Origin of the sequence: Solidesulfovibrio alcoholivorans DSM 5433 (assembly GCF_000702665.1) — a bacterium.
In the GTDB taxonomy this organism is placed as follows: domain Bacteria; phylum Desulfobacterota; class Desulfovibrionia; order Desulfovibrionales; family Desulfovibrionaceae; genus Solidesulfovibrio; species Solidesulfovibrio alcoholivorans.
On record NZ_JNJA01000006.1, the window covers coordinates 171,860 to 226,348 of the forward strand.

General features: G+C 67.3%; 53 protein-coding genes (2 of these 53 only partly in view). 26 read left to right on the forward strand and 27 right to left on the reverse strand.

Annotation, left to right across the window (positions count from 1 at the left end; all coding sequences use genetic code 11):
- Window positions 1–1,930, forward strand: the 3' portion of a protein-coding gene (locus Q368_RS0112925; protein ID WP_052360157.1) for a sigma-54-dependent Fis family transcriptional regulator. It extends 161 nt beyond the left edge of the window; the window shows 1,930 of its 2,091 coding nt (coding positions 162–2,091); its start codon lies off the left edge, out of view; it ends in the stop codon at window positions 1,928–1,930.
- Between the two features lie 169 nt (window positions 1,931–2,099).
- On the opposite strand, the gene Q368_RS0112930 is transcribed toward Q368_RS0112925, so the two are convergent.
- Both Q368_RS0112930 and Q368_RS0112935 read right to left on the reverse strand, forming a co-directional pair.
- A complete protein-coding gene (locus Q368_RS0112930) occupies window positions 2,100–2,900 on the reverse strand; it encodes a L,D-transpeptidase family protein (RefSeq protein WP_029459486.1) in 801 nt (266 codons plus the stop codon).
- Between the two features lie 377 nt (window positions 2,901–3,277).
- Complete coding sequence (locus Q368_RS0112935; protein ID WP_029459487.1) at window positions 3,278–3,922, reverse strand: peroxiredoxin; 645 nt, start codon at window positions 3,920–3,922, stop codon at window positions 3,278–3,280.
- 240 nt (window positions 3,923–4,162) lie between these two features.
- Here Q368_RS0112935 and Q368_RS0112940 point away from each other — a divergent pair, with 240 nt between their 5' ends.
- From Q368_RS0112940 to Q368_RS0112950, 3 genes are all read left to right on the forward strand, one after another.
- The gene (locus Q368_RS0112940; protein ID WP_029459488.1) at window positions 4,163–4,519 is read left to right on the forward strand and encodes a hypothetical protein; all 357 of its coding nucleotides are present in this window, start codon (window positions 4,163–4,165) and stop codon (window positions 4,517–4,519) included.
- Window positions 4,520–4,696: 177 nt separating this feature from the next.
- Window positions 4,697–4,999 (forward strand): SH3 domain-containing protein, encoded by a 303-nt coding sequence (locus Q368_RS0112945; RefSeq protein WP_029459489.1) that lies wholly within the window; start codon window positions 4,697–4,699, stop codon window positions 4,997–4,999.
- A 381-nt stretch (window positions 5,000–5,380) separates the two neighbouring features.
- Entirely contained in the window at window positions 5,381–7,411 is a 2,031-nt protein-coding gene (locus tag Q368_RS0112950; RefSeq protein ID WP_029459490.1) for a methyl-accepting chemotaxis protein, read from the forward strand.
- A gap of 180 nt (window positions 7,412–7,591) precedes the next feature.
- Here Q368_RS0112950 and Q368_RS0112955 read toward each other — a convergent pair whose 3' ends face one another.
- The 5 genes from Q368_RS0112955 to Q368_RS0112975 form a co-directional block, all read right to left on the reverse strand.
- Complete coding sequence (locus Q368_RS0112955) at window positions 7,592–8,878, reverse strand: DUF362 domain-containing protein (RefSeq protein ID WP_029459491.1); 1,287 nt, start codon at window positions 8,876–8,878, stop codon at window positions 7,592–7,594.
- 89 nt (window positions 8,879–8,967) lie between these two features.
- Complete coding sequence (locus tag Q368_RS26630; RefSeq protein ID WP_169740597.1) at window positions 8,968–9,144, reverse strand: hypothetical protein; 177 nt, start codon at window positions 9,142–9,144, stop codon at window positions 8,968–8,970.
- A 248-nt stretch (window positions 9,145–9,392) separates the two neighbouring features.
- Window positions 9,393–10,061, reverse strand: a complete 669-nt coding sequence (cmk, locus tag Q368_RS0112965; protein WP_029459492.1) for a (d)CMP kinase — start codon at window positions 10,059–10,061, stop codon at window positions 9,393–9,395.
- The gene (gene hisC / locus Q368_RS0112970; RefSeq protein ID WP_029459493.1) at window positions 10,051–11,166 is read right to left on the reverse strand and encodes a histidinol-phosphate transaminase; all 1,116 of its coding nucleotides are present in this window, start codon (window positions 11,164–11,166) and stop codon (window positions 10,051–10,053) included. The genes cmk and hisC overlap by 11 nt, the downstream gene beginning before the upstream one ends.
- Before the next feature lie 32 nt (window positions 11,167–11,198).
- The gene (locus Q368_RS0112975) at window positions 11,199–11,648 is read right to left on the reverse strand and encodes a universal stress protein (protein WP_029459494.1); all 450 of its coding nucleotides are present in this window, start codon (window positions 11,646–11,648) and stop codon (window positions 11,199–11,201) included.
- Window positions 11,649–11,969: 321 nt separating this feature from the next.
- Between Q368_RS0112975 and Q368_RS0112980 the strand changes: the two genes are divergently transcribed.
- Window positions 11,970–12,467: a hypothetical protein gene (locus Q368_RS0112980; protein ID WP_029459495.1), complete on the forward strand. Its 498-nt coding sequence runs from the start codon at window positions 11,970–11,972 to the stop codon at window positions 12,465–12,467.
- A 153-nt stretch (window positions 12,468–12,620) separates the two neighbouring features.
- On the opposite strand, the gene thpR is transcribed toward Q368_RS0112980, so the two are convergent.
- The 3 genes from thpR to Q368_RS0112995 are packed head-to-tail and all read right to left on the reverse strand — an operon-like array spanning window position 12,621 to window position 15,874.
- Complete coding sequence (gene thpR, locus Q368_RS0112985) at window positions 12,621–13,205, reverse strand: RNA 2',3'-cyclic phosphodiesterase (protein ID WP_029459496.1); 585 nt, start codon at window positions 13,203–13,205, stop codon at window positions 12,621–12,623.
- 26 nt (window positions 13,206–13,231) lie between these two features.
- Entirely contained in the window at window positions 13,232–14,407 is a 1,176-nt protein-coding gene (locus Q368_RS0112990; RefSeq protein ID WP_029459497.1) for an alginate O-acetyltransferase AlgX-related protein, read from the reverse strand.
- 9 nt (window positions 14,408–14,416) lie between these two features.
- Window positions 14,417–15,874 carry an MBOAT family O-acyltransferase gene (locus Q368_RS0112995; protein WP_029459498.1) on the reverse strand — a complete coding sequence of 486 codons (1,458 nt, stop codon included), beginning with the start codon at window positions 15,872–15,874 and terminating at the stop codon, window positions 14,417–14,419.
- Between the two features lie 196 nt (window positions 15,875–16,070).
- Here Q368_RS0112995 and Q368_RS0113000 point away from each other — a divergent pair, with 196 nt between their 5' ends.
- Complete coding sequence (locus tag Q368_RS0113000) at window positions 16,071–16,772, forward strand: class I SAM-dependent methyltransferase (protein ID WP_029459499.1); 702 nt, start codon at window positions 16,071–16,073, stop codon at window positions 16,770–16,772.
- 110 nt (window positions 16,773–16,882) lie between these two features.
- On the opposite strand, the gene Q368_RS0113005 is transcribed toward Q368_RS0113000, so the two are convergent.
- From Q368_RS0113005 to Q368_RS0113015, 3 genes are all read right to left on the reverse strand, one after another.
- Window positions 16,883–17,974, reverse strand: coding sequence for an NADH:flavin oxidoreductase/NADH oxidase (locus Q368_RS0113005; protein ID WP_029459500.1), 1,092 nt, complete (start codon window positions 17,972–17,974; stop codon window positions 16,883–16,885).
- Window positions 17,975–18,071: 97 nt separating this feature from the next.
- The gene (locus tag Q368_RS0113010; RefSeq protein WP_029459501.1) at window positions 18,072–18,761 is read right to left on the reverse strand and encodes an LrgB family protein; all 690 of its coding nucleotides are present in this window, start codon (window positions 18,759–18,761) and stop codon (window positions 18,072–18,074) included.
- The gene (locus Q368_RS0113015; protein WP_029459502.1) at window positions 18,751–19,155 is read right to left on the reverse strand and encodes a CidA/LrgA family protein; all 405 of its coding nucleotides are present in this window, start codon (window positions 19,153–19,155) and stop codon (window positions 18,751–18,753) included. The genes Q368_RS0113010 and Q368_RS0113015 overlap by 11 nt, the downstream gene beginning before the upstream one ends.
- Before the next feature lie 94 nt (window positions 19,156–19,249).
- Between Q368_RS0113015 and Q368_RS0113020 the strand changes: the two genes are divergently transcribed.
- Complete coding sequence (locus Q368_RS0113020) at window positions 19,250–20,131, forward strand: LysR family transcriptional regulator (RefSeq protein ID WP_029459503.1); 882 nt, start codon at window positions 19,250–19,252, stop codon at window positions 20,129–20,131.
- 198 nt (window positions 20,132–20,329) lie between these two features.
- Window positions 20,330–21,367: a magnesium/cobalt transporter CorA gene (gene corA, locus Q368_RS0113025; RefSeq protein WP_245611341.1), complete on the forward strand. Its 1,038-nt coding sequence runs from the start codon at window positions 20,330–20,332 to the stop codon at window positions 21,365–21,367.
- 9 nt (window positions 21,368–21,376) lie between these two features.
- On the opposite strand, the gene Q368_RS0113030 is transcribed toward corA, so the two are convergent.
- Window positions 21,377–22,591 (reverse strand): hypothetical protein, encoded by a 1,215-nt coding sequence (locus Q368_RS0113030; RefSeq protein WP_029459505.1) that lies wholly within the window; start codon window positions 22,589–22,591, stop codon window positions 21,377–21,379.
- Window positions 22,592–22,770: 179 nt separating this feature from the next.
- Between Q368_RS0113030 and Q368_RS0113035 the strand changes: the two genes are divergently transcribed.
- The 10 genes from Q368_RS0113035 to Q368_RS0113080 all read left to right on the forward strand — a co-directional run bounded on the left by Q368_RS0113035 (window position 22,771) and on the right by Q368_RS0113080 (window position 30,951).
- Window positions 22,771–23,700, forward strand: a complete 930-nt coding sequence (locus tag Q368_RS0113035; RefSeq protein ID WP_029459506.1) for a DHH family phosphoesterase — start codon at window positions 22,771–22,773, stop codon at window positions 23,698–23,700.
- Window positions 23,690–24,331, forward strand: a complete 642-nt coding sequence (gene lipB, locus Q368_RS0113040) for a lipoyl(octanoyl) transferase LipB (RefSeq protein ID WP_029459507.1) — start codon at window positions 23,690–23,692, stop codon at window positions 24,329–24,331. Before Q368_RS0113035 ends, lipB begins: the two co-directional genes overlap by 11 nt.
- A 20-nt stretch (window positions 24,332–24,351) precedes the next feature.
- Window positions 24,352–25,452 carry a tRNA preQ1(34) S-adenosylmethionine ribosyltransferase-isomerase QueA gene (queA, locus tag Q368_RS0113045; RefSeq protein WP_029459508.1) on the forward strand — a complete coding sequence of 367 codons (1,101 nt, stop codon included), beginning with the start codon at window positions 24,352–24,354 and terminating at the stop codon, window positions 25,450–25,452.
- A gap of 112 nt (window positions 25,453–25,564) precedes the next feature.
- Window positions 25,565–25,804: a 4Fe-4S dicluster domain-containing protein gene (locus Q368_RS0113050; protein WP_029459509.1), complete on the forward strand. Its 240-nt coding sequence runs from the start codon at window positions 25,565–25,567 to the stop codon at window positions 25,802–25,804.
- On the forward strand, window positions 25,804–26,865 hold the full coding sequence (locus Q368_RS0113055; RefSeq protein WP_029459510.1) for a 3-methyl-2-oxobutanoate dehydrogenase subunit VorB: 1,062 nt from the start codon (window positions 25,804–25,806) through the stop codon (window positions 26,863–26,865). Before Q368_RS0113050 ends, Q368_RS0113055 begins: the two co-directional genes overlap by 1 nt.
- The gene (locus tag Q368_RS0113060; protein ID WP_029459511.1) at window positions 26,866–27,636 is read left to right on the forward strand and encodes a thiamine pyrophosphate-dependent enzyme; all 771 of its coding nucleotides are present in this window, start codon (window positions 26,866–26,868) and stop codon (window positions 27,634–27,636) included. It abuts the gene before it with no gap.
- A gap of 4 nt (window positions 27,637–27,640) precedes the next feature.
- Window positions 27,641–28,189, forward strand: a complete 549-nt coding sequence (locus Q368_RS0113065) for a 2-oxoacid:ferredoxin oxidoreductase subunit gamma family protein (protein WP_029459512.1) — start codon at window positions 27,641–27,643, stop codon at window positions 28,187–28,189.
- Between the two features lie 166 nt (window positions 28,190–28,355).
- Window positions 28,356–29,183 carry a shikimate dehydrogenase gene (gene aroE, locus Q368_RS0113070; protein WP_029459513.1) on the forward strand — a complete coding sequence of 276 codons (828 nt, stop codon included), beginning with the start codon at window positions 28,356–28,358 and terminating at the stop codon, window positions 29,181–29,183.
- Between the two features lie 65 nt (window positions 29,184–29,248).
- Window positions 29,249–30,457 carry a GGDEF domain-containing protein gene (locus Q368_RS0113075; RefSeq protein ID WP_043785875.1) on the forward strand — a complete coding sequence of 403 codons (1,209 nt, stop codon included), beginning with the start codon at window positions 29,249–29,251 and terminating at the stop codon, window positions 30,455–30,457.
- A complete protein-coding gene (locus tag Q368_RS0113080; RefSeq protein WP_029459515.1) occupies window positions 30,454–30,951 on the forward strand; it encodes a DUF1499 domain-containing protein in 498 nt (165 codons plus the stop codon). The genes Q368_RS0113075 and Q368_RS0113080 overlap by 4 nt, the downstream gene beginning before the upstream one ends.
- A 153-nt stretch (window positions 30,952–31,104) precedes the next feature.
- Here the strand turns inward: Q368_RS0113080 and Q368_RS0113085 are convergent, their stop codons facing one another.
- Complete coding sequence (locus Q368_RS0113085; protein ID WP_029459516.1) at window positions 31,105–33,093, reverse strand: LysM peptidoglycan-binding domain-containing protein; 1,989 nt, start codon at window positions 33,091–33,093, stop codon at window positions 31,105–31,107.
- A 182-nt stretch (window positions 33,094–33,275) separates the two neighbouring features.
- Here Q368_RS0113085 and Q368_RS0113090 point away from each other — a divergent pair, with 182 nt between their 5' ends.
- Complete coding sequence (locus Q368_RS0113090; protein ID WP_029459517.1) at window positions 33,276–34,094, forward strand: TrmH family RNA methyltransferase; 819 nt, start codon at window positions 33,276–33,278, stop codon at window positions 34,092–34,094.
- Here the strand turns inward: Q368_RS0113090 and Q368_RS0113095 are convergent.
- From Q368_RS0113095 to Q368_RS0113120, 5 genes are all read right to left on the reverse strand, one after another.
- Entirely contained in the window at window positions 34,051–35,118 is a 1,068-nt protein-coding gene (locus tag Q368_RS0113095; protein WP_029459518.1) for an RluA family pseudouridine synthase, read from the reverse strand. The genes Q368_RS0113090 and Q368_RS0113095 overlap by 44 nt on opposite strands.
- Before the next feature lie 177 nt (window positions 35,119–35,295).
- Window positions 35,296–36,465 carry an ABC transporter substrate-binding protein gene (locus Q368_RS0113105; protein ID WP_029459519.1) on the reverse strand — a complete coding sequence of 390 codons (1,170 nt, stop codon included), beginning with the start codon at window positions 36,463–36,465 and terminating at the stop codon, window positions 35,296–35,298.
- 97 nt (window positions 36,466–36,562) lie between these two features.
- Complete coding sequence (locus tag Q368_RS0113110) at window positions 36,563–37,477, reverse strand: branched-chain amino acid ABC transporter permease (protein WP_029459520.1); 915 nt, start codon at window positions 37,475–37,477, stop codon at window positions 36,563–36,565.
- Between the two features lies 1 nt (window position 37,478).
- The gene (locus Q368_RS0113115; protein WP_029459521.1) at window positions 37,479–38,348 is read right to left on the reverse strand and encodes a branched-chain amino acid ABC transporter permease; all 870 of its coding nucleotides are present in this window, start codon (window positions 38,346–38,348) and stop codon (window positions 37,479–37,481) included.
- 92 nt (window positions 38,349–38,440) lie between these two features.
- Window positions 38,441–40,090: an FG-GAP repeat domain-containing protein gene (locus Q368_RS0113120; protein WP_029459522.1), complete on the reverse strand. Its 1,650-nt coding sequence runs from the start codon at window positions 40,088–40,090 to the stop codon at window positions 38,441–38,443.
- A 296-nt stretch (window positions 40,091–40,386) separates the two neighbouring features.
- On the opposite strand from Q368_RS0113120, the gene Q368_RS0113125 reads away from it, so the two are divergent.
- Window positions 40,387–41,970 carry an alpha-L-arabinofuranosidase gene (locus Q368_RS0113125; protein ID WP_029459523.1) on the forward strand — a complete coding sequence of 528 codons (1,584 nt, stop codon included), beginning with the start codon at window positions 40,387–40,389 and terminating at the stop codon, window positions 41,968–41,970.
- A gap of 133 nt (window positions 41,971–42,103) precedes the next feature.
- Here Q368_RS0113125 and Q368_RS0113130 read toward each other — a convergent pair whose 3' ends face one another.
- Window positions 42,104–43,174 carry a YibE/F family protein gene (locus Q368_RS0113130; RefSeq protein ID WP_052360161.1) on the reverse strand — a complete coding sequence of 357 codons (1,071 nt, stop codon included), beginning with the start codon at window positions 43,172–43,174 and terminating at the stop codon, window positions 42,104–42,106.
- 270 nt (window positions 43,175–43,444) lie between these two features.
- Window positions 43,445–45,013: an alkaline phosphatase gene (locus Q368_RS0113135; RefSeq protein ID WP_029459525.1), complete on the reverse strand. Its 1,569-nt coding sequence runs from the start codon at window positions 45,011–45,013 to the stop codon at window positions 43,445–43,447.
- Window positions 45,014–45,176: 163 nt separating this feature from the next.
- Here Q368_RS0113135 and Q368_RS0113140 point away from each other — a divergent pair, with 163 nt between their 5' ends.
- From Q368_RS0113140 to rbr, 5 genes are all read left to right on the forward strand, one after another.
- Window positions 45,177–46,346, forward strand: coding sequence for a trans-sulfuration enzyme family protein (locus Q368_RS0113140; RefSeq protein WP_245611343.1), 1,170 nt, complete (start codon window positions 45,177–45,179; stop codon window positions 46,344–46,346).
- Window positions 46,347–46,522: 176 nt separating this feature from the next.
- A complete protein-coding gene (locus tag Q368_RS0113145) occupies window positions 46,523–47,113 on the forward strand; it encodes a peroxiredoxin family protein (protein ID WP_029459527.1) in 591 nt (196 codons plus the stop codon).
- A gap of 83 nt (window positions 47,114–47,196) precedes the next feature.
- A complete protein-coding gene (locus tag Q368_RS0113150; protein ID WP_156955709.1) occupies window positions 47,197–47,802 on the forward strand; it encodes a redoxin domain-containing protein in 606 nt (201 codons plus the stop codon).
- Between the two features lie 46 nt (window positions 47,803–47,848).
- A complete protein-coding gene (locus Q368_RS0113155; RefSeq protein WP_029459529.1) occupies window positions 47,849–48,166 on the forward strand; it encodes a carboxymuconolactone decarboxylase family protein in 318 nt (105 codons plus the stop codon).
- Between the two features lie 23 nt (window positions 48,167–48,189).
- Window positions 48,190–48,765 (forward strand): rubrerythrin, encoded by a 576-nt coding sequence (gene rbr / locus Q368_RS0113160; protein WP_029459530.1) that lies wholly within the window; start codon window positions 48,190–48,192, stop codon window positions 48,763–48,765.
- A gap of 44 nt (window positions 48,766–48,809) precedes the next feature.
- Here rbr and Q368_RS0113165 read toward each other — a convergent pair whose 3' ends face one another.
- The 4 genes from Q368_RS0113165 to Q368_RS0113180 form a co-directional block, all read right to left on the reverse strand.
- Entirely contained in the window at window positions 48,810–49,883 is a 1,074-nt protein-coding gene (locus Q368_RS0113165; protein ID WP_162179642.1) for a radical SAM protein, read from the reverse strand.
- Window positions 49,884–50,108: 225 nt separating this feature from the next.
- Window positions 50,109–50,594: a hypothetical protein gene (locus Q368_RS0113170; protein WP_029459532.1), complete on the reverse strand. Its 486-nt coding sequence runs from the start codon at window positions 50,592–50,594 to the stop codon at window positions 50,109–50,111.
- Window positions 50,578–51,570 carry a 4Fe-4S dicluster domain-containing protein gene (locus Q368_RS0113175; protein ID WP_029459533.1) on the reverse strand — a complete coding sequence of 331 codons (993 nt, stop codon included), beginning with the start codon at window positions 51,568–51,570 and terminating at the stop codon, window positions 50,578–50,580. Before Q368_RS0113175 ends, Q368_RS0113170 begins: the two co-directional genes overlap by 17 nt.
- Window positions 51,571–51,647: 77 nt before the next feature.
- Window positions 51,648–51,923, reverse strand: a complete 276-nt coding sequence (locus Q368_RS0113180; RefSeq protein ID WP_043785879.1) for a cysteine-rich small domain-containing protein — start codon at window positions 51,921–51,923, stop codon at window positions 51,648–51,650.
- A 96-nt stretch (window positions 51,924–52,019) separates the two neighbouring features.
- On the opposite strand from Q368_RS0113180, the gene Q368_RS0113185 reads away from it, so the two are divergent.
- Window positions 52,020–53,327 carry a VgrG-related protein gene (locus Q368_RS0113185; protein WP_029459535.1) on the forward strand — a complete coding sequence of 436 codons (1,308 nt, stop codon included), beginning with the start codon at window positions 52,020–52,022 and terminating at the stop codon, window positions 53,325–53,327.
- Between the two features lie 73 nt (window positions 53,328–53,400).
- Here the strand turns inward: Q368_RS0113185 and Q368_RS0113190 are convergent, their stop codons facing one another.
- A protein-coding gene (locus Q368_RS0113190) for an iron-containing alcohol dehydrogenase (RefSeq protein WP_029459536.1) crosses the window boundary here: on the reverse strand, window positions 53,401–54,489 show its 3' portion. Its footprint extends 60 nt past the window's final position; the window shows 1,089 of its 1,149 coding nt (coding positions 61–1,149); its start codon lies beyond the right edge, outside the window; it ends in the stop codon at window positions 53,401–53,403.

The window sequence follows — 54,489 nt, forward strand, 5'->3', positions numbered from 1 at the left end:
CCATCGCGGTGAAATCACGCTTTCCCACACGATCCGTCCCAGCATCATGCGCTCGTGGCAGCGATCCCGCGCCGCCGGCGTCCCCTCGGTCGGCGTGCCGATGGCTTTGCTGAACGGTCATGAATTTCAAGCCATTATCAAGAAGAACAGCGTCCTCGTCGAAACCGCGACCCCCATCATGGACGAACTGCTGGAGAACATCCTCCCTTCGGAAAGCTGTATCATCCTGACGGATACCGACGGCGTCTACCTGCACACCATCGGCGAGGGGGAAGGGTTCGGCCGCGGTACGACCTGCCCCCTGCGCGGGCTCATCAGCCGGGAAACCGTGGACGGCACCACCGCCATGGGCCTGTGCCTCGAGGAGAAAACCGCTGTCTGCGTGCTGGGCTGCGAGCATTACAATTCCCATTTCGACGGCTGGTCCTGCGCTGCGGCCCCCATTCGCGACGAGGACGGGAATATGGTCGGCAGCCTGTCCCTGACCCTCGAGCGCGACAAGTTCCATAAGCATACCTTCGGCCTGGTCATCGCCGCAGCCAAGGCCATCACGGAACAGATGCATCTGCGCCGCCTGCTCCAGGAGGTCCAGACCGTGATGGAGCTGCTCGGCGAGGCGGTGCTGGTCTTCGACGCCGGCGGCGCGTTGCGGCTCATCAACCGCTATGCCAAGCGGCTCTTCCACGTGCACCGCGATGTGCTCGGCCGGGATTTTTCCGCCATCGCCACGGTCACGGGGGAGGGCCGTTTCCTCGATTTCGGGAAAAAGGTCAGTGACAGGGAGTGTTCCATGCGGCTGGCCGACGGCACGCCGCTGCACTGCCTGTTTTCCGCCTCTCCGACGCCGGAGGGAGGACTTTGCGTCACGCTGCGCGAAAGCCGGCGCATGCACAAACTGGCCGGGCGCATCACCGGGGGCAAGGCCGTCTACGATTTTTCGGACATCAGAGGCGACTCCGCGGCCATGGGCCAGGCCTTGCGCCTGGCGCGGGTCGCCAGCGGCAACGCCATGACCACCTTGATCCTGGGGGAAAGCGGCGTGGGAAAGGAGCTGTTCGCCCAGGCCATTCACAACGGAAGCGCCCGGCGCGACCAGCCCTTCATCGTGGTCAATTGCGGCGCCATACCCCGGGATCTCGTGCAAAGCGAACTGTTCGGCTACGAAGCCGGGGCCTTCACCGGCGCAAACCGCCAGGGCGCGCCGGGCAAATTCGAATTGGCCGACGGCGGCACCATCTTCCTGGACGAAATCGGCGACATGCCGCTTTCCGCCCAGATAAGCCTGCTGCGGGTCCTGCAGGAAGGGGAGCTGACCCGGGTCGGCGGCAAGCAACCTTACCGGGTGGACGTGCGGGTGGTGGCGGCCACGCACCGGGACCTGGTCGCGGCCGTGGAAAACGGCTCGTTTCGCCACGACCTCTATTACCGCCTGAATGTTTTGCTCATCGATGTGCCGCCGTTGCGTCGCCGCCGTGATGATATCGCCGATCTGGCCCACTTTTTCCTGGCCAAGATCTCCAAAACGTTGTGCAAGCGTCTGACCGGATTCACTCCCGCGGCCATGGAATGCCTTCAGGCCTATGCCTGGCCCGGCAACGTGCGCGAACTCGAGAATTTGCTGGAGCGTACGGCGGTGGTGGCCAATGGGCCCGCCATCGGCGTGGAGGATCTGCCGCCGGAATGCGCGTGTTCCGTCACAGTCCCGAAAGCGCCTTTCGTTCCGGTGCCCCGCTCCCCGAGGACGGGCAAACCGGAGGCCGGCGTTCATGCCGCAGGCGCGGCTTCGCCGGGGCGGCTGATCGAAGCTTTGCGCGCGGCCAAGGGGAACGTGCGGGCGGCGGCCAAGGAACTGGGCGTCTCGCGTGTGACGCTTTATACGCGCATCAGGCGGTGCGGCTTGGACCTCGACGCCATACGCCGGCAGCCATAGCGGCGGCAACGCGAACCCGCCAAAGACCCCTGAAAACCAGGCAGCGCAGGACAGGCAACAACAGCGGTATCTATCCGGGACACGTTTTGTGCGTCCGCTCGCGAAACAAGCGGGTGAAAACCCGGCAGTCTCTGGGACATGGGTGACGTTTTACGCGTCCATTTCCATCCTAATTGGCTGCAAGTTCGGGCGCGCCCCAGACAGGAGCCAGACGTACCAATTCCTCGCGCGGCAATTGCACCAGCACTGGTTTTTGGGTGGCGTCGAGCCAGCGCAAAAGGACGCCCAGGCTGGGTCCGGCCATGGCCGTGCACCCCGCCGTGGGCGAACCGGGACCCCGCCACAAGTGCATGAAAATGCACGAACCGGCCCCTGGCTGGGCATTCGGGGCATTGTGATCCACGAACAGTCCGAAACGATACAGGCCGTCCGGCCGCAACATCCGCTCCTCACTGTCCCAGTCCTTGGTTACCGTGTTTTCCTCGAACATTTGATTGTAGTATTTTGACGCGACGGTATCCACGCAAACGGTTTGCGTGGTGACCTGGTACGCGGGGAACTTGGGCGACGGGCGGAAGGACTCGGACGCGCCGATAAAGGCGCGCGGCAAGCTGAAGACGCCGGCGGGTGCCCTGCCGTCCCCTTCAGCCTTGACCGGAGCCGCCGAGAGCCGTTCGCCATGCAGGCCCCTGCCCCAGGCCAAACCGTTTCGCCCCAGGCTCACGGGCACGTCGTCGCCAACCGGATGCCAAGTCCCATTGGGCCCGGAACGCTCGAAACGACGCAGCCGGGCATGGTTCGCGTTCCAGTTTTCGGCCACCACCAGCACAAGCTGGCCGGACCCAGCCAGAGGCGAAGTCTGCTCCAGGGCTGGATCGGTGTGCGCCTTCGAAATTTTGGCGGACTGGCACCCCAGTCCCAGGCCCATGACAAGGACGATCAGGAGCGACAACCCCGTATGGTGTTTCATGTCTTGTGCTCTCCCCGGCATCATGTTGCGTTATCCGACGACCGCCCGGATATAGCCTGATATTTTCAAGGCGGGAAGGGCCTGTTTTGGTATTCTCCCGGGATTGTTCAGAAATGATCCAGATGGGGACCCCAGGCAGGCAGAAGTCCGCGAACAGCCCGTTGCGAAAGTCCGTTTGGGGCTATCGCCCGTTGCAGATGCCCGCGGCCGGCATGATCCCGTGGCATTGATCCTCTGCAAGCGGCGCAATCGCCAAGAAGGGGCCCGCACACGAAAGCGGCCCACCCGGGAAGAAGCCTTCGGGCGATCGCAACGCAAACGCCCCGCCCTGGCGAACCGGGAGCGGGGCGTTTGCATTGCCGTGGCGCGGGCGACGCCTAGGGCATTTCGTTGTAGGATTCGTAGACGTTGCCCACCAGCTTCTCCGAGGGCGTGAGCGTCTTGCCGCCCGGCGTCCACTTGGCCGGACAGGCCTCGTTGGGGTTCGCGCGCAGGTAGACGTTGGCCTGGCACTTGCGTACCAGTTCGTCGGCGTTGCGCCCGACGTTGTAGAAGTTGACCTCCTTGGAGACCAGCACGCCGTCGGGATTGATGATGAAGGTGCCGCGCAGGGCCAGCCCCGTCTCCTCGTCGTAGACGCCGAAATACCGGGAAATCTGGCCGGTGGTATCGGCCGCCATCTTGAAGCGCACGTTCTCCAGCAGCTTCTCGCTATTGCGCCAGGCCAGATGGGCGAACTCGGTGTCCGTGGACACGGAGAAGACCTCGAAGCCCATTTTGGCCAGCTCCTCGTGCTTGGTGGCCAGATCGGCCAACTCCGTGGGGCAGACGAAGGTGAAATCGGCCGGATAGAAGACCAGGATGATCCATTTGCCGGCTTTCTTGATCTCCTCGGTGGACATCTCGCCGAAAAATCCCTCCGTGGGATCATAGACCTTCATGGTGAAATCCACGGTTTCCTGGCCGACGGCGGCTTCCGTCACTTCGACGCAGCATTCATCCTCGTATTCGTGATCGTGCATGGGTTGAACCTCGGTTTTTAAGGTTGCCGGGAAAACCCGGTGGGCTCATGAGAGCAGTGTATGGACCGCCCCGGGGCAAATTGCAAGGCGTCGCGCCCGCCTTGTCCCGTGCGGCATCCCCCCCGCGGCCGGATAAGGATTGCCCGAAAACGCCCGGTTCGCGCGCCGGCCGCCATATGGACAAGCCCGCCCGGACCCGGTAGCTTCGCCATATCCGGGGCATCCCCACAGGGAGGAAACATGGTCAAACCGGTCTGTTTGCGCCTTGCGACCCTTTTTACGGCCATCGCGCTCGCCGTATGCGCCTTGCCGCGCCCGGCGTTGTCCCAGCAGCAGGTCAATCCCTTCGGCGACTGCTGCATCGCCAGCGTGGTCATGACCGCCTACAACGCCTGGACCATCAACTGCGGCTCCTGTTCCGCGAATCCGGGCCAGTATTCCCTGACGCAGCCGGACCCGGCGAAACTCGTCTACGTCGGCCCTGGCGGCGTGTCCGCGGGCAGTCCCTACGACGCGGCCTTGGCCGTATGCAAATGCCCCTCCCAGGATGTCCGGCGGGCCAGGGAGAAACAGATGCGCACTTTCGACGGCAACTGAAGCGGACGTCGCGGCGCTTGCGCCACGCCGGGGTGGGGATGCGCCGCCATGCGGCCTTCCCCGGGCGCACGAACAATATGAATCGTTTTGCCCGGTATGGCAATAGGAATGATTCCTATTTTCATAAAAAGGGCAGTTCCCGCCCGCCGGTACGGCGGGTGCGTCAAGGAGGAGAGCATGCCGCGCAAATTGCCTGCCACGGCCTGCGCGTTGGCCCTGGCTGCGATCATGGCCCTGGCCGCCGGATGCGCCGGCCGGCAGCAGGACGCCGGTTCCGCGAACGGTGGAGCGACCTACACGGTACGGGCGGCGTTGCTCAACCTGCTCGAATGTCCAAGCCTTTCCTGTCCGGTGACGGCGGACCTGCACGCAGGCGACAAGGTTGTGGTGCTGACGCCCGATATCCATGGCTGGTATCAGGTGCGCGCGGTGGCCACGGGGCAGGAGGGCTACGTGCTGTCCCGTTTCGTCGGGCGCTGATTCGCCGCGCGCAAAGGCGCGCCCCAGCGTTCCTGCCGCCGGATGCCCTCCGACAGTCCCTTTCCCCAGGCTTCCCCTTTTCCCCCGTCGCAGGGGCGGTCCGTCGCGTTCCGGCCATTGCCTGCGTCCGGCTTGCGGACATTGCATCGATACCCGCACAGCAGCCTGTATCAATGTTTTCGTGATGTTTTTTCGGATGCCGCGGTATTGTGAAAAAAAACATTTTCTTCCTGAAAATTTCAGAAAAGCGCGATTCCCCGGGCTTGAGCCGCTAGGCATGACTTGGGTTTTTCGATATATTGTTGTCAAATTGTAATTGATCGGAATTCGTGTTTTTTTTCACAATGATTTCCGGCATCCAAGCGGGAATAGGGAGGCCTCATGCGACTGACGTTCACCGGCAAGATCATCGCTTTGCTGCTCTTTACCGTCGCTTTGCTCACCATGGCCATCTCCGTCACCGTCGATCATTACCTCTCCGCGGGCCTCAACCAAATGAGCCAGCAGGAAATCAACAGCAAAGCCGATGCCGTGGATTTCATGCTCAAGGAAACCAGCCAGGAAGTCAGAGGTACCACCTCGCTGCTCGCCAGCCGCCCGGACGTGGCCGCGGCCATCGTGGCCAAGGACAAGGCCAAGCTGGTGGAGGTCGCCAAACAGGCGCAACGCGACCTCAAAATCCAGTTCGTGACCATCGCCGACGCCGAAGGCGTGGTCGTCGCGCGCAGCCATTCCGACAAATCCGGGGACTCGGTGAAAAAACAGGTCAATGTGCAAAAAGCCCTGGCCGGCCAGACCTCCATCGGCATGGAAGAAGGCACCGCCGTCAAATTCTCCCTGCGCGCGGGTGCTCCCGTCTACCAGGACGGCAAGATCGTCGGCAGCGTCACCGCCGGCATCAACCTGTCCTCCAGCAACGATTTCGTCGATGAGATGAAAAAGGTGCTCGGCGTCGAATGCACCATCTTCTACGGCGACACCCGCGTGGCCACGACCATCGAACGCGAAGGCAAGCGCGTCGTGGGCTCGCGCATGGACAACCCCAGGGTCATCGAAACCGTGCTGCAAAAGCGCGCACGCTTCCTCGATATCAATAAGATCCTCGGCCGCGAGTACAACACCGCCTACTGGCCCATCATCGGCGCGGACGGCAACGTCGCGGGCATGCTCTTCATCGGCAGCGACCGCGGCGCCATCGCCGCCACCGAACGCACCATCCTTTGCTCCGCCCTGGCGGCGTCGAGCCTGGTCGCCCTGGTCGTGCTCGTGGTGGGCTTTTTCACCGCCCGGGGCATGACCTCGCCGCTGAGGCGCATCATCGACCTCGCCCGCAAGGTGTCGCGCGGCGACCTCGAAGCGCGCCCCGAAGGCCGGTTCTCCGGCGAAATGGGCGAGCTGGCCGGCGCCCTGGACAAGATGGTCACAGGGCTTAAGACCAAGATCGCCGAGGCCGAAGCCATGAGCCAGGAAGCCAACGAGGAAGCCAAATGCGCCGAGGCCGCCCGCGCAGAAGCCGAAAAAGCCCAGGGCATGGCCGAGGCGGCCAAACGCGAAGGCATGCTGGAGGCTGCCGAAAACCTGGGGCTCGTGATCGAAAGCATCATCGCCGCCTCGGGCGAGCTGGAAACCCAGGTCGAGCACGTGCGCGACGGGGCCGACCACCAGCGCGACCGCCTGCGCGAAGTGGTCGAAGCCATCGCCCAGATGACCGCAACCGTCCTCGACGTGGCCAAAAACGCCTCCCGAGCCGCCCAGTCCGCCGAAGACACCAAGGCCAAAGCCTCGGCCGGCTCCGCCGTGGTCGAAGAGTCCATGCGCTCCATCGACCGGGTCAATACCGTGTCCGGCAATCTCAAGGAAGCCATGGCCGCCCTGGGCGACCAGACCCAGGCCATCGGGCGGGTCATGTCCGTCATCTCCGATATCGCCGACCAGACCAACCTGCTCGCCCTCAATGCCGCCATCGAGGCCGCCCGTGCCGGCGAGGCCGGACGCGGCTTCGCCGTGGTCGCCGACGAAGTCAGAAAACTCGCCGAAAAAACCATGACCGCCACCAAGGAAGTCGGGCAGGCCGTGGTCAGCATCCAGCAGTCCGTGGCCGGAAACATCCACAACGTGGACCAGGCCGCCGCCGCCGTGTCCGAAGCCACGGGCCTCGCCGGCAAATCCGGCGACGTGCTGCGCGAAATCCTCGGCCTCGCCGAAGCCAGCGCCCGCGAAGTGGCCGGCATCGCCGCCGCCGCCGAACAACAGTCCGCCGCCGCCGAACAGATCAGCAAGGCCATGAACGAAGTCAGCGAAGTGGTCGAAACCACCAGCTCCGGCATGCACGAATCCGCCCAGGCCGTGCACGCGCTCGCCGACCTGTCCGGCGATATGGACCAGATCATCGTCAAGCTGCGTAACGGTTGATCGCAGGGGCGAGCGAGAGGACGCGAAGCGAAAGATGCCTTCTGCGGCCGGGGGGGATCATCCCCCCCGGTCCCCCTGAGCGGGGAGGGTGGCGACCACGCCTCCACCCGCTTCCCAATCCCCCGTCGGGGAGGTCCAGGAGGGGAGCATCCCCTCCTGGCCGCCAGAGGCCTCTTCCCCTTACTCTTCTCTTTCCCTCCCCTTCTCCCCCCTCTCTTGTCCATACAGCGCGCGTACCAGGGTGTCGTATTGCCGGATCTGTTCGGCCAGAAAGCCCTGCTCGCCGTGAAACGTGATCGCCTCGCGCGGGCAGCCGAGGAAACAGTAGAGGCAGCCGATGCAGTCCGCGTGGCCGCCGGCGGCGGCGACTGCGGCCGGATCGAGGCCCATGGGGCAGAGGCCCTGGCAGGCGCCGCAGGTGTTGCAGGTTTCCCGGTCGAGGCGCAGGCCTTCCAGGCGCATCTCTGCGTGGCAGAAAACGTCCTGGCGCAGACCCGTCTTGAAAAGCAGCGCCCCGAACCAGTCCGTGCCGGCGAGGTAGCGGAAAAGCGCGAGGTTGCGCACGGCCAGGAAGTATTTCTGGCGTTTCGGGCTGTGGACGAAGGTGGCGATGGGGCCGGCCTTGGGCGGCGCGAAGGGGCGGCCGGCGAGGAGCGGCAGGGCGAGGGAGTCCACGAAGGCGATCATGTCCGGCGGCACGAGACCGCGCTGACGCGCTTGCGCAAGGGGGCGCACGGCGTCGGCGGGAAAGCCGGCGAGTTTCGCGCAAGCCAGGTCGATCAGGTAGGGATTTTCGCCGAAGACGAGGGCGTCGCAGCGCACGGGTGTGCCGCGCGTGGGGCCCAGGCCCTCCATGGCGACCATGGCGTCCACGATGTGCAGCCCGGGTCGCAGCGCGGCGTTCAGGTTGACGATGTTGGCGGCCAGACTCTGGTGCGTCTTTTTCTTGTTCTCCTGGCCGACGAGGCAGCCCATGAGGTTTTTGAGGCACACGGACATGCCGGCCTCGAAGTGGGTCTTGAGCTTGGGCAGGTTGATGACCAGGGCCGCGTCGAGCGCCTGGGCCGCGACCTGGGCGGTGACGCCGTTTGCGAAGGGCACGGCGCGGCCCGGGGCGTGGTTGAGGTCCACCACGGGCACGCCGAAGCGTGCCGCGGCCCTGTCCACGGCCAGCCGGCCGATCACGCCGATGTTGTTGCGGTAAAAGCCCGAGTTGGTGCCTTCGCCCACGGTGAGGTCGCCGTAGCCCGCGTCGCGCAGCACGCCGAGCAACGCGCAAAGCAGGCGCAGATCGGTGGTGTTGCCGGTCAGCGCGTTCATGTTGGCGTTGAGGTTGGGCTTGACGAGGATGGGCGCGGCCTTGTCCGCCGGAAACACGTGGGCGTAGGCGGGCAGGGTCTCTTCGAGGGCGCGGCGCGCGGCGGCCAGGGAGCCGGCGCGGCGCAGGTGCAGGCGGTATGCGGTCATGGGCGTCCGGGGCGGTTGCGGTTGGCGGCGTCGTGCGACGCCGCTTCCGGCATACCGGCTCCCGGGCGCAAGGGGAAGGGGGCGAGCCCCTAGCGCGATGCGGCGGGCAACCCTTGCGGCAGGTCCAGGCGTCGTACGACGTCGCGGGCGCGTTCGAGGGCCTCGCCTTCGGACAGGCGCGCGCCGTGGCGGTAGATGGTGTAGACCAGGGACACGGCGTGGGGCAGGGCCGGCATGGCGCAGGCGGCAAGGGTGGGGTTTTTCATGATGCGGTACTCCCGTTGTGCCGGCTGCGCCGGCGTGCTCGCTTGAGGCAAAGCAAAGGCCGGGCCAAAGCGTGACAAACGAGGCCCGGCGGGCAGTCTTGGCCGCGGGACGCAACAGGGGCGCGACGAATGTGTCGCTTTTTGGCTGCCGCAGGTGCCGTTTTGGGACAAAAATGGCAGGTTGGACGACCGCGACGTTCCGGACCGGCACGAGCCGGCCCGGAACGTCTGGCGGGAGAAAACGGAAATCAGGCCGAGGCCGCGGTGACGATGCGCTCCACCACCATGTCTTCGCTGAGTTCCGAGGTGTCGATGACCAGGGCGTCGTCAGCCGGGATCAGGGGCGAGGCGGCGCGATGGATGTCCTGATCGTCGCGGCGGCGGATGGCGTCGAGGATGGCGGCGTAGTCGGCGGGTTTGCCGAGGGCGGTGAGCTGGCGTTCGCGGCGGCTCGCGCGCACTTCGGGCGAGGCCGTGAGGAAGAACTTGCGCGAGGCTTCGGGGAAGACCACCGTGCCCATGTCGCGGCCTTCGGCAAGCAGGTCCGCGCACTGGCCCAGGGCCTGCTGCGCCCGGCGCAGGATTTCGCGCACCACGGGCAGCACGGCCAGGTTGGAGGCCCAGCCGCCCACTTCCTCGGTGCGCGCGGCGTCGGGCAGGGGCGCGCCGTCGACCAGCAGCGTTGTCTCGGCCCCGCTGCCGGCGAGCGAAAAGGTCATGGCCGCGAGGCGCGCGGCGATTTCCCCTTCGGGCAGCGCGTGCCCGCCCGGCCCGAGCGCCAGGGCCAGGGCGCGGAACATGGCCCCGGTGTCCAGGTAGGCCAGCCCCAGCCGGCCGGCGGCCCGGCGGGAGACGGACGTCTTGCCCGCGCCGGCCGGGCCGTCGATGGTGACGATGCGGCGCTCGCTAGAAGCCATTTTCGCGGATATCCTTGAGGGCGGCGGTGAACATGTCGTTTTCCTCGTCGTTGCCGATGCTCACGCGCAGCAGTTCCGGCAGACCGTAGCTCTTGAGGCCGCGCACGATGAGCCCGCGCCGCAGCAGCGCCTCGAACACGCCGGCCGCGTCCGTCTCCAGGGGGGGCCTGAACATGAGGAAGTTGGCCTGGGACGGATAGACGCGGCAGCCGAGGTCCGTGAGCTTCGCGGTCAGGGCGGCGCGGCCCTTGCGGACCGTGGCCAGGCTCGCCTCGACGAAGGCGGTGTCTTCCAGGGCGGCCAGGCCCGCGGCCTCGGCCATGAGGTTGACGCTAAAGGGCAGGCGCACGCGCAGCATGTAGTCGGCCAGCCACTCGGGCATGACCCCGAAGCCCAGGCGCAGCCCGGCGAGGCCGTAGAGCTTGGAGAACGTGCGCAAAATCACCATGTTGTCGCACTGCCCGAAGCGCGCGAGCATGGAGTAGTCCTCCATGGGCTCGGCGAAATCGACGTAGGCCTCGTCCACCACGAGCAGGGCGCGCGGCGGCAGCGAGCGCGCCAGGGCGATCACCTGCTCGGCCGGCACGGCGTAGCCCGAGGGGTTGTCGGGGTTGGTGAGGAACACGAGTGCGGTGTTTTCGTCGCAGGCCGCGGCCAGGGCAGGCAGGTCGAAGACGAAGTCCGGGCCGAGCGCCGGCTGGCGCAGGGTCACGCCGCACAGCTTCGTCTGCTGCACGTAGATGGAGAAGCAGGGCGAAAACGCCACCACGTTGTCGTGGCCGGGCCGGCAGGTGAGGCGCACGAGCAGGTCGATGATCTCGTCCGAGCCGTTGCCGGCCACGACGCAGGCCTGCGGCACGCCGTGGAAGGCGGCCAGGGCGGCGGTCAGGGCCGGGTTGCCGGCGCGGGGGTAGCGGAAGACCATGTCGGCCTTGCGCGCGAGCACCCGCTTGACCAGGGGCGAGGCCCCCAGGGGGTTTTCGTTGCTGGCCAGCTTGACCACACGGGACAGGCCGTACCGCTCCTTGATCTCTTCCATGGAAAGGCCGGGCGCATACGGGGTGAATTCCCGCACGTCCTCCCGGATACGGTCGCTTGACTGCATGGACGGGGCGCTCCTCGGACCCGCTCGGGTGGCTAGGCCGCTTCGCGGGGTTTGATGGTCAGCACGGGGCAGGCGGCGGTCTTGACCACCTTTTCGGCCACGGAACCGAAGATGATGCGGTCGATGCCGGTGCGGCCGTGGGTGCCCATGACGATCATGTCGGCCTTGCGGTCCACGGCGACCTTGAGGATCTCCTCGGCGGGATAGCCGGTCACGACCAGGCCGGTGGCGGAGAGGCCCTTGAAATGCTCGCTCAGGAAATCGTGCATGCTGGTGTCGGCGGAGGACACGACGTCGCCGACGAAGGTGTCGAGCGCCGCCTGGGGCACGTTGAAGCCCACGTATTCGGCCAGGGACGGGGCGACGTAGACGCAGGTGATGGCCGCGCCGGTGGCCTGGGCCACGGTGGCGGCGTATTCGGCCACGATCGCGGAACTCTCGGAAAAATCCACGGCGCACAGGATGTTTTTGATCGCTGGCATAAAACGGCTCCTTGTTGCGATGTGTTTGCTCTTAAGTTCCCATCGCACCGGTCGAAAAGGGAAAACGGGCCGGTTGCCCCAGGATGCCAAAGAGGGTGCGGATAGACAAGGCGTTTTCCCTGCACTATGGGATGGGTATCCGGCGCGGCGCACCGCGGTTTGCGGCGCCGCGTCGCGCCCCCGGGCGACGACGCAACGGGGCGGGCAAAAATTTCCCGGCAGCGTAAAAAATTTTCTTAGGAATGCCTGCATGTTAGAAAATATTACTGTTTGGCAGGCTCCTTGCAAGCGATTGGGAAACGTCAACGCGGGGGAAGGCCGATGAAAATCCAGACCGACCAACTGACCGCCCTGCAGCAGGCCGCGGAAAAGACCGCGGGCACCTCGGGCGCCCCGGACGCGTCGGATGCGTTTGCCGCTCTTCTGGCCCAGAAGGTCGGCGACGGTGGTTCCGCCCAGACGACGGGTCTGGCTGCGCCGCCCTTGGCCGGCTATGCCGCCCTGGACGTCTCCGGCGCACAGGCCTCGGACGAGGTCGAGGCTACCGGTTCATTCACCGAAGAAGAGCAGGCGGTTATGAACAGCATGGACACCCTGCTGGCCAAGTGGGAAAACTACGCGGACACGCTCGCCTCGGGCTCCGGGGGAGATTCCCTCAAGCAGGCTTACGGTGTCCTGGAAAACATCGAAACCGGCGTCAAGCAGCTCAAGGACGACCTGCCGAGCGACGCCAACGCGGGACTCGGTTCCCTCGTCAACGAACTGGAAGTCATGACCGTAACCGAGAAGATCAAGTTCAACCGGGGCGACTACCTCTAGCCGACCCGGCCCAGGTGCCCCAGCCGTCCCGCGCACAGGGAGCCGGGATGGCCGGGGGAACCGGAAAAAGGCATTTTTCGAACGCCGTTTCCTGCGGGAAGCGGCGTTTTTGTTTGGCCGGGACCGGCCGTGCCGCTCCCCCCTGGAGCCGGACTATCCCGTGGACGCCGCGAACGTGGCCATGACCTCGTGGCGCGCCCCGGCAGGGGACAGGAGCGAGCGCCACAGCGTCATTGCCGCCACCGGCGTTTCCGGCCAGACGGCGTCCGTGAGGAGCGTAAGCGCACCGGGCCAGTCGCCGCCGCGCCCGGGCTCGCGCAGGCGCGCCAGGGTCAGGTGGGGCCGGTAGGGACGGGCTTCCGGGGCGATGCCGCACGGCGCGAGCGCGGCGTCCACCCGCGCGGCCAGGGCCTGGCACTCGGGCGCGCCCGCGGCGAGCCCGGCCCAGACGACGCGCGGCCGAACCATGTCCGGGAAAAATCCGCCGCCGCCGAAGCGCAGGGCAAAGGGCGCAAACACGACCGCGCCGAGGGCCGCGGCCACGGCGTCGATGCCGTCGGGGCCCGCTGTCGGGACGTCGCCTAGGAATTTGAGCGTCAGATGGACGGTCGCTTCCCGTACGGGGCTCGCCGGCCCCCGGGACAGGGCGGCGACGCCCTTGCCCAGGCGCGCGGCCAGGGCGCGGCAGGCCTCGGGCAGGGCGATGCCGACAAAGGCGCGCACGGTCGTCGCGGACATGGCGCATCCCCTTTGCCCGCGGGCGGCTACTGCTGTGCGGGCGTCGTCTTGGCCGGGAACTCCGTGAAGTAGCGTTCCACGAATTCGTCGATGACCAGGGCAGGCTTTTCCTTTTCGATCAGTTGCTTGTCGAAAAAGCGCATCTCGCGCGTAGTCGAGGGATAGGGCCAGAGGTAGGTGGTTTTGTTGAAGTGCTCGGACAGGAAGGGAATCAGCTCATGGGCGAAGGAATCCCGGAAAACCACGACATTGGGGCGCGAGGCGTCATGGGTGTCCATGACCACGGTGGGCTGGAAATAGGGCGGGATGGGATGGGGGGCGGCGGTCTCCACGGCCTTGCGCTGGAAACGGGGCGTGAAGGTCACGCGGCTTTCCGGGAAGTCGTCGCCAAGCGCCAGCATGCTGGCCAGGCCGCCGTTTAAGTTCGGGGTGATGGCGATGTCGAAATCGCCCCGGATCTCCGGCTCGAACTGGGGGAACCACTGGCCCAGGCGCTTCATGATCTGCACGTAGCCGGCGAAGGCCCCGAACGTGGTCCAGTGGGTGTCGGTGCGGTAATAGGCCAGGGCCTGCCGTTTGACCTTGTCCATGGTGGCGCGCAGGTCGAGCACGGGCACGCCGGCGGTTTCCAGGGCGGAAACGAGCTGGTCGGTGCGGCTTACGGGGCTGACCTTGTTGAACTGCGGCGGCAGGTATTCCGGGTAGACGGTATGCTTGTTGGGCGCGACCACGATCAGGTAGCGGATGCCCCGGTTGGCCAGCCATTCGTCGCGCCCGCGGTAGACGTTCACCCAGCGTTCGAGCTGCGCCTGAGTGAACAGCCGCACCGAACGGTAGTCCTGGATGACGTTGAGGTCGTTGTTCTCCTGGGACAGAAACAGCCAGTCCTCCTTGCCCTTGATCACGGTCTGGTACTGGTTGACGGCCTGCAGCCAGAAGATGTCCAGGATGTTTTCCATGCGCACGAGCAGTTTGCGGAAGCCGAACGTCTTCTCCAGATAGCCGCGCTGGAGCACATTGAAGGATTTGAACAGGTGGGCGATGGAAAAGTCCGGCAGCGTGGTCGGGTCGTTCTCCATGAGGTACACGTCCGGCGCGATCGGGAGGTAGTGATCGGCCAGAGGCAGGCAGATCAGGCACAAAAAGAGCAGGATGCCGGCGAGGTACACCAGCTTGCGCGCGGGGGTGGAGGCCGAAACCATGGATACGCCCTAGAACTGAAAGTAAATAAAGGGGTTGTGCGTGCCGCTGGCCAGGGACATGGCGCACAGGATGAACACCGCCGGCATGACCACCAGGCTGACCATGGCTTCCACGCCGTCGTCGAGCGCCACCGGCCCGAACCGCCGGGGCGCGAGCAGCCGTTCCCGCATCTCCTTGAACCAGGGCAGGATCGGCGTGGAGCCGATCACGGCCACGGCCAGGACGATGGCCACCTTGGGATTGAGGAAGAGGCCCAAATGCCACTCCACGCCCGAGCCCCGGGCGAAGCCGGCCATGGCCTGGATGTAGTGGAGCGCCACGGGCAGCGACTCGGCCCGGAAGAAGACCCAGGCCACCATGACCACGAGCATCGTGTAGAGGTGGGCGAAAACGCGCGGCCCCTGGGTCAGGCGCCGAAACAGCGAAAAACGTTCCAGCACCGAGAACAGGCCGTGGAACATGCCCCAGATGATGAAGTTCCAGCTGGCCCCGTGCCACATGCCGCACAGGAAAAAGACCGTGACCAGGTTGAAGTACATCCGCGCCTTGCCGACCCGGTTGCCGCCCATGGGGATGTAGAGGTAGTCGCGGAACCACGTGGACAGGGAGATGTGCCAACGCCGCCAGAATTCCTGGATGGAGCGGGAAACGTAAGGGTAATTGAAGTTCTCCATGAACTTGAACCCGAACATGTGCCCGAGGCCGATGGCCATGTCCGAGTAGCCGGAGAAGTCGAAATAGATTTGCAGCGTGTAGCAGACGATGCCGAACCAGGCCACGGGCGTGGTCAGGTGCTCGGCCGGGATGGCGAAGATCTTGTCCGCAGGCAGGCCCACCACGTTGGCGATGAGCACCTTCTTGCCAAGGCCGATGACGAAGCGGTTGATGCCCTTGGAGAACCGCTCGATCCCCACGGTGCGGTGGGTGATCTGGGAGGCGATGTCCTTGTAGCGGATGATCGGGCCGGCGACGAGCTGCGGGAAAAGCGAAATGTAGAGCGCCGTGTTGGGCAGGGACATCTGGGGCGGCGTCTGGCGGCGGTAGATGTCCATGATGTAGGAAATGCAGTGGAAGGTGAAAAAGGAAATGCCGATCGGCAGGTGCACCTGCCCGATCTGGATGGTCGGCAGGCCGACTTCGCCGAGCAGGATATTGAGGTTGCCGACCAGGAAGTTGGTGTACTTGAAGATGATGAGCAACAGCAGGTTGAAGGCGATGGCCACGCCCACTTGCCGTTTGGCGTCGTTGCGTTCGTGGGCCTTGTGGACCCAGATGCCGAACGTGTAGTTGGCCACGATGGAAAGGGCCATGATGAGGATGTATTCGCCTTCGCCCCAGGCGTAGAAGAACAGGCTCGCCGCGAGCAGGATCCAGTTGCGCAGCCGGCCGAAGGAGACGCAGCTGAAATACAGGGCCAGCACGACGGGCAGGAAATAGAATAAAAAGGATGCGGAGCTGAATACCATGGTGAGGTTGTGTGGGTAGGGGGTTCTCGGCGTGCGCCGGGGAGCGGCGGGGGCCTGCCGGCCGCCTGGCCGCCGCGCCCGCGTTTTCGCGCGGGTGATCGCTCTTACCCAAGGACTTGGCCTTTGACAACTCCCGGGGCGGGGCGCTCTCCCGGGCGCACCCTTGCATTGCCGGGTCGCACGCGTACAAGGGGCCATGACGGAATTTTCCCCTGATGCCGCCGCCTTGCGCGCCGCTCTTGCCGCGCTTGGCCCCGGCCGCGTCTGGCGGCCCGTGCACGGCCCGGACGGGACGCTCCTCGCGCCGGGGCGCGGCCCCGGCCCCGAGTGCCTCGACGCCTACGTCGCCGGGCTGGACGTGGCCGGCAAGACCGTCGCCGATCTCGGCTGCAACCTGGGCTATTTCGCCTTCCTGGCCGCGCGCAACGGCGCGTGTCGGGTGCTCGGCTGCGACAGCGACCCCGAGGTCGCGGCCGCGGCCAACCTGCTCGCCCGGGTGCACGGCGTTTCGAACGTCGCCTTCACGGCCCTGGACTTCCTGGCCGCCCCCGCGCCCGAGCGCTTCGACCTCGCCTTGTTCGTGGATTTCGTCGGCCGGGGCGTCGTGGCCAAGGGCAGGCTTGCGGCCGTGGCCGCGGCCGCGGAGGCCTGGGCCCGCCGCGAGGCGTTTTTCACCCTGCACCCCGTGTACGCGCTGGAGGCGCTTGCCGTGCCCCCGGACGTCCTGGCCGCGCGCCACCCCAACTGTGTGCGGGACGGGCGCTTTTTCGTCGCCGAGGCCCTGGCCGGGCTGCTCGGCCCGGAGTGGAGCATGCGCAGGCTCACCGACGGCCGCCTCGACACGGGCGACGCCTCCCTGCGCACCAAGACCGCCCTGCTCTTCACACGCAACACCTAGATACTTCCCCCTTTCGAGGAGGTCCGGGAGGGGAGCATCCCCTCCTGGCCGCCAGAGGCCTCTCCCCTCCTTTCCTCTTCTTTCCCTTCCCTCTCCCTCGCATTCCCCCTCTACCGAAACAACCCTTTCAGCGCATGCGGTTCGCAGCGCAGGTACTGGCGGGGCGGACTGACCCGGTCGCCGAGGGCGGCGGCGGCGTGCCAGGGCCAGCGGGGATCATAGAGGATGCCGCGCGCCAGGGCCACGAGGTCGGCCTTGCCGGTGCTGAGGATGGTTTCGGCCTGGGCCGGTTCGGTGATGAGGCCCACGGCGATGATGGGCAGGCCGGTTTCGGCCTTGATGCGTGCGGCGAGCGGCACCTGGTAGCCGGGTTTGACGGGAATTTGCTGTTCGGGGGCGAGGCCGCCGGAGGAGACGTGGATGTAGTCCACGCCCAGCGCCTTGAACTGCCTGGTGAAGACGACGCAGTCCTCGAGGTTCCAGCCGCCGGGAATCCAGTCCGTGGCTGAGATGCGTACGCCGAGGATGCGGTTTTCGGGCAGGGCCTTGCGCACGGCGCCGATGACGCGAAGGGGAAAGCGCAGGCGGTTTTCGAGGCTGCCGCCCCAGTCGTCGCCACGGGTGTTGGACAGCGGCGAGAGGAACTGGTGCAGCAGGTAGCCGTGGGCGCAGTGGACTTCGACGCCGGCAAGTTCCAGGGCGTCGGCGCGCTTGGCGGCGGCGGCGAAGGCGTGTTCGATGCGGTCGAGGCCGGCCGCGGTAAGGGCCTGGGGCGGGGTTTCGCCCGCGGCGTAGGGGAGGGCCGAGGGGGCTTCGGTGGTCCAGCCGCCTTGGGCCGGCGAGAGCTGTTCGCCGCCTTCCCAGGGTTTGGCCGTGGACGCCTTGCGCCCGGCATGGGCGAGCTGGACGAGGATGGGCGTGGCGGCGCAGGCGCGCACTTGCGCCAGGGTGCGTTCCAGGGACGTCGTATGGGCGTCGGACCACAGGCCCAGGTCTTCGGGAGAGATGCGTCCCTTGGCTTCCACGGCCGTGGCTTCGATGACGACCGCGCCCGCGCCGGAGACGGCCAGGCTGCCGAGGTGGACGGTGTGCCAGGCGGTGGGATGGCCGCCGTCGGCCGAATACTGGCACATGGGTGCGACGACGACGCGGTTGGCGAGCGTGCGCGGCCCCAGGGCCACGGGGGAGAAGAGCATGCTCATGGGGGGCCTCCTCTATCGATTTTGCGAAGGCATACCCCTTTTTTGCCGCCCGCGACAGCGACATTGCGGCGTCGGCTGCGCGGGCGGCGGAGGGAAATCAGGATTCGAGCAGGGCCAGGGCCGGCCCGAGCAGGGCGCAGGTGACGCCGGCGAGGATCATGACGAGGCCGGCCACGGCCCCTTCCTCATCGCCGATTTCCCGGGCCCGGGCCACGCCCGCCCCGTGCGCGCCCATGCCGAGCATGGCCCCGCGCGCCAGGGCGCAGCGCAGGGGCAGCACCTTGAGCAGCATGCCGCCCAGCGACGCGCCGAGGATGCCCGTGGCGATGACGCACACGGCCGCGAGGTCCGGCGCGCCGCCCACGTCCTTGGCGAAGGCCATGGCGAAAGGCGTGGTGAAGGACCGGGGCAGCACGGACAGGCGCACGTCCCGGGGCAGATCGAGCAGTCCCGAGAGCAGCCACGAGCCGCCGAAAGCCAGCGCGCAGCCGAAGGCGACGCCGACGGCGAGCGTGGGCCAATGCCGGCGCAAGAGCGCCCGGTGCTCGTAGATGGGCAGGGCGAAGGCCACGGTGGCCGGTCCGAGCAGCAACAACAGCCACTGGCCGCCACGCATATATTCCTTATAACTCGTGTGCAGGCCCATGGTCAGGGCCAGGCACAGCACGCAGGTCAGCAGCAGCGGCGAGGTGAGAAACGAGTGTGCGAAGTGGTGCACGATGCGCGAGACGACATAGGCGGCGAGCGTGGCCGTCAGCCAGAAAACCGCCGGATGTTCAACGGACATGGCGCATCCTCCCCCTGAAATGCAGTTCCACGATGATTGCCGTGCCGGCCATGACGGTCAGGATGCCGACGACGATCACGGCCAGGAGCTTGAGCCCGGTGACGCTGAGCAGTTCCCTGTGGTCGAGCAGGGTCATGCAGGCCGGGACGAAAAAAAGCAGCAGATGGTCGAGCAGGCTTCCCGCGCCGCGCCGGACCAGGCGGGCCGGCAGCGCGCCGGAGAGCAAAAGCGCGATGAGCGCGAGCATGCCGACCACACCGGCCGGCACGGGCAGGCCGAGCGCCCGCACGCCGAGCCGGCACAGCCACCACAGCCCCACCAGCGCCGCCAGCTGCGCCCCGTAGGCGGCGACGCCGGCCAACCGAACGCCGATGGTGTGTATTTTCGTATCCATGGGACGACTCCTTGTACGAATTTGGAAATAGGCACAGCCTGGTCAGTTGTAAAATGAATTGTCGGAATCCAATCCATTCCGTATTGGAATGCCCATGGAACTACGGCATCTTCGGGCATTCGTGGAAGTGGCGCGTCAGGGAGGCTTTTCCCGCGCGGCGCGGACGCTTTTTTCGACCCAGTCCACGGTGAGCAAGGCCATCGGGCAGCTGGAGGCGGAGCTCGGCGAGGCGCTTTTCGAGCGCCTGGCCACGGGCGTGCGCCTGACCGGGGCCGGGGAGCTGGTCTACGCCCGGGCCGTGGCCATGCTGGCCGAGGGCGAGCACATGGTCGCGGAACTGGCGGACTTGCGTGGCATGGTCTCGGGCCGGCTGCGGCTGGGGTTGCCGATTTTCGGCAGCGCGCGCCTTTTCGCGCCGCTTTTCGCGCAGTACCGGCAACGGCATCCGGGCGTGGAGATCGAACTGCTCGAGCAGGGCAGCGCGCGCCTGGAGGAAGCGGTGCTCGCCGGCGAAGTGGAGCTTGCGGTCTCGCTTCTGCCGGTGCCGGACGCCTTCGCCTGGCAGCCGGTGTGCGACGACCCCATGATGGCCGTGCTGTGGGCCGACCATCCCCTGGGCGGGCGCGCGTCGCTTCGGCTCACGGAACTGGCACAGACGCCCCTGATCCTTTTCGAGCAGGGCTTCGCGCTCAACGCCCGCATCGAGACGGCCTGCCGCGCGCGGGGATTCGCGCCGGAGCCGGCGGCGCGCAGCAGTCAGGTGGATTTCATCATCGCCCTGGTCGCCTCGGGACTCGGCGTGGCGCTCCTGCCGCGCATCCTGACCGAAGGGCGCGACCTTTCGCCATTGCACGTGGCCCTCGTGGACGAGACGGACCTGCGCTGGCGCGCCGCCCTGGTCTGGCGCAAAGGCGCGCGCCTGTCGCCCGCGGCGCGCGCCTGGCTGGCCCTGGCCCGGGAGCGGCTGCCGGGGTAGGGCATGGGGAAGAGGAAGCGGAGAGGGAGACGGAGAAGAGCGGGGAAAGAGGAAGATGCCTCCATCCCCATCACCGCCTTCCTTGTTGCCTGCGCCGCTCTCCCCCGGCTATAGGGAAGCGACGAAGCTATCTTTCACCAATGGGGAGCCACCATGCTGGAGCGATTCAAGCGACGGGCGCGGGGGAATACGGAGACCATGCCGGGGGAGTCCGCGTTTCCCGAGGCGCAGCGATTTGCCCCGTACGTGCTGGTGTATTCCTACGACGCCACGGCGGTGACGGTGCGCCGCTACGACGTGCTGGGCGCGGGCGACCCGGTGCTTGCGGCCGGGAAGGTGAACTGGGTGCGCGTGGTGGGCGTGCACGACGAGGCGTTCGTGCGGGCGGTGGGCAACCGGTTTTCGCTGCACCCGTTGCTGGTGGAGGACGTGTTGTCCACGGGGCATCGGCCGGTGCTCGAGGAGTACGATACCGGGCTCTTCGTGTTGCTGCGGCAGCTTGGCTATAACGAGTCGGCCAAGCGGGTGCTGGCCGAGCAGGTGAGTCTGGTCGCCGCCGACGGCTATGTGCTGACGTTTCAGGAGCGCGAGGCCAACATCTGGGACGGGCTCGCGTCGAAGCTGGAGAAGGGCGGCTGCAAGCTGGCCAGGCGCGGCCGCGAGCATCTGACGCATGCCCTGGTCGCGGCGATCCTGGACGAGTACATTCTGACGCTCGGCCGGCTGGCGGAGGACATCGAGGAGCTCGAGCAGACGATTCTCTCCGGCGGCGGCTCGGAGACGCTCACCGAGACGTACCGGCTCAAGCGCGAGGTGCTGTTTCTGCACCGCTCGCTTTGGCCGTTGCGCGAGGTGCTCGGACGGTATCTGGTGGACGATTCGGGTGCGGCCGATCCGGGGGTGGCGTTTTTGTGGAACGACATCCGCCAGGACGTGTACCAGGTGCTCGACGCGGTGGAGACCTTGCGTGAGATGCTCTCGGAGATGGTGGGGTTGTCCATGACCAAGGCGGAGCTGCGCATGAACGCGGTGGGGCAGTACTTGACCCTCGTGGCCACGATATTTCTGCCGCTCAATTTTCTGGTCGGCTTTTTCGGTATGAATTTCGACAACCTGCCGCTCAAGTCCGAGACCTGGGGCCTTTACGCGCTGATCGGCTTCATGGGGCTGACGACGCTCGGCATGGCGGTTTATTTCTACCGCAAGCACTGGCTCGAGAACACGAAGGTCGATTGAGGGCGCGTCTTACGGCGCGGCGGCCGAGAAGAGGGCGGCGGCGATGTCGGGGTGCGCGGCCAGGGCGGTGTGGGGGCACAGTTCCCGGGCCTTGCGGCCGAGGTCCTCGCGGTCGCCGACGAACAGGCAGCGCACGTCGCGGGTTTTTTCCAGGAGCGCTTCGAGCAGTTCCAGCCCTTCCTGGCCGGTGCAGCACACGAGGTGCGGCCCCTTGGCGAAATCCGCTCCGAGCGCCTGTTCCAGGGCGCGCAGGCCTTCCCTGGCGGCGTATTCCTGTCCCGCGTCCTCGGCGTTGGCCGTCGGAGTGACGACCACGTCGCAGCCGTCGTCCTCGACGCGGAAGTGTTCGCGTTCGGGATCGACGGCGTCCACGATGTCGTGGACGTGTTCGAGCAGGGCCAGCGAGGCGTCTTCGTCGATGCTTTCCCGGCTGTCCTGGCGGGCGAGGACGGTTTCGCCGCGCCGAAATTGCAGGCCCGAGCCCACGTAGGCGAAGGCGCGCCAGTCCGGGTCGGCCAGCAGCATGGCCAGCCGGGCGTTGATGCCCTCGAGCAGGCTGGCCTTGGCCAGGGACAGGGGCGAGGCGCTTTCGCGGCCCGTGGCGTCCACGATCTGGCGGCCGAGGGAGCCTGCCAGCACGCAGGCGCGCCGGGGCAGGGCGTGCAGGTCGGCGATGCCCGGCCCGGAGAGCGGCGCGGCGGACCACAGCACGGTGCGCGTGGCCCGCGCCGCGGCGAAGCGGCCCAGGCCCACGGCGTTCCAGACCGGCTGCACGGCGGTGACGAAGCGCTGGCCCGGGGCGCGCAGCAGCGCGTCGGCCTGGCACAGCAGCGTTTCGATGCCCTGGACGGCAAGCTCCCGCAACCCCTGGCGCACGGCGTCGCGCAGGCCGTGCCGCTGCCGGCCCAGGTGCTTCATGAGCGCCTCCCGGCCTTCCTCCAGGTAGAGCACGTCGTTTTCGAGCTGCCCGGCCTCTTCGGAGAGGTCCAGGCGCAGGACGCGGTCCTCGTCCACGGGCAACACGGCCATGCCGTCGCGGTCCACGGCTTCGTCCACCATGTCGCGGATTTGCGCCAGGGCGGCGGAGGTTTCGGCCGGCACGGGCTTGCCGGCGAGGATGGCGGTGGCGGCCTGGCGGCGCAGGGTGGCCGAGTCGGCCATGAGCGCGGCAAAGGCGTCCAGGCTGAGCGTGGCCTCGCGCGAAGGGGGTGAGCGGTGCTTCATGGGCTGGTCCTTGGGTTATTTCACAGGAAAAACGGGCTGCTGGCAAAGGAAAAATATATTCGGACCGGCCGCGCGCAGGCCCGTGCGGCCGGCGGTTGCCTCGCGGGTGCGCCTGGGCTACATTTCGGGGCATGCGCCGGGCCGGTCGCCGGCGTTTTTTGCGATTGCAAGGAGGCTCTATGCGGCTGCTCACCCGTTCGGATTTCGATGGGCTCATCTGCGCCGTGCTGCTCAAGGAAGCCGGCGTCATGGACGAATGGGTGTTCGTGCACCCCAAGGACGTGCAGGACGGCAAGGTCGCATGCGAAGCGAACGACATCCTGGCCAACGTGCCCTACGCCCCGGGCTGCGGCCTGTGGTTCGACCACCACACGAGCGAGGCCGAGCGCCTGGGCGACATCGAATTTCAGGGCGCGTCCAAGCACTACCCGAGTTGCGCGCGCGTCATCTGGGAATATTACGGCGGACATGAGAAGTTTTCCGCCCGTTTCGACGAAATGCTCGCGTACGTGGACCGCTGCGACAGCGGCGACCTGACGCCCGGGGAAGTGGCCGACCCCAAGGGCTGGATCCTTTTGAGCTTCATCATGGACCCGCGCACGGGACTCGGGCGTTACCGCGACTACCGCATCAGCAACTACCAGCTCATGATGCGCCTGGTCGATCTGTGCCGCCACGAATCCGTGGACGCGATCCTGGCCGACCCGGACGTGGCCGAGCGCGTCGCGCGCTATTTCGCCCAGGAGGAGCAGTTCGCGGCCATGCTGCGCGCCCGCTCCACGGTCGTCGGCAAGGTGTTGCTTATCGACCTGCGCGAGCAGGAGGAAATCTATACGGGCAACCGCTTCACGGCCTACGCCCTGTTCCCCGAGTGCAACGTGAGCGTGCAGGTCATCTGGGGCAAGGCCAGGCAAAACGTGGTGCTGACCGTCGGCAAATCCATTTTTGACCGCTCCAACCCCGTGGACATCGGCCTGCTCATGCTTTCCTACGGCGGCGGCGGACACCGAAACGTCGGGACCTGCCAGATACCCGAAGACCAGGCCGAACGGGTCATCGCCGACGTGACGACGCTGCTCAATGACGGCCTCCTGGGCGATGACGCCTGAGCCGGGGCCCAAGGCCGCGGTGCGGATCCTCGGTCGCGTCGCCTACGCCGACGCCCTGGCGCTCCAGGAGGACACGGCCGCGGCGGTCAAGGCCGGGACGTCCGGCGGCGCGGTATTTATTCTTGAGCACGACCCGGTCATCACGCTCGGGGCCAACAAGCCCGTCAACACGGTGCTGTGCGCGCCGCCCGGCGTCGCGGTCGTGCAGACGGACCGGGGCGGCGCGGCCACCGCGCACAATCCCGGCCAGCTCGTGGTCTACCCGGTCGTGCGGCTTCGCGCCCTCGGCTTTGGCGTCAGGGCCTTCGTTGCCTGGCTGCTGGAACTGGGGCGGGAACTGCTTGCGGACTACGGCGTGGCCGCGACCTGCCGCAGCAATCCCTTGGGGCTCTGGGTGGCGGAGCGCAAGATCGCCTCGCTCGGCATCCACGTCTCCCGCGGCGTGGCCACCCACGGCATCGCCGTCAACCTGGACAACGACCTGCGCCTTTTTAACGCCATCGTGCCCTGCGGCCTGGCCGGCGTGGCCATGACCTCGGCCGCCGCGGAAACCGGCCGCCGCGTGGACATGGCCGCGGCCATGGCGCGCATGGCCGGACGCGTCACGGAAGCCCTCGCGCAGCGTCCCTAACGAACCAACGAGATCCCGCCTTGCCGACCGATTCCCCTGCCACGCCCGACGACCTGCTCGACGCCTACCGCTTCGACCTGCCGCCCGGGCATATCGCCGAGCGGCCGTGCGCGAAACGCGACGCCTGCCGGCTCATGACCGTGGAGCGCGCGACCGGAAAAACCGGGCACGCCGTCTTTTCCGACCTGCCCGACCTGTTGCCGCCGGGCGCGCTGCTCGTGGTCAACGACACCAAGGTCGCGCCGGTGCGCCTTTTCGGCCAAAAGCCCACGGGCGGCGCGGCCGAGCTGCTTCTGACCACGCCCGTGGCGCTGCTCGCCCCGGAGAGCGACCCGGACACGGGCTGGACCCACGCCCCGGCCTCGGGGCTCTTGCGCGTGTCCCGGCCGCCGAAGCCCGGGGACCGCGTGGATTTCGCGCCGGATTTATACCTGACCGCGACGCAGCGCGGCGCGTTCGGCCACACCGATTTCGTCCTCTCCTGGCGCGGCAGCCTGCCGGAGATCCTCGCGCGCATCGGCCATGTGCCCCTGCCGCCCTACATCCGCCGCGCCGACGACGCGACCGACCGCGAGACCTACCAGACCGTCTACGCCCGCGACGACAAGCTGGGTTCGGCCGCCGCGCCCACGGCCGGCCTGCACTTCACCGCGGAACTGCTCGGCGTGCTCGCCGCGCGCGGCTTCGGCCTGGCCCGGGTCACCTGCCATGTGGGCATCGGCACCTTCTCGCCCGTGCGCGTGGCCGACATCCGCGAGCATGCCATGCACAGGGAGTGGATCGAGGTGCCGGAAGCGACCGCCGCCGCCGTGCGCGAGGCCAAGGCAAAGGGCAGGGCGGTCATCGCCGTGGGCACCACCGCCGCACGCACGCTCGAGGGCGTGGTGCGCGAGGCCGGGGAAATGACGGCCTTCGCCGGCGAAACCGACATCTTCATCCGCCCCGGCTACGTGTTCCGAACGCTCGACGGCATGGTCACGAATTTCCATTTGCCTGGATCATCCCTGGTGATTATGCTGGCCGCCCTGGTCGGACGGCAGCGGCTGCTTGCCGCCTACGGCGAGGCCATCGCCTCCGGCTACCGCTTTTTTTCCTACGGCGACGCCATGTTGGTGCGCTGACCGCCCGCAAGCGTCCCCTCACCGCAAGGTTTTCCCGGGCAGGGAGAGCGGCGGGCTCTCCCGGTAGGCGGCGTTCGCGCCGTGCCCGATGCCCCCGCAAAGGAGTGAACCGATGTCGCGGATCGTCATCGACGAGGAACGGTGCAAAGGCTGCCTGCTGTGCGCGCAGGTCTGCCCCAAGGCCATCATCGCCGCCTCCTCGCGTTTCAATGCCAAGGGCTACAAGGTGGCCGAGGTCCTCGAGGCCGAAAAGGAAAAATGCACCGGCTGCGCCGCCTGCGCGCAGATGTGCCCGGACGTGGCCATCAAGGTCTGGCGCAGCGTGAAAAGCAAAGCCAAGGAGAACGACTGATGTCGGCCAAACGCGTCTTCATCAAGGGTAACGAGGCCATCGGCCAGGGTGCTCTGGCCGCCGGCTGCCGTTGCTACTTCGGCTATCCCATCACCCCGCAAAACGACATCCCGGAGATGCTCTCCTCGGCCATGCCCGCCGCCGGAGGCCAGTTCGTCCAGGCCGAGTCCGAGGTCGCGGCGGCCAACATGCTGCTCGGCGCGGCGGCCTGCGGCGTGCGCGCCATGACCACCTCCTCGAGCCCGGGCGTGTCGCTCATGCAGGAGGCCATCTCCTACATGGCCGGCTCGGAACTGCCCGGCGTCATCGTCAACATGAACCGGGGCGGCCCCGGCCTCGGCGACATCGGCCCCTCCCAGGGCGACTACTTCCAGTCCGTCAAGGGCGGCGGCCACGGCGACTACCGCACCCTGACCCTGGCCCCGGCCACCTGCCAGGAATGCTACGACCTGACGTTCACCGCCTTCGAACTGGCCTACAAGTACCGCAACCCGGTGCTCATCCTCGGCGACGCCATCGTCGGCCAGATGAAGGAGCCGGTCACGCCGCGCGAGCCGCTCCCCATCGATCCCGCCGAGGGCGGCGACTGGAAGCTGACCGGCAGGGGCGAGCGCGCCCCGAGGCTCCTCAAGTCGCTCTTCCTCGAGGACGGGGCCCTGGCCGGCCAGAACAGGCTCTTGCAGAAGAAATACGAGGCCATGCGCGCCGAGGTCCTCTACGAGGATTTCGAAACCGCGGACGCGGATCTCGTGGTCGTGGCCTACGGTTCCATCGGCCGCATCGCCAAGACCGCCGTGCGCGCGCTGCGCGCCGAGGGGCTCAAGATCGGCCTGCTGCGGCCCATCACCCTTTATCCCTTCCCGGAAGAGGCCCTGCGCGCCCTGGCCGCCGCCGGCAAGCGCTTCCTCACCATCGAGCACAACCTCGGCCAGATGGTGGACGACGTGCGTCTGGCCGTGCGCGGCCTGGCCGATTCCGATTTCTACGGGGTCTTCCCCGGCAACCTGCCCACGCCGGACGAATTCGTGGAGCCCATCCGGGCGGCCGCAAAGGGGGCCTAAATGTCTTCCATTCCTGAAATCAAAGAGGAACTGGTCTTCGACCGGCCGAAAGTCCTGGCCGACGTGCCTTCCCACTACTGCCCGGGCTGCCAGCACGGCGTCATCCACCGCATGGTCGCCGAGTGCCTGGAAGAGTTCGGCCTGGTCGAAAAGACCATCGCCGTCAGTTCCATCGGCTGCTCGGTGTTCCTGTACAACTACGTCATGGTCGATACCGTCGAAGCGCCCCACGGACGCGCCCCGGCCGTGGCCACGGGCGTCAAGCGCGCCCGCACCGACGCCTTCGTCTTCGCCTACCAGGGCGACGGCGACCTGGCCTCCATCGGCCTGGCCGAAATCATGCACGCCGCCAACCGCGGCGAACGCCTCTCCGTCGTCTTCGTCAACAACACCGTTTACGGCATGACCGGCGGCCAGATGGCCCCCACGACCATGATCGGCCAGAAGACCACCACCTGCCCGGCCGGCCGCTGCGCCGAACGCGAGGGCGGCCCCATGCGCATGGCCGAGCTCATCGCCTCCCTGGACGGCGTGGCCTACAGCGCCCGCGTGGCCGTCAATTCCATCAAGAACATGGCGCAGGCCAAGCGCGCCCTGCGCCGCACCTTCGAAACGCAGATCAAGGGCGAAGGGTTCGGCTTCGTGGAATTCCTCGCCACCTGCCCCACGAACTGGAGAGTCTCGCCCGTGGCCGCCAACGAACGCGTGGCCAAGGAGATGATCCCCGGCTTTCCGCTCGGCGTCTACAAAGACGCGGCCAAGGAGGACTAGGGTCATGAGTTTGTATCAGGACGTGATCATGGCCGGCTTCGGCGGCCAGGGCGTGATGCTCATCGGCAACCTGCTGGCCTACGCCGGCATGGAACATGGCTTGAACGTCACCTACATCCCGGTCTACGGCCCGGAGATGCGCGGCGGCACGGCCAACTGCACGGTCGTGGTCTCCGACGACGCCATCGGTTCGCCGATCATCCGCAGCCCCAAAAGCCTCATTATCATGAACCGGCCCTCCCTGGACAAGTTCCAGCCCCAGCTGGAGGACGGCGGCGTGCTCGTGCTCAACTCCTCGCTGATCGACGCCGGCCTCGCGGACAGCGCCCGGGTCAAGCTCGTGGCCGTGCCCTGCAACGAGATCGCCGATGGCCTGGGCAACACGCGCATGGCCAACATGGTGGCGCTCGGGGCCTACGTGGCGGCCACGGGCGTGCTGCCCCTGTCCGTGGTCGAGGAAAGCCTCTCCCACGTCATCGCCAAGCACTACAGCCACCTCATTCCCAAAAACGCCGAAGCCCTGCGCGCCGGGGCCGCCGCGTACAAGAATTGAAGAAGTAGAGGAAAGAGAAGAGGAAGATGCCTCCGGCGGCCGGGGGGCCTCAGGCCCCCCGGTCCCCCCTTTTGCCGGGGGTCGGCGCGGGTCTGGGGGAGGGAACCTTTTTTGCAAAAAAAGGTTCCCTCCCCCAGATTCTCCTCCCTGCCCCCAAGGAGTCGGCATGACGCGGCAGTATGGGATCATCGGGCATCCCTTGGCGCATTCGCTGAGCCCGCTGGTGCACAACTGGGGCTTTTCCCGTTTCGGCATCGACGGCCATTACGAGGCCTGCGACACGCCGCCCGAGGCGTTGTCCGCGTTCATGGCCCGGTTCCGGCAGATTCCCATGGCGGGCCTGAGCGTCACCATCCCGCACAAGACCGCGGTCATGGCGTACGCGGACGCGGTGACGGACCTCGGCCTCGAGGTCGGGGCCGTGAACACGCTTTATTGGCGCGGCAACGTGCTGTGGGCCGAGAACACCGACGTGGAGGGCTTTTGCCGGCCGCTCGTGGAGGCCGGCCTGTCCGTGGGCGCGGCGCTGGTTCTTGGCTGCGGCGGCGCGGCGCGTGCGGTGGTCGTGGGCCTCAAGCGCCTGGGCGCATCGCGCATCGCCGTGACGGGCCGCACGCGGGAGAAGGCCGAGGCCCTGGCCGGGGCGTTCGACCTCGAGGTCGTGGACTGGGAGGCGCGGGCGGACTATCCGGCACAGCTCTGCGTCAACGCCACGCCCATGGGCATGCTCGGCCGGCTCGAGGCGTTATCCCCTTATCCGTCCGAGCGCCTGGGACCCGGACAGGCTGTCTACGACCTCGTGTACAATCCCCGCCTGACCCGGTTCGCGGCCGAGGCCGGCCACGCCGGCGCGACGGTCGTTTCCGGGCTCGACATGTTCGTCTACCAGGCCGTGGAGCAGTTCCGGTTGTGGACCGGCCGCGTGCTCCCGGCAGAGGAACTGCGGCCGCTGCTCATGCAGGCGCTCTACGGCGAGGCGCTCGCGCGGGGTTGACCCGCGCGCGGCACACCTCAACAATTTTTCCCTTGCCCGGCGGCAAGAGAAGCGAGCACGCCAGCATGGGGACCGTCATAGAGTTGATTTCCTCCCTGGACGCGAGGACGATGATCCTCATGGCAGCGATCTTGTATTTTTCGCTGACCATGGTCCTGGGCTATACTTTTTTTTTCCGCAAAACCTACCCCGGCTTCGCCTGTCTGGCCCTTGGCCAGCTTTTCTGGAGCATCGGCGTCGTTCTGATTTTCTACCGCTTCGCCGGCGAGCGGTGGTCCCTCGTTCTCGGCAACGGCTTGCTGTTCCTACAAGCAATCTGCTGGTATCACGGCATCGCCATGTACGGCGAAATCACGACGATTCGCCAACGGCACCTCGTGAACGTGGCGTTGGCCACCGTCAGCGAACTGCTTATTGTCTATTATACGTTGTTCGACTTTGACACGTGCCGCAGGATCATTGTTTTCTCCGTCTACAATGCCATCCTCTACGGTCGGATCGCCGTGGAGCCTTTTCTCGTACGGCAGTGGAAGACCTACTCCATGCAGACGATCTACTCGGCGATCCTCCTTTTGGTCAGCCTGGCTTTTGCCTCCCGTGCGCTGCGGTCGTGGAACGCCACGGAATGCGCCATTGGCGGACCGGATGTCATCGTCAAGGCCTTGCTGTTGTGCAGCATGTTTCTCCTTGCGCTCCTTACGTTTTGCATTCTTTCCATGACTTCGAGCCGGGTCGAGGCGGAATTGCGCGAAGCCCGGGACGCCCTGCGTCATCTCGCGGAGACCGATGCCCTGACCGGGGTGTCCAACCGCCGTCATTTCCTGGAGCAGACGCAGGCGGTTCTCGACGAAGCGCGCGAGGGGGGGCGCAAGGTCAGCCTGGTCATGCTCGATCTCGATCATTTCAAGGAAATCAACGACTCGCACGGCCATCAGGCAGGGGATCTCGTCCTGCGCGAGGTGGCGCACAGCCTGCGCGCGGCGCTCGGTGAAAGCGGTTCCATCGGGCGCTTGGGCGGCGAGGAGTTCGGCGTCCTGCTCCCGGGGGTCGCCGGCGCCGAAGCGCTGGCCGTGGCCAGGCGCTTGCGCCGGGCCGTGGCCGACACGCACCCCGGCGGGCACCGCGTCACCGCCAGCCTCGGCGTTGCCGACTGCGACGAGAACCAGTTGGACGGCCTGCTGGCAAAGGCCGACGAATACCTGTATGCCGCCAAGGAGGCCGGTCGTAACCGAATCGTGGGGCCTGACGGCCTGGCTTCGGAGGCATGCGCATGATGGAGACGTTGCGTCGTATTCTGGGTTTTTTCGAGGCGGTGGGACAGGTGGCGGCCGTGGTCCTGCTCGTGGCCGTGGTCATCGGCGTGGCCTGGTTCGCCTGGCTTGGCCGGGTCAGCCGGCGCATGTCGCCAGCGCTTTCGCCCACGGGCGGGCCGCTACGCGCCGACGGGGCCAAGCCCAACTGGGTCTCGAGCACGGCGCGCAAGAACGACGCACTGCATTTTATCGCCCCGCGCAAGGTGGCGCAAAACCCCATTCCTGGGTTGGCCGCCTCGTTGCCGGACCAGGGGCTCAGGGTCACGGACGCGACCGAGCGCTACCTGCACGCCACGGCCTCTTCCCTGCGCTTCGGTTTCGTGGACGACGTCGAATTCCTCTACGACCCCGCCGCCGGGCTGCTCCATGCCCGCAGCGCCTCGCGCGTGGGCTACAGCGACCTTGGCGCGAACCGCCGCCGGTTGGAGACGATATTTAAGGAAAACGGATTGTAAGGGGAGAAGAAAAGAGAAAGATGCCGCCGGCGGACAGGAGGGGATCATCCCCTCCTGGACCTCCCGAAGGGGGGTGGCGACGGGCGGGCGGCATAAAAAAGGGGCGCGGCCGGGAGACGGCCGCGCCCCTTTGGCGTGTCCATGGTGGAATCGTTATTCCTTGTGGATGGTGATCTGGGAGCCGGCTTGCAGGGCACCCGGGCTCTTCATGTTGTTCCAGGCCATGAGCGAGGACGGCTCGACGTTGAATTTCTTGGCGATGCCCCAGACGGTCTCGCCCGGGCCGACCTTGTAGTTGACGGCCTTGGCGGGCGCGGCCTTGGCCGGAGCCTGTTTTGCCGGCGCGGGCGCGGCGGCCGCGACAGGTTTGGCTGCGGGCTGGGACGCGGCGGCCTGCGTCTTGGTCGGCGCGGGCGGCGGCGTTTTTTCCGCGAAAAGACGGCCTGCGGCCGGCGCGGGCGTGGCGGCGGCCAGGGACTTCGGCGTCTTGTAGTCCTTGGCCGACTTGGCGGCGGGAGCGGAAGGAGCGGCCGGCACTTCGACCTTGGCCACGGCCTTGCCGGGGATGGTCAGGTTCGCGCCGGCGCGCAGGTCCTTGCCCGAGCGCATGCCGTTTGCGGCCATGAGCGCGGCGGTGTCGACGCCGTATTTTGCGGCGATGCCGCTGACGCTCTCGCCGCGCTGGACACGGTGGGAGCCGGAGGCCGCGACGGCGACCGGGGCGGCCGGAGCCGGCGCTGATTTGGACGCGGCCACGGCTTGCCCCTGCGGCGCGCCGCCGGGGATGACGAGCCAGGAGCCCTGGGTCAGGCGGCGCTCGTTCTTCATCTTGTTGGCGGCCATCAGCTCCTTGGTGGAAACGCCGTACTTGCGGGCGATGCTGCCGATGGACTCGCCTTTGTTGACGCGGTGGCGCTGGGGCTTGGACGCGGCGGCCAGGGGTTTGGGCGCGCAGGCGTCCGGGCCTTCGGCCAGGGCGCTGTTGTCCACGCTGAAGGCGCTTAAAGCGATGCGCACGGTCTGGCCGGGCGGCAGGTCCTCGGGCAGGGAACCGTTGAGTTGGCGCAGTTCGGCCACGGGCATGCCGGCGCGCCGCGCGATGGCCCACCACGTGTCGCCGGCCTGGGCGGTGACGGTCTGCACGCCGCCGCCAGGGTAGTTGCCGGGATTTTGGAGGTAGGCGAGCACGACCTGCTCCTTGGCCACGGGCACGTAGACGTTGACCGTGGCGTCGGGCGGGCTCACCTGCCGCCGGAATCCCGGGTTGTAGTCGCGGAACTGCTCCCAACTCAGATCGCAGGCCTTGGACAGGGCGAGCAGGTCCGTGCCGCCCGGGACGGGCACTTCCTTGAGGTTGGGGCCGGCCTGCCAGTTGATCTTGCGAAAGCCCAGGGAATTGAGGTTCTGGAAGATCTTGAGCACCGCCAGGAACTTGGGCACATAGTGGCGGGTCTCTTCCTTGAGCAGCTTGGGGTCTTTGGCGATGTCGAAGAAGTCGCACTGGCCGCTGGCGGCCATGACCCGGGAAATCTTGCCTTCGCCGGCGTTGTAGGCGGCCAGGGCCAGGTTCCAGTCGCCGAACATCTGGTAGAGCTTGGTCAAGTACTTGGCCGCGGCCACGGTGGATTTGTAGGGGTCGCGGCGCTCGTCCACCCACCAGTTGACGGTAAGCCCGAAGCGCCGCCCGGTGTAGGGCATGAACTGCCACATGCCGCCCGCGCCCACGGGCGAATAGGCCATGGTGCTGTAGCCCGATTCAATAAACGGCAGCACGATGAGGTCAGGCGGCAGGTTGTAGCTGGCCAGCACCGCCCGGACGTAGGGCAGGTGCGGCTCGGCGCGTTGCAGCCACTTCTCCATGGTGCCTTTCTTGTCCATGGTGAAGTACTGCAGAAACATCTGCACTTCCTCGTTGTCGGCCACGTCCAGGTTGAACTGGATCGCGCCGCGCGAGGCCAGGGCCTTTTTCTCCTGTTCCGTCAGCGGGCGACCGCGCTTCAAGTCCTTGAGAATCTGCGTGGTGTCCCAGACTTCCGGCTCCAGGTTGGCCTTCATGTCGGTGTTTTTGTCGTATTTGTTGCCGGCGCAACCGGCCAGGGCCAGCAGGAGCGGCAGGACGCAGCACAGGAAATATCGGGCCATGCGGGGTCTCCACAGGAAGAAACGGCGATTGGCTTCCAGGCGGAAGCCAGGACGAAGCTTTGCGGTCGGGAATCGTAACCGTTGTAATATTTTAATAATTACTGCACTGTTAGTCCAAAGGGAACGGAATTGCAAGGGAAAAAAAGACTTGTGGTCCCGGACGCTTTGGGCCACCAAGGGCCATGCCCGCACATGACCGTTTCAAACGCCCCCCTGTCGCGCCCAGGCCGCACAGGTCCGAAGTCCCGGCCGCGCCGGCGCCGGACGACCTGCTGCCCGGACGCAAGCCCGTGCGCGAACTGCTGGCCGCGCATCCTGCGACCGTGGACGACGTGCTGTTGCGCCAGGGGCTGCGCGGCCCGGACGCCGACGCCATCGTCGCCGCCTGCCGCGAGGCCGGGGTGCGCTTCAAATTCGTGCCCGCCGCCGACCTCGACCGGCTCTATCCCGGCAACCACCAGGGCGTCCTGGCCCGGCTGGCGGCCGGCGAACTCGCGACCGTCGCCGACGTGCTCGACGCCGCGCGAAACGCGCCCCTGCCCGTGGCCCTGGCGCTCGACCGGGTGCAGGACCCGGGCAACGTCGGCACGCTCGCGCGTACGCTTTTCGCCCTGGGCGGCGGCGGCATCATCCTGCCGCGCCACGAGGGCGCGCGCCTGGGGCCCGGCGCGGCCAAGGCGGCCGCGGGCACGCTGTCGCGCATGCCCGTGGCCAAGGCGGCCAACTTGTCCCGGGCGCTGGACGAGGCCCTGGATGCGGGATTCGCCGTCGTCGGCGCGGCCGGCGAGGAAGGGGCGCAAAACGTCTTTGCGGCGACGCCCGATTTTCCCCTGGTGCTGGTCCTCGGCAATGAGGAAGAAGGGTTGCGCCAGGGCATCCGCAAGCGCTGCCAGGCGCTTTTCCGCATTCCCCAGGCCCGGCCGCTCGATTCCATGAACGTGGCGCAGGCCGGGGCGATCATTCTGGGGCGTCTGGCGGCGGTTCGTTTTCCAGCGGATTGACGTCCTGCTCCGTGCAGGCGAGCAGCGTCGCGCGGCGCAGGCGCCTGACCAGCCAGGGCGCTTCCCAGTCCGGCGGTGCGCAGAAGGCCGCGTCAGGGAGCGTCACCCGCCAGGCGTGCAGCCGCAGGGGCGGCGCGCCGCCGCCGTACTTGGGGTCGCCGACGATGGGGTGGCCGCGCGCGGCGAGCTGGGCGCGGATCTGCTGCGTGCGGCCGGTCTCCAGGCGCACCTCGACCAGGCTTGCCGTGGGCATGTGCCCGAGCAGGCGCACCTTGCACACGGCCTCCTTGCCGTCCTCCCCTGCCTCCACCCGCTCCCGCCCCGGCTCGCCGCGCTTGGCCAGGCGGTCGCGCAGGGTGATCCAGTCGTTGACTTCACCGAATTTCCAGCGGCCCCAGACCCAGGCGAGATAGTCCTTGCGCGCCTCGCCCGAGAGCATGGCGTCGTGGATGCGGCGCAGCATGCGGTAGCTTTTGGCGACGAGCAGGATGCCCGTGGTGTCGCGGTCCAGGCGGTGGGCGGGCGTGGGGCGGAAGGGCGCGTCGGCGTCCCGGGCGTGCAGGAGCGTGGTCAGTGCCGTGGCGTGCCCCGAGCCCGGATGCACGGGGAGGCCGGCGGGCTTGACCACCACAAGAAGTTCGTCGTCCTCGTGCAGGATGTCGAGGGCTGGAACGCGGGTCGGGCCGGGAACGGCCTGGGGCGCGGGCGCGAACGCCGGGGCCGGCCGGCGGGCCGGGCGGGGCACGGCCGCGATGCGGGGCGCGGGGGACGGGGCCGCTGCGCCGCCCGGGGCCGCGCCCGGTGGGGCGTCGGTCTCGAAGGGCGGCATGCGCACCTTCTGCCCCTGCCCGATGCGGTCGAAGGGCTTGGCGCGCTTGCCGTCCAGGCGCACCTGGCCGGTGCGGATCAGGCGTTGCAGCGCGGCCGGCGGCAATGCGCCGGAAAGGCGGCGCACGAGGTATTGCAGGAGTTTCTGGCCGGCCTCGGCCGCCGTGACGGTGAAAATCTGGACCGGGGTCTTCATGAGGCTCCGAAAAAACCGCTTCGCATCGCCCGCGGCATCGCCTTTGCCGTTACGGCTGCGTCGCCCGCACGGGTTCCCCCCCGCCCTTGGGGGTTTTCGGGAGGGGAGCGCGCGGGGAACCCTTTTTGGCAAAAAGGGGTTCCCCGCGCATCTTTTCCGCCTTTCTCCTTCCTCCCTCTAGGGCGCGAGCTTGTAGCGGCCGGAATCGACGATGAGCATGACCAGGGAGTCGGCGTGCAGGCCGTTATGGTCCTGGGAGGAAGTCGTGTAGACGCCGGAGACGCCGACCACGTTCTGGAGCTTTTCCAGGGCGTCGCGCAGGGCAGCGGGGTCGGCCTTGCCGGCCTTTTCCAGGCCCGCGCGCAGAAGCGCCAGGGCGTCGTAGGCGTAGCCCGAGTGGGTGTTGAGCGGGAACTTCTCCTGGATGCCGGCGTCGTTGTAGGCCTTGATGAAGGACTCGATGACGATTTTCTGCGGGTCCTCGTCGGGCAGGGATTCCGGGGCCATGAGCTTGGTGCCGGGCATGATCGTGCCGCCGGCGGCCTCGCCGGCCAGTTCCAGGTAGCTGGGGCCGGGCTGGCCGTGGCTTTGCACGAGCAGCGGCCGTTCGCCGGGCAGGGCGGCGAAGTTCTTCGCGGCGATGGCCCCGGCCGGGCCGATGGTCCAGACGACCACGGCCTGCGGCTTGGCGGCTTGCAGCTTGAAGGCCTGGGCCGAGAAGTCCGTGCCCTTGGGGTCGAAGCCTTCCTCGGCGATGATGTCGATGCCGTATTTGCCCGCGTTGGCCTTGAGCTCGGCGAGCCCGTCCTGGCCGAAGGCGTCCTTGGAGTGCATGACCGCGATCTTGGAGATGTTCTTGCCCTTGAGGTACTCGTAGATCTTGGCCACGGCCGTGGTGGTGCGCTGCGGGGCCTTGAAGGTCCAGTCGAAGGGGCCGAACTTGCCGCCGGCGATGATGGCGTCGCCGCCCACGGTCATGATGACCGGGACCTTCTTTTCCTCGGTGTACTTTTTGACGGCGAGCCCCTCGCCCGTGGACGTGGGGCCGATGATGGCCAGCACCTTGTCGCCCTCGACGAGCTGGCGCGCCTCGCGCAGGGCCACGTCGGGCGAGGATTCGGTGTCGTAGCTGATGAGCGTGACCGGACGGCCGAGGATGCCGCCCGAGGCGTTGAGCTGGGCGACGGTCATCTCGGCCACGAGCTTGCTCGGCGTGCCGACCACGGCGGCGGGGCCGGACTGGGCGAACAGGCCGCCGATGACGATGGGGTCGCCGGCGGGCGGGGCTGCGGCGAAGGCTGCCGGACAAATGAGGAATGTCGCGAGAAACAACAGGACTTTAGCCATGGGGGGAGCCTCCGGGGCGTATTGATCGCCATCAGGCGACCGCGATTTTGTACCGCAACCGGAGGCGATGTAAATCATTTTTGCAAGGTGGGGCGGGCTAGCGGCGCGCGCGCCAGTAGCCCGCGAGCAGCGCCGCGCCGAGCAGCAGCCCGTTGACCAGGGTGCGCGCGTCGCCGAGGAACTGGAGCCTGGACATGGCCGTTTCGAGCACGAGCGCCGCGAGAATGGGGCGAAGCAGGTTGCCCGGTCCTCCGATGACCAGGAAAAGCAGGGCCTTGAGCGAAAGCTCCAGGCTGAATTGTTCCGGGCTGATGAACCCGGTGTAATGGCCGTGGACCACGCCGGCCGCGGCGGAAAGTCCGCCGCCCAGGCCAAAGGACACGGCGCGCACCGCGGGCCGGTCGATGCCGAGGCTCGACGCGGCATGGCGGTCGTCCCGGCAGGCGGCCAGCGCCCGCCCCAGCCGGCTGTCGCGAAGGGCCAGGAAGACGTACGCGCCAAGGGCGAGCAGCAGCAGGAAGAGGAAAAAGGTGACCCGGTCGCCGGCCAGCGCCCCGATGCCGGGCAGCGCCAGCTTGGCCTCGACCATCATGCCGGCCGCGCCGCCGGTGACGCTCTCCATGGTCAGCGCGACGTTGACGCAGACAAGCGACACGCAAAGCGTGGCCATGGCCAGGAAACCTTCGCCCAGGCGCTCCATGGGCCGGCTGACCAGGGCCGCGAGCAGCCCGACGCCGACGACGACCGCCGGCGCGATGAGTATGGTCGCGCCCGGGAAGCGGGCGTGCAACAGCACCGAGGCGTAGGCCCCGATGCCGGCGAAGGCGGCCTGCGCCAGGGAGATCTGGCCGCCAAGTCCCAGGCAGAAATTGAGCGCCAGCACGTTGACCGCGAGAAACATGTGCTGGTTGACGCCGATGAGGCGGTGGGCGGGCGTGACCAGACCCACCGCCGTCATTGCGGCGAAGAAAAGGGCCAGGGACGCCTTGCGGGAGAAAAGCGCGCGCGCCATGTCAGGGCCGCTCGGCTTCGTTTTCGGCCGGGGCGGCCACGAGCAGGATGACGATGAGGGCGTAGGTGGCGGTTTCCTTGAGCTCGCCCGAAAGGAAAAGCACCAGCGCCGCCTCGCAAAGCCCCAGGGCGATGCCGCCGAGGAACACCTTGGACAGCGAGGTGTAGCCGCCGATGGTCGCCGCGGCGAAGCCCTTGAGCCCAAGCCCCAGGCCCATGTCGTAGCGCAGCCCCGTTTGCGGCCCGACGGCCAGGGCGGCCAGGGACGCCAGCGTCCCGGCCAGGGCGAAGGACAGCGAGTGGCACAGCACCGGGTTTATGCCCATCAGCCGCGCCGCGGTCGCGTTTTGCGCCGTGGCCCGAAGCGCGCGGCCCAGGCGCGTGTAGTTGAGGAAAAGCCCGAGCACCGCCATGGCGCAAAGCGCAAGTGAAAGCGCCGTGGCCGTGTCGCGGCCAAGAAAAAGCGGCCCCAGGCGGATGTCCGGCAGCGGGAGCAGGCGTGGCGGCATGAGGGGGTTTTTCCCCCAGGCCAGGATGGCTACGCCCTGGAAGACGAGGCTCGCCGCCACGGTGAGCATGAGTTGGCGCAGGGGAGAGGCGCGTAGCGTGAGGCCGAGCGTGGTCGCGAACAGGACCCGGCCGAGGAGAAAACCGGCCAGCGCGGCGGCGGCCACGGCCAGGAACGGGGAAAGGTGGGTGACGCCGGCCAGGGTGGCGATGCCGAGCCCGCCGAGGAGCAGCAGCTCGCCCTGGGCGAAGTTGATCAGGCGGCTGGCGCTGTAGATCAGGGAAAAACCCAGGGCCATGAGTCCGTAGACCGCGCCGAGGGCCAGTCCGGAGTTGACGATCTGGGCCAGGTACAGGGCGAGCAGGGCGACCTCGTTTGGCCTTGGCGCTTGGCAAAAGAAGCGGGGGAACCGCCGCGCTTGCGGTTCCCCCGCGGGATCACGTCGGGGTGCGGGGGCTACTCCGCGTCGATGCCGAACTCGCCGGGCTGGCCTTTGCTCGAGGTGTCGAGCTTGTAGGACAGCACGATGGTGCGGCGGGCGTAGACGCCGACCGCGCCGGGCCAGGTGTTGAGGCAGACCACGAGTTCCTTCTGGCCGTCGTTGTCGATGTCGGCCAGGGCGTAGCCGGTGACCGTGCCCTTGATGCGCCGCGTCTTCCACAGGAGGTTCATGCCCACGCCGTCCCAGTACAGGGCGTGGATTTCACCCTGGGAGAAGGTGCGGAAGGTCTCGAAGAACTGGGCGGCCAGGGAGATGTTCTTGCTGACGAGCACCTCGTAGCGGTCGTCCTTGTCCAGATTGGCCACGATCATCGGCAGCGGGATGTAGTAGTACGTCCAGAGGTGGTCGGTCTTCGGCTTCTCCATGGGCGCCATGAGCGGGTCGAATTCCAGGCCGATGGCCGAGCCGCAATACTCTTCCTCGGTGGCGGCCACGCGTTCGCCCTTGGCCGTGTAGACCACGATGTGGTCGTGATCGTCGTTGAGCAGGACCTTGTAGCCGCTCTTTTCGGGCAGGTAGGCGAAGTTGAAGGGGTTGGCCTTGGTCGGCAGCGCGAGCTTGGTGGACAGCATGGGCTGGCCGCCGGAGAAGATCACGTTGTGCACGCCCTGGGCGAAGAGTTCCTTGGGATCGCCCTTGGAGCCCACGAGTTGGCGGGTGTAGTCGGGCGGCACTTGCGCCACGTTCATGTACAGCTTGATGTCCTTGTAAAGTTCCTTGAGCTGGTTGCCTTCCAGGGACAGGATGAACGAGCGCGGCTCCTTGAAGTAGCTGGCGGAGACGATGATCTCGGCCTTGCCGTCGCCGTTGATGTCCAGCGTGCTGACCTTGAGCAGCTTGAGGTTGGGCGAGACGGGGTAGCGGGCGATCGGCATCAACTGGCGATCCTTGAACGCGTAGGTCTCGATGGATTCCTTGGCCATGATGACGACTTCGTTGTGCCCGTCGCCGTTGATGTCGTCGATGGCGATGCCGCTGGAGACGATGGGGATGGACTGGCTGCGCCACACGCCAGGCGTTTCGGCCGGGCCGGCGTAGCGGAAGTTCGGATTGAGGTAGGTCTTCTGGTTTTCGCTGGTCTGGTTGACCACGAAATCCGGGTTCATCTGGTTGATGGTCTGCCCGCCGGCGGCGCCGGACGCGGAAGGACGCTTGAAGATCTCGTTGTTGAGCGACTGGGCGGCGCGCTCCATGGCGGGGATGAGGTCGGAGAGCTTGGTCGTGAAGTTCTTCGGCCATTTCTTGCCGTCACGGCCGATGACCGAGATGTCCACACTGGCCTGGTCGCCGGAGACGGTGATGGAGCCGTAGGCCAGGTAGTCCACGCTGACGGCGGCCAGGGCCTTCTTGGCGTCGGCCTCGGAGCCCGGGGCCTTGGCCAGGGCGGCCGAGGTCTTGGCCTTGTCCTGAGGAGCCAGGTGGCCGGGCCAGTTCATGCGCGATTCGAGCATGCTCTGCGCGCCCTGGCTCAGGTACTGGTATTTTTCGGGACCATGCACGGTAAAGGGAGCGACGGCGTAGGTCTTGGTCTCGGCGGCGAGCGCCGGGGAGGCCAGGCACAGCATGGCCGCGACCAGAAGGACGAGGCGACGGAAAAGCGTCATAGGGAATTCCTCCGGGTCCCGAACTGGGACCGATTTGTCCGGGGACGTGGCCGGGGCGCAAGGCCCCAAAGGCCGCGCGCCCTGCATTACTATCAAAGCCGAGGCCCTTGCAAGGGCGGGTTTCACCCCTCGCCCAAACGCAATGTCCTCCGTCGCTCCGGCGTGCTGCCGTGTGGTCGCTGTTTCGGCGCTCCGGTTACGCCTTGTGCGATGTCACGAAAACGTCGTGCCCCGGGGCTTGCCAGAAGGCCGTGCGCGGCGCTAGAGGCTTTGCCGCCCGCTTCTGGAGTGGCCCCATGCCGCGTTTTTCGTTTGTCGTCTTGCCGTTTTTACTTTTCCTGGTCCTGCCCTGCGCCGTGCGCGCCGGCGACGACGTCGCAACCGTGGTCGTGGACGCGGGCAAGACCGTGCGCCGGACCAGCCGGGAACTGCTCGGCATCAACGTCAATTATTTCATGGACGCCGACGGCAACCGTCACCCGGGCGCGCGCAAGCTCGCCCGGGCCGTCCTCGACCTCGGCGTCGGCACGCTGCGCTATCCCGGGGGCGAGAAATCCGACGGCATGCTCTGGGCCGCGCCGCCTTTCCGCAAGCCCGGACCGGAGCTCGCCCGCCTGGGGCCGGACGAATGGCCCTCCAACGACGCCCGGGTCTACGACCTCAAGCGCAAGCGCTTCGTGCGCCGGCCCCTGGACATCGACGCCTTCATCCGCCTGTGCCGCCGCACCGGGGCCGAGCCCGTCATCGTCGTTGCCTACGATTCCATGTACAAGCCGGGCTCCCCGGGCGAGACCGTGCCGGACATGACGGAGCTGCTCGAAAACGCCGTGTCCCTGGTGCGCTACGCCAACATCACGCGCCGCTACGGGATAAAATACTGGGAAATCGGCAACGAATCCTATTTCTACGTCTACAACGGCGGGGCGCGGGCGGCGGATTACGCCCGGGATTTCCAGGTGTTCGCCGCGGCCATGAAGGGCGTGGACCCGTCCATCAAGGTCGGGGCCAACGGCCCGTCGGGAGCCGACGACGTGGGCGCCCTCGACAATCTGGGCGGCGACAGGACGCCCTGGTGGCGCGAGGTCTTCGGCAAGGCGGCCGGGAGCATCGATTTCGTCTCGGTCCACGAATACCCGTGCTACGCCTGGTACGGCTACGACTACTACCGCGAAAACCCGGTGCGGATGCTCGGGGTGTCGGAAATCGACACGGCCGCGCGACGCTACGGCCCGGCCGGATTCGCCGACCGGCTGCATTACCTTTTGACCGAAGTCAATTCCGCGGACTGGTACGCGCATCCGCAGAACCTGGGCTGGAAGCACGAGAACACCCTGGGACACGCGCTCGTGCTCTTCGACATGCTCGGACAGGCCGTAAGCGACCCGCGCGTGGTGACGGTGCAGATCTGGGCCACGCGCTGGCTGCACAACGACGACAAGCCGGAACTCTGGGACGCGCTCGACGGCAAAAACGAGCCGCTGCCCACGGGCATGGCGGTCAAGCTGCTCGCGCGGGGGCTTGGCGACCGTGTCGTGGCCGCCACCGACGCCCCGGGCGTGCGCACGGTGGCCGCCTGCGACGACCGCAACAAGCGGCTGACGGTCTATCTCATAAACAAGGATGCGGCCCGGGACGTGGACGTGCGTATCGCCGGCGAAAAGGCCGGCGGCAGCGCCGCCCGCGAGGTCTATAGCGGCAAGGGGGCCGACGACCACAAGCCGCGTCTGGCCAGGGAAGCCGCCGTGCCCCTGCGCGAGGGGCAGGCGCGGCTTCGCCTGCCGGCAGAATCCCTGACCATTCTCACCGTGCCTGTGCGCGGCAACGGAGCGCGCTTCGCCCGGGAAAAGGCCTGGACAGCCAAGCCCCGCAGCCTGGGCTAGCCCCGTCTCCCTCCCAGAACTTTCTCAATCGCAATGCCGCGCCATCACAGGCATGACAGCCCCCATTCGGGAGGGTCCAGGAGGGGCAGTGCCCCTCCTGGCCGCCGGAGGCATCTTTCTCTTCCTCTTCCTCTCACTTTCGCAGCAGCAGCGCGCCGGCGACGGCGGTCAGGGGCGCGGCCGTGACCAGGCCGAAGCTGCCGACGAGGGTGTTGGCGATTTCCGCGGCCACGTGGGGCATGGTGGCGACATTTATAAGCGGCACGCCCTGGGCCATGAACACCATGAGCAGCGCCAGGCTGCCGCCGCAGTAGGCCAAAAGGAGCGTGGTCGCCATGGTGCCGACCACGACGCGCCCGACGCGAAATCCCGACAGGCACAGGCCTAAGCCCCCGATTTCCGGATGGTGGGCCGCCACCTCCGACTGGCTCGCGGCCACGTCCATGGCCACGTCCATGATCGCGCCGCTTGCGCCGAGGCAGATCGTCGCCAGGAACACGCCGCCGAGGTCGAGGTGGGCGTAGCCGGTGTAGAGCAGCGTTTCGGCAAAGGGCTTGACCGCGCCGGGCAGGGCGAAGCCGGGCGCGGTGGCAAGCGAAAGCAGGCAGGTCACGGCCACGCCGCCGAGGGAGCCGAGGTAGGCGGCCAGGGCGCGGCGGTTTAAGCCCCCGACGAGGAAGACGATGCCGGCCATGAGCACGGCCAGGACCGCGAGCGCCACGAGCATGGGATCGCGGCCGGCCAGGAACTGCGGCACCAGTACTTTCCAGAGGAGCAGCGCGGCGAACAGAAACGACAGCATGGCCTTGACCCCGGTCCAGCCGGCGTAGGCGATGAGCGCCGCGGCGAAAAGCGCCAGCAGCGCGCCTTGCAGGGTCAGCCGCCAGTGGTCCTGGGCCACGGCCGAAACGATCTCGCCGTTTCGCAGCGACAGTACGAGCAGGGCCGTGTCGCCCGGGGCGAAGACCTTGTCGATCTCGAGCTTGCCGAGCAGGATGTTGTCCGCGACGATGCGCTTGCCGGCAAAGGGGCCGGACAGCGGGGAAAGCGTCACACGCTGTTCGCCCTCGCGCACGATGCCGTACTGGTGGACATGGCTGTCGTCCACCGCGAGCACCCTGGCCTTGACCTGCACGGCGTCCGGCGGCAGGCGGTCCTCGAAGCCCGTGGGCCAAAACCACAACGCGACGGTCACGAGCGCCATGACGGCCACGAACACGGCGTCGCGGTGGCCGCGAAGTTTCCGGCCGGCTGCGGCCGGTTTCCTGATTTCCTCACCCGGCCGCGGCCACGGGCAATCCGTATCGGCCATCCCCTGTCCTCCAAACCGCACGTGGGGCCGGCCGCGCCCCGCGCAACCAGCCCCACGCCTTAATTTTCTTGTTTCCCCTTTCGGGGTGGTCCAGGAGGGCCCCTCGGCCCCTCCTGGCCGCCGGAGGCATTCCTCCCCCTTCGTGTCCTCTCTCTTCTTTCCCTAGTTACTCGCCACGACTTTCTGGCCCAGGGCGGCCATGATCTTTTTGGCCAGGTCGGTGTTGTCGTAGTAGCCGGCGAAGGCCTGCGCGCCCGGGCCCATGGCCGAAGTGACGACGGGGACGCCGGTGTGGGAGTAGCTGGTCCAGGCGAGGCCGGCCTTGTTGTCCAGGATATGGGTCAGGGTCACGGCCAGGGGCTCGTAGCCGCCGTAGGCGCGGTAGTCCATCTCGTCGCCCTTGACCTTTTCGTCCTGCATGGAGCGGGTGAACGCCGCCTTGACGGCCTCGAGTTCGAAGGGCTTCAGGTACATGCCGTGGGGATCGGCCGGGGAGGTGTTCTCCTCGTTGGGCTTGGGCGCGGCCTTCATGGCTTCCAGGTCGGCCTCGGTGGGCACGACCAGGCCGAAGCTTTCCTTGATCAGGGGCGCGACGTCCTCGAACTTGGCGCTGCCCGCGTCGTGGGTCTTCTTGTATTCCTTGAGCGCGGCGGTGAACTTCAGGAACGAGTCCTTCTGGTTCTTGAGGTAGTCGTAGTAGTTGCCGTAGCGGGTGCCGGCGAAGCCGAGCGTGAGGCCGCCGCACTCGTGGTCGCCGGTGACCACGATCAGGGTGTCGTCGGGGTGGTTCGCGGCGAAGGCCACGGCCTTGGCCACGGCGTCGTCGAAGGCCAGGGTGTCGGCGATGGAGGCGGCGGCGTCGTTGGCGTGGCAGGCCCAGTCGATCTTGCCGCCCTCGACCATGAAGAAGAAGCCGTTGGGATTGTCGAGCAGCTCGATACCCTTGGCGGTGAAGTCCGCCAGGGAGAGGCCTTTCTTGTCGCCGTCCAGGGCGTAGGGCAGGGCCTTGTCGTGGTCGAGCTCGGGGTTTAACGCGACGAGCTTCGCGCCGGGCTTGGCGTCCTTGATGGCGGCGGGGTCGCTGGTCACGGTGTAGCCGGCGGCCTGCATGACCTCGAAGGCGTCGGCCTTCTCGCCTTCCTTTTTCGACTTCTTGCCGGTGGGGTCCTTGAAGCCGCCGCCGCCGAAGTAGTCGAAGCCGCTCTTGGCCACGTCCAGGGCGATCTCGTAGTAATTGTTGCGGCTGTCCTGGTGGGAATAGAAGCAGGCCGGGGTGGCGTGGTCCAGGGACACGCTGGAGACGACGCCGACCTTCATGCCCTTGTCGCGGGCCATCTCGGCCATGGTGGGCACGGGCTTTTTCGCGCCGTCCACGCTGATGGCGCCGTTGTAGGTCTTGACCCCGGCCGCGAGCGCCGTGCCGGCCGCGCCCGAGTCGGTGATGATGGAATTGAGCGAATAGGTGGTGGTCAGGCCCTGGGCGGGCATCTTGTTCATGGCGAGCTTGACGATGCCGGGCTCTTTTTTCCCGTCCTTGGCGGCCAGGAAGTACTCGGCGGCGCTGCGCTGGGGCATGGCCAGGCCGTCGCCGATAAAGAGGAACACGTACTTGGGCGTGGGGCCGGCATCGGCGCGCGCGGCCGCGGCGTAAAGGAAGAGGGCGGCCAGGACCAGCCAGGCCACGCGGTTGATGGCGGCCGCCGCGAACGGCGGCAGGACGTATCGGCGCATGTCGCTTGCTCCTTGCGTGTTGTTGACGGTTGACCCTGCCCGGGTACGCCCGCTTGTGTGACGCCCTCATGACGGCGGCATGGCGATTGGCGGCCCGGACGCGGGTCTGGCGCAGCGGACGCTTCAGGCGTATCTGCACCAAAACGCGCAGGAAAGGAGTTGCATGATGAAACCATCCCGCATGGGCGAACATACCCGTTGCGTGCGCGCCGGCGAGCGCCTGGACCGCAGTGTGGGCGGCGTGACCACGCCGTTGCACACCGCCTCGGCCTACATGGCGTGCCAGGACGTGGAAGGGGCTTACCGCTATCCGCGTTACGGCAACATCCCGACCCAGATGGCTCCGGCCGACAAGCTGGCGGCCCTGGAAGGGGGGCAGGCGGCCATGGTCATGGCCTCGGGCATGGCAGCCATCTCCTCGGCCCTGCTCTCCGTCCTGAACGCGGGCGACCACGCGGTGCTCCAGGCCGACCTGTACGGCGGCACGCACCGCTTCCTGCTGGCCGAGCTGTCGCGCCTGGGCATCGGCTACAGCCTGGTCGCCGACGCCGATCCCGCGCGTCTGGAAGCGGCCGTGACGCCGCGGACGCGCGCCGTGTACGTGGAGACGCCGAGCAATCCGCTGTTGCGGGTGGTGGACCTCGAAGGCGTGGCCGCCATGGCCAGGCGTCGCGGGCTCGTGTCCATGGTGGACAACACCTTCGCCTCGCCCATCAACCAGAAGCCGCTCGCGCTGGGCTGCGATCTCGTCATCCACAGCGGCACCAAGTACTTAAACGGCCACAGCGACCTCAATTGCGGCGCCGTGGCGGGAGCGGCACCGCTCATGGCGTCCGTGCGCGAGCGGGCGGTCAATTTCGGCGGCACGCTCAATACCTACGACTGCTTCCTGCTCGAGCGCGGCATGAAGACCCTGGCCCTGCGCATGGCCAAGCACAACGAAAACGCCATGGCCGTGGCGGAGTTCCTCGCCGCACGGCCGGGCGTGTCCGCCGTGCACTATCCGGGGTTGCCCTCGCATCCGGGCCACGACGTGGCCAAGCGCCAGATGCGGGGATTCGGCGGCATGCTCTCCTTCGAGCTGGCCTGCGCGCCCGAGGCGGCGCGGGCGTTCGTGGACGGCCTGGAACTGGCGCTTGAAGCCGTGAGCCTCGGCGGCGTGGAAACGCTCGTCTGCTTTCCGGCCGTGACCTCCCACGCCAAGATGTCGCGGGAGGAGCGGTTGGCCATCGGGGTCACGGACACGCTGGTGCGCCTTTCCGTGGGTTGCGAGGACGCGGACGACATCATCGCCGACGTTCGCCGGGCCATGGACGCGGCTGGCATCGCCTGAAGCCGCGCGTAACCAGCCGGCCATCGCCCCTGACGCGCCCGACCATGCCGCGCTGCGCGCGGCCGTGACCGCTCCGGACGCCCTTGTTTGAACCGCGGGCTTTGCCTCGCGCCCGAAGATGTTTATCAAGACAGATCGGCGGCCCGCCGCCGCGATCCCCATTTTCCGGAGGAGCCATGAACCGTCTGTTCCGTCTGCTCGTCGCCGCGCTGCTGCCGCTGCTGGCCGCCGCCCCGGCCTGGGCCGTCGAGGCCTCGCTGTCCCCGGGCGCGCATCCGCTGGCCGTGGGCAGCGCCTTTCCCGACGTGTCCCTTGCCGGCCAGGTGTCGCCAGAAGCCGCGACGCGGCTCGGCCTCGCGCCCGGCAAGGCGCAACGGCCCGTAAGCGCCCTCGGCACGGAGATCCTCGTGGTCGAGATCTTCAGCATGTACTGCCCGTATTGCCAGAAGGAAGCGCCCGAGGTGAACGCGCTCTACGACCTCATCGACAAGCGGGGCCTGTCCAACCGCATCGGCGTCATCGGCGTGGGCGCGGGCAATTCCGAGGCGGAAGTGGACATCTTCCGCAAGAAGTACGCCGTGCCGTTCGCGCTTTTCGCCGACCCGGATTTCGTCGTGCACAAGCAGGTGGGGCAGGTGGGCACGCCGTTTTTCTACGTGCTCAGGAAAAAGCCCGGCGGCGGGTACGCCGTCCTCGGCGCGAGCCTTGGGGTCATGGATTCGCCGGCGGCATTCCTGTCGCGGATCACCCGGGCGGCTGGCATCTGATTTTTGGGGATTTTTTATGGCGCGCATCCTTGTTTTGGAGAATGATTTTCCATAAGATGCGCCCCAAGCAGGGAGGCATGGCGATGCACGCACGTTTGCTCGGGGCCGCGCTGGCGGTCCTTTTGTGCGCGGGGGCGGCCCTGGCTGCGCCCGCGACGCCCCAGGGTCTGGCCGCGGACATCTATCCCGTCGGGCAGTTGCCGCCCACGGACAGCACGCTCGCCGTGGCCGTGGGCGAGGCCATGCCCGACTTCGACCTGCCGGCCGTCTCCGGCGGCCGCGTGCGCCTGTCCGATTACCTTGGAAAGAAGAACCTGGTGCTCTCCTTCGTGCCGGCCGCGTGGACGCCGGTGTGTTCCGGGCAGTGGCCGGGCTACAACATCGCCAAGGAGGCGTTCGAGGCCAATGATGCGGCGCTCGTCGGCATCTCGGCGGACAATATCCCCACGCTCTACGCCTGGATCAAGGAGATGGGCGGACTGTGGTTCCCGGTGGCCTCGGACTTCTGGCCCCATGGGGGACTGGCGCAAAAGCTCGGCATCCTGCGCAGCGATGGCGTCACGGAACGGGCGCTCTTTGTTGTGGACAAAAAAGGCGTGATCCGGTTCATTGACGTGCATGACATCAACACGCGCCCGGACCTTGGGGAACTGCTTACGGCCCTGGCGCGCGTGCACAAGGAACAGTGACCCGCCGTCCGGCGGCAGCGCGCAACGGCGTCGCAAGGAGCAAGCCATGACGGACGCATCGGTTCCCCGCCATTATGAACGACTGGCCCGCGATTATCCCCGGTTCATGGCCGCGCTCGAATCCGTGGCCGCATCCGCCCGGGAGCTCGGGCCGCTCGAGGAAAAGACGCTGCAGCTCGTGCAACTCGGCGCGGCCGCGGCGCGCGGCATGGAGACGGCGGTGGCCAGCCATGCCCGGCGGGCCACCCGTGCCGGGGCCTCGCCCGAGGAAATCTGCCAGGCCCTGCTGGCCCTGGCCACCACCATCGGCTTTCCGGCCGTTGCGGCGGCGCTCAAATGGGCCGAGAAGTATCTGGACGAATGAACCAAACGCATCGGAGGTCGTGCATGAAACCGCTCAAGGGATCGCAAACCGAAAAGAACATCCTGACCGCCTTCGCCGGCGAGTCCCAGGCCAGAAACCGCTACACCTACTATGCTTCCAAGGCGAAAAAGGAAGGCTACGAGCAGATTTCGTTCCTGTTTACCGAAACCGCGGACCAGGAAAAGGAACACGCCAAGCGGCTGTTCAAGTACCTGGAAGGCGGTGAGGTGGAAATCACGGCCGCGTTTCCGGCCGGCGTGATCGGCGACACCCTGGCCAACCTGCGCGAGGCCGAGGGCGGGGAGTCCTACGAGGAAAACGACATGTACCCCTCGTTCGCCGCCGTGGCCACACAGGAAGGCTACCCCGAGGTGGCCGCCACCTTCACGCACATCGCCAAGGCCGAAGGCTTCCACAAACGCCGCTACGCCAAACTCGCGGACAACATCGAAAAGGGACTGGTCTTCAAACGTCCGGCCAAGGTCCTGTGGCGTTGCCGCAACTGCGGCTACCCCATGGAGAGCGACCACGCCCCGGACAAGTGCCCGGCCTGCGAGCATCCCATGGCCTATTTCGAGCTCGCTCCCGAAAACTGGTAGACCCCGCCTTTTCCCGGACCGCGCCGCACCGGCGCGGTCCGGCCCTACACTGACGCCGCGATCCGGCGCACTTCCTCCGCATCAAGCGCCGCCAGTTCCTCGGAGCGTCCGTGCAACGCGAGCATCTTGCGGGCCAGTTCCTTGTCGGGGATATGGCTGTGGATGTTGCCCGGTTTCTGCTTGCACAGAATACAGTTGCGGCACATCTCGGTTTCGTTTTCGGTGTTGACCGTCTCCCGGATCTTTATCCAGAACGGATCGTTCCAGGTCGCGGCAAAACCGTTCTCGAAGATATTGCCCCGGCGAATGGACGAGCCGCAACAGATGCCTATCTTGCCGGAAAGTTCGACGGACATGTATTTGAAGGGAAAGTCGCAGGTCTTGGCGTCGAGCCAGCTGCCTTTGCCCGGGGATTTTCCGGAGAAGAGTTTGGGCGCGGCGATGGTCACGCCGTATTTGTCCCCGATTTCCTGGGTCAGCATGATCTTCTCGTCGCTGAGCTCCTGGTGGAAATACAGGGAACGCTCGGCCAGGTAGGGGGTGGCGCACACGCAATAGATGACGTTGATCTGGTTGATGCCGAGTTCGGCGGCGATGGCCGCGAGCTTCGGCAGGGATTCGATGTTGTCGCGCAGGGCCACGAAATTGAACTGGGTCCAGACGTCGTTGCGTTTTTCCGTGATTTTCCGCTTCATGAACTGGGCGATGTTGCCGAGGACCTTGAAGAAATTCCCATGGGGGCGGACGGCCGCATAGGCCTGGGGCGTGCCGCCGTCGATGCTGAACTTGATGACCTGCAAGGCGCTGCCCACAAGCTTTTCCCGCCAGGATTCGTTGAGCAACGAGCCGTTGGTGACCAGCCAGAACCGGGTTTCCTTGTTCGTAATCGTCGCGATCAGCTCGTCCAGGTGCTTGTAGAGCAGGGGTTCGCCGCCGTTGATGTTGACGAATTTGACGAAGGGAAGGACCTCTTCCAGTTGCGGAATGAAGGACTGGGGGTATTCTATCGGATCTTTGTGGTTTTGCGTGCAGGTGACGCAGTTGAAGTTGCAGCGCATGGTCGGCGTGAGCGTGATCTCTTCGGGAAATGACTCCAGTTCGCCCACGTGGTTCGCCATGTATACGTGCCTGGCGATGCTGTTCAACGTTTTCATGTTGGCATAATAGGACATTGTAGCTCCCGCACTGGTTTGGCATGGCGTTCTCGCCCGGATGCCGCGGCATGAATATGACGCTTGCCGGCGGAAAAAGCAAAAAATGCGCCAAGAAAAACGTGCGCCCGGCCCGCCGCAACATAAGGACGGCGGGCCGGGCGCACGGCAGGGGCGTCGCCGTCCCGATGGTCAGCGGGCGCGCGGGGTGTCCCGGGCGGTGGCGGACAGCGCCGCGCGGCGTCCCCAACCGAGGGCGAAGACCCCCAGCGCCACGGCCAGTCCCAAATGCGTCCAGTCCAGGTAGCGCATGTTGTGAGGGCCGACAAACGGCGCATCGCCGTTTTGCAGCACCCGCAGCAATCCCGTGGCCGCGACGGCGGCATAGAGCGCGATGCGCCACGTCCCCGCGCGGCTGAGCGCCGGCCGGGCGCGGCCGGCCCCGAGCCAGGCCGTGGCCATGGCGCACAGCACGAAAAGCAGCACCGTCGCCAGGGCCAGGTGGAGGGCGGATGTGACGCGGAAATCGCCGAGCCAGCCCAGGCCCGGAATGTCGGCGATGTAGTAGCGCGGAAAAATCGGCATCTGCCCCATGCCCGTGAGCGCCAGGCCCAGGGCGGCGGCAAGCAGCAGGCGTTTTTGCCAGCGGGGGAAAAGTTCCTTACGCGTCGGCGTCATGACGGTCCTCCGTGTCGCGTTCCTTCCTGGAATCCTTGGCCCGGGAATACAGGCGCAGCGCCCCGGCCACGACCCCGGCCACGGGCGCGAGCAGCACCGACGTCGCCAGGTTCGCCTGCTCGCCCATGACGTCCGGCGTCTTGCCGAGGCCCGGTCGGCCGGGGCCCTTGGCCACGGCGGCATTGAGCTCGGAAAAGGGCACGGGCGAGACGTAGAGGGTGTTCGTGCCGCCGTTTTCCGTTTCGCCGTAGACGTAGCCGCCGATTTTTTTCGCCAGCGCATGGGCCGCGGCGACGATCTCCGTGCGCGGGCCGATGGTCTGCACGCCGTTGGGGCAGGCCTCGATGCAGGCCGGCTGTTCGCCCGCGGCCATGCGTTCCCGGCAGCGGTCGCACTTGTACATGACGCCGTTGCCGGCGAAGCGCGGCATAAGGTCCAGATAGAGCCCGACGCCGGTCTGGCGCTGGGGGATGTGCCAGGGGCAGACCGCGCGGCATTTGGCCCCGCCCAGGCAAATGTCCGTGGCGATGCGCACCGCGCCGTCCGGGTATTTGGCGGCCGCGCCCCAGGGGCACAACTCGGCGCAGGGCGGGTGGACGCAGTGCATGCAGCGTCTGGGGATGTTGACCGTCAGTTCCCGGCCGTCCTTCGTCACGGTCGCGGTCTGGATGAAGAGCCAGTTGTAGGGCGTGAGCCGGTCGTCCACGTCCCGGGCCTCGGAGAAGTCCTCGACCTTGACCCGGGCCGGGGACATCTTGGGAAAGGGCTTTTGCGGCTCGGGATAATCAGCGGCATGGGCGTCGCGGCAGGCGGCCACGCAGGCCCCGCAGCCCACGCATTGCGAGAGGTCGAGCAGGGTGGCCAGGGGTTCGCCGGCAGAGGCGGCATCCCGGGCGAGCACGGTTTTCGCCGTGCCCGGCGCGGCCACGGCCGCCGCCGCCGTGGTCAGGGCCGTCAAAAAGGCGCGTCTGTTCATGTTGCCTGTCTCCTTGTCCGGTCGGGAACCGGAGGACACAGGTTAGCCCCTTTCGCGGGCCGGGGCATTGATCCGGATCAACGCGGCGGCTTGTTTTCCGTCTCCTCGCGCCGCTTCGCCGCCTCCTCGCGCAGCCGCGCCAGGATCTCGTCGTAGCCCTGCGGCCTGTGGGGGCGCAGACAGGGCGTGCAGTCCTTGACGCCCTGGCGCAACTCGCAGTCGCCGCCGCAGTCCGGGAGGAAATACAGCGGGCAGAAGCAGAACAGGCAGTTGAACGCCTGCGGGTCGGCCCCGGCGTGGCAGGGGAAGTAGCGGCAGGCGGTATTGGCGAAATAGCGGTGGCTGGCGTCCATGGTGGCTCCTTGGCGGCGGCTCCTCGGCCCGTCCGGGCACGGGGCTTGCAGTCTCCTGTTCGCCCCTTGGCGAGCACGAAACACGGGAAACGACGCATGGCCATACAGACCGCACCACAAGCCGCTGGCGACATCTTCAAGAAAGCCGCCTCCCTGGCCCCGGGAACCTCCCGGGCCGACAAGGATCCCCGCGTTTTCGCGACCATGCTCAAAAGCGGTTACGGAATCAACGGCGAGATCGGCAAATCGGCCAAGCAGGCGATTCCCCGGGAAAACATGATCACGGGCCTCGAGATGCTGTCCTCGGGCTCCGGCAGCGACCAGGACGCCGCCCTGGCCATGCTCGGCTACGACTCCGGCGCCAAGGGTTTGACGCCGCAAGGCTCGGCCCTGGACAAATTCCAGGGCAGCGCCCTGGCCACCCTGTCGCGCCTGGCCATGGAGCAGGCGGCCGCGGACAGCGGCTCGGCCCGCGTCGCGCCGGGCGCATCCCCGGCCCAGGCCGCGACCCCGACTGCCGGCGGCGGCTACAGCGTGCGCCGCGTCGTGGACAAGTCCGCCGTGCGCATGGCCGTCAATCCGGGCGCGCGCCACCCCGACGACCTCGGCCACCTGGGCCGCACCGCCCTTGCGGACGCCGACAGCGGCTTCACCAAGCGCGAGGAGGAGCTTCTGCTCGCCGCGGCCGGCGCGGAAAACATCCTGGCCGAAAGCACGCGCGTCGAAGCGGCCAAGGCCGAGGCCGCGGCCACGCGCAAGGTCCTGCCCTCCACCCTCCAGCACCGCGCCGGGAGCCTCAGCGCCCAGTACGAATCCAATTCCGAGATCGACTACATCGGCTACGACAGTCGGGGCGGCACCTCCTACGGCCAGTACCAGATCGCCTCCAAAACCGGCACCATGGACTATTTCATCAAGTTCCTCGAGGACAAGGCCCCGGACATGGCCAGCCGCCTCAAGGCCGCCGGCCCCGCCGACACCGGCGGCAGGAGCGGGCGCATGCCCGCGGTCTGGAAACAGATCGCCGCCGCGGACCCCAAGCGCTTCGAGGCCCTGCAGCACGAATTCATCCGCTCCAACAACTACGCGCCCGCCGCCAAAAGCATCGTGCTCACCACGGGCGTGGACGTGACCAGACGCTCCTACGCCCTGCGCGAGGTGCTGTGGAGCACGGCCGTGCAGCACGGCCCCTACGGCGCGGAGCGCATCTTCTCCCAGGCCATCGACAAGGCGGAGAACGTCGCCAGCCGCCAGGATTTTGACAGGGCGGTCATCGAGGAAGTCTATCGCCTGCGTGGCCAGAAATTCTTCCGGCACAACAAACGCGTGCGCGAAGCGGTCCAGTCGCGCTTCCGCGACGAGAAGACCACTGCCATCGCCCTGCTCGACGGCGCTGCCGTGTAGCGGCGCGCAAGGGGAGGGGCTCCATTCCCGGCGGCCTGCCGCGCGCCCGCCTCGGCGGGCGCAATTCTTTTTTTCAGACGAGTTTACGGTAGAGTTCCAGGATGTCCTCGGCTTCGGGGCGGCGCGGATTGACGCGGCTGCTGCCGTTTTCCGCCGCTTCCCGCGCCATGTCCGGCAGGGCCTCGATGTCCACGCCCACTTCCGCCAGGCTGCGGGGCAGCGGCAGTTCCGCGGCGAGTTCGGTCAGGGCCGCGGCGGCCAGGCGCGAGGCGGCCGGGAGGTCCAGCCCGTCCGTGCGCCGCCCGAGCGCCTGCGCCACCCGGGCCATGCGCCGGGGACAGGCCGGGCGGTTGTAGGCGGCGACGACCGGCAGCAGCATGGCGTTGGCCACGCCGTGGGGCACGCCGAATCGCGCGCCCATGGGCCGGGACATGGCGTGCACAAGCCCCACCGAGGCATTGGAAAAGGCTTGGCCGGCCTGCATCTGCGCATAGAGCATGGCGGCGCGGGCGTCGCTGTTGTCCGGGGCGCTGACGGCCAGGCTCAGGTTGTCCGCGATGGTCTCGATGGCGGCCAGGGCCAGGGCGTCGGAGAAGGGGTTGGCGAGCTTGGACAGGTAGGCCTCGATGGCGTGGGTCAGCGCGTCCATGCCCGTGGCCGCTGCCACGTGCGGCGGCATGGTGGCCGTGAGTTCGGGGTCGAGGATGGCCGCCGCGGGCATGAGCGTGGGGCCGACGAGGAGCATCTTGTAGCCGCGCGCCGTGTCGGTGAGCACGCTGACCCTGGTCACTTCGCTGCCCGTGCCGGCGGTGGTGGGGATGGCGATGACGGGCGGCCCCTGGCGCAGCCCGGAGACGCCTTCCAGGGAGGCCAGGTCGCCGGGGTTGGCGAGCAGGCAGCTGATGCCCTTGGCCGCGTCCATGGCCGAGCCGCCGCCAAGGGCCACGAGCACGTCGCAGCCCTTGGCGCGCGCCAGTTCCGTGCCGGCGACCACGCTGTCGAGGCTCGGGTCGGATTCCACCCGGACAATACCCGCGACCGCGACTCCGGCGTTTTCGAGCAGGCCGCACAACCGGTCCAGGCTGCCGTTTTTGCTGCTGGCGCTGCGTCCGGTCACGACCAGGGCTGTCCTACCCAGAGCGGCCGCCTCTGGCCCGGCCTG

Bases quoted from the DNA above. Each gene is read 5' to 3' on its own strand.
- Q368_RS0112930 (WP_029459486.1), bottom strand. From the start codon at position 2,900: ATGAAACACCATACGGGGTTGTCGCTCCTGATCGTCCTTGTCATGGGC.
- Q368_RS0112935 (WP_029459487.1), bottom strand. From the start codon at position 3,922: ATGCACGATCACGAATACGAGGATGAATGCTGCGTCGAAGTGACGGAA.
- Q368_RS0112940 (WP_029459488.1), top strand. From the start codon at position 4,163: ATGGTCAAACCGGTCTGTTTGCGCCTTGCGACCCTTTTTACGGCCATC.
- Q368_RS0112945 (WP_029459489.1), top strand. From the start codon at position 4,697: ATGCCGCGCAAATTGCCTGCCACGGCCTGCGCGTTGGCCCTGGCTGCG.
- Q368_RS0112950 (WP_029459490.1), top strand. From the start codon at position 5,381: ATGCGACTGACGTTCACCGGCAAGATCATCGCTTTGCTGCTCTTTACC.
- Q368_RS0112955 (WP_029459491.1), bottom strand. From the start codon at position 8,878: ATGACCGCATACCGCCTGCACCTGCGCCGCGCCGGCTCCCTGGCCGCC.
- Q368_RS26630 (WP_169740597.1), bottom strand. From the start codon at position 9,144: ATGAAAAACCCCACCCTTGCCGCCTGCGCCATGCCGGCCCTGCCCCAC.
- cmk (WP_029459492.1), bottom strand. From the start codon at position 10,061: ATGGCTTCTAGCGAGCGCCGCATCGTCACCATCGACGGCCCGGCCGGC.
- hisC (WP_029459493.1), bottom strand. From the start codon at position 11,166: ATGCAGTCAAGCGACCGTATCCGGGAGGACGTGCGGGAATTCACCCCG.
- Q368_RS0112975 (WP_029459494.1), bottom strand. From the start codon at position 11,648: ATGCCAGCGATCAAAAACATCCTGTGCGCCGTGGATTTTTCCGAGAGT.
- Q368_RS0112980 (WP_029459495.1), top strand. From the start codon at position 11,970: ATGAAAATCCAGACCGACCAACTGACCGCCCTGCAGCAGGCCGCGGAA.
- thpR (WP_029459496.1), bottom strand. From the start codon at position 13,205: ATGTCCGCGACGACCGTGCGCGCCTTTGTCGGCATCGCCCTGCCCGAG.
- Q368_RS0112990 (WP_029459497.1), bottom strand. From the start codon at position 14,407: ATGGTTTCGGCCTCCACCCCCGCGCGCAAGCTGGTGTACCTCGCCGGC.
- Q368_RS0112995 (WP_029459498.1), bottom strand. From the start codon at position 15,874: ATGGTATTCAGCTCCGCATCCTTTTTATTCTATTTCCTGCCCGTCGTG.
- Q368_RS0113000 (WP_029459499.1), top strand. From the start codon at position 16,071: ATGACGGAATTTTCCCCTGATGCCGCCGCCTTGCGCGCCGCTCTTGCC.
- Q368_RS0113005 (WP_029459500.1), bottom strand. From the start codon at position 17,974: ATGAGCATGCTCTTCTCCCCCGTGGCCCTGGGGCCGCGCACGCTCGCC.
- Q368_RS0113010 (WP_029459501.1), bottom strand. From the start codon at position 18,761: ATGTCCGTTGAACATCCGGCGGTTTTCTGGCTGACGGCCACGCTCGCC.
- Q368_RS0113015 (WP_029459502.1), bottom strand. From the start codon at position 19,155: ATGGATACGAAAATACACACCATCGGCGTTCGGTTGGCCGGCGTCGCC.
- Q368_RS0113020 (WP_029459503.1), top strand. From the start codon at position 19,250: ATGGAACTACGGCATCTTCGGGCATTCGTGGAAGTGGCGCGTCAGGGA.
- corA (WP_245611341.1), top strand. From the start codon at position 20,330: ATGCCGGGGGAGTCCGCGTTTCCCGAGGCGCAGCGATTTGCCCCGTAC.
- Q368_RS0113030 (WP_029459505.1), bottom strand. From the start codon at position 22,591: ATGAAGCACCGCTCACCCCCTTCGCGCGAGGCCACGCTCAGCCTGGAC.
- Q368_RS0113035 (WP_029459506.1), top strand. From the start codon at position 22,771: ATGCGGCTGCTCACCCGTTCGGATTTCGATGGGCTCATCTGCGCCGTG.
- lipB (WP_029459507.1), top strand. From the start codon at position 23,690: ATGACGCCTGAGCCGGGGCCCAAGGCCGCGGTGCGGATCCTCGGTCGC.
- Q368_RS0113050 (WP_029459509.1), top strand. From the start codon at position 25,565: ATGTCGCGGATCGTCATCGACGAGGAACGGTGCAAAGGCTGCCTGCTG.
- Q368_RS0113055 (WP_029459510.1), top strand. From the start codon at position 25,804: ATGTCGGCCAAACGCGTCTTCATCAAGGGTAACGAGGCCATCGGCCAG.
- Q368_RS0113060 (WP_029459511.1), top strand. From the start codon at position 26,866: ATGTCTTCCATTCCTGAAATCAAAGAGGAACTGGTCTTCGACCGGCCG.
- Q368_RS0113065 (WP_029459512.1), top strand. From the start codon at position 27,641: ATGAGTTTGTATCAGGACGTGATCATGGCCGGCTTCGGCGGCCAGGGC.
- aroE (WP_029459513.1), top strand. From the start codon at position 28,356: ATGACGCGGCAGTATGGGATCATCGGGCATCCCTTGGCGCATTCGCTG.
- Q368_RS0113075 (WP_043785875.1), top strand. From the start codon at position 29,249: ATGGGGACCGTCATAGAGTTGATTTCCTCCCTGGACGCGAGGACGATG.
- Q368_RS0113080 (WP_029459515.1), top strand. From the start codon at position 30,454: ATGATGGAGACGTTGCGTCGTATTCTGGGTTTTTTCGAGGCGGTGGGA.
- Q368_RS0113085 (WP_029459516.1), bottom strand. From the start codon at position 33,093: ATGGCCCGATATTTCCTGTGCTGCGTCCTGCCGCTCCTGCTGGCCCTG.
- Q368_RS0113090 (WP_029459517.1), top strand. From the start codon at position 33,276: ATGCCCGCACATGACCGTTTCAAACGCCCCCCTGTCGCGCCCAGGCCG.
- Q368_RS0113095 (WP_029459518.1), bottom strand. From the start codon at position 35,118: ATGAAGACCCCGGTCCAGATTTTCACCGTCACGGCGGCCGAGGCCGGC.
- Q368_RS0113105 (WP_029459519.1), bottom strand. From the start codon at position 36,465: ATGGCTAAAGTCCTGTTGTTTCTCGCGACATTCCTCATTTGTCCGGCA.
- Q368_RS0113110 (WP_029459520.1), bottom strand. From the start codon at position 37,477: ATGGCGCGCGCGCTTTTCTCCCGCAAGGCGTCCCTGGCCCTTTTCTTC.
- Q368_RS0113120 (WP_029459522.1), bottom strand. From the start codon at position 40,090: ATGACGCTTTTCCGTCGCCTCGTCCTTCTGGTCGCGGCCATGCTGTGC.
- Q368_RS0113125 (WP_029459523.1), top strand. From the start codon at position 40,387: ATGCCGCGTTTTTCGTTTGTCGTCTTGCCGTTTTTACTTTTCCTGGTC.
- Q368_RS0113130 (WP_052360161.1), bottom strand. From the start codon at position 43,174: ATGGCGCTCGTGACCGTCGCGTTGTGGTTTTGGCCCACGGGCTTCGAG.
- Q368_RS0113135 (WP_029459525.1), bottom strand. From the start codon at position 45,013: ATGCGCCGATACGTCCTGCCGCCGTTCGCGGCGGCCGCCATCAACCGC.
- Q368_RS0113140 (WP_245611343.1), top strand. From the start codon at position 45,177: ATGATGAAACCATCCCGCATGGGCGAACATACCCGTTGCGTGCGCGCC.
- Q368_RS0113145 (WP_029459527.1), top strand. From the start codon at position 46,523: ATGAACCGTCTGTTCCGTCTGCTCGTCGCCGCGCTGCTGCCGCTGCTG.
- Q368_RS0113150 (WP_156955709.1), top strand. From the start codon at position 47,197: ATGCACGCACGTTTGCTCGGGGCCGCGCTGGCGGTCCTTTTGTGCGCG.
- Q368_RS0113155 (WP_029459529.1), top strand. From the start codon at position 47,849: ATGACGGACGCATCGGTTCCCCGCCATTATGAACGACTGGCCCGCGAT.
- rbr (WP_029459530.1), top strand. From the start codon at position 48,190: ATGAAACCGCTCAAGGGATCGCAAACCGAAAAGAACATCCTGACCGCC.
- Q368_RS0113165 (WP_162179642.1), bottom strand. From the start codon at position 49,883: ATGGCGAACCACGTGGGCGAACTGGAGTCATTTCCCGAAGAGATCACG.
- Q368_RS0113170 (WP_029459532.1), bottom strand. From the start codon at position 50,594: ATGACGCCGACGCGTAAGGAACTTTTCCCCCGCTGGCAAAAACGCCTG.
- Q368_RS0113175 (WP_029459533.1), bottom strand. From the start codon at position 51,570: ATGAACAGACGCGCCTTTTTGACGGCCCTGACCACGGCGGCGGCGGCC.
- Q368_RS0113180 (WP_043785879.1), bottom strand. From the start codon at position 51,923: ATGGACGCCAGCCACCGCTATTTCGCCAATACCGCCTGCCGCTACTTC.
- Q368_RS0113185 (WP_029459535.1), top strand. From the start codon at position 52,020: ATGGCCATACAGACCGCACCACAAGCCGCTGGCGACATCTTCAAGAAA.